Origin of the sequence: Enterobacter cloacae complex sp. 2022EL-00981, assembly GCF_028737495.1 — a bacterium.
Lineage (GTDB): Bacteria > Pseudomonadota > Gammaproteobacteria > Enterobacterales > Enterobacteriaceae > Enterobacter > Enterobacter cloacae.
The window spans coordinates 1-57,671 of sequence record NZ_JAQZRK010000003.1 but is presented as its reverse complement, the minus strand read 5'-3'; the positions used below and the strand labels follow the sequence as shown (position 1 = coordinate 57,671).

Sequence of the window (57,671 nt, the reverse complement as noted above, 5' to 3'; positions counted from 1 at the left end):
CCTTCGCTGCCAGTGTGGCTTCCACCACACGCATGGCTTCTACTGTTTCTTTAACATCATGGACACGGATAATATGCGCGCCTTGCATTGCTGCAATCACCGCGCAGGCCAGACTGCCGCTCAGGCGTTCACTCGGCCCGACATTCAGCAACTGCCCAATCATCGACTTTCTCGACATGCCAACCAGCAACGGCAGGCCGAAATGATGAAACTCGGATAAACGCGCAAGCAACGCATAATTGTGGGAGAGATTTTTACCGAAACCGAACCCCGGGTCGAGCAGCAATTTCTCTTTTGCGATACCTGCACGCTCACAGCGTGCAATATGCTCAATAAAGAAGCGATTCACATCTGCAAAGACATCCTCATACTTAGGCGCATCCTGCATCGTTTTCGGTTTTCCCTGCATATGCATCAGACAAACCGGCAGCCCGGTTTCCGCAGCCGCTTCAATCGCCCCCGGCTCGGTCAGAGAGCGGATATCATTGATGATGTGAGCACCCACTCGCGCCACTTCACGAATCACCTCTGGCTTAGACGTGTCCACGGATATCCACACCTCAAAACGTTGTGCGATGGCTTCAACCACCGGCACCACGCGCGCCAGTTCTTCCTCCACTGAAACTTCTGCCGCCCCCGGACGCGTCGACTCACCGCCAACGTCAATGATGGTTGCCCCCGCGTTGATCATCAGATTGGCGTGCTTTACCGCCTCAATAAGCGTGTTATGCGTTCCGCCATCTGAGAAGGAGTCAGGGGTAACATTCAGGATACCCATCACATGCGGATGTGAGAGATCGAGATGCGAGTCCTGGGCGAAAAGTTTCATGGCTAAATCCCTGGTATTAATGTGGTTAAACAGAAAAGAAAAACCCCGGAGCAAGCTCCAGGGTTTGAGGTACAGACACACTCGCCAACAGCAGTGACTTACTTGTCGCCCAACTGTTCTGACATGGTGTTACCCGGGTTCGGCGTACGCGGTTCATCAACCGGACGCGGCGCACGCGGGGTGCCATTGTTGTCAGAATTGTTGGAAGCGCCTGGGTCTTCCCAGCCTGCTGGCGGACGCACTTCGCGGCGAGCCATCAGGTCGTCAATCTGCGGAGCATCGATGGTCTCATATTTCATGAGCGCATCTTTCATCGAATGCAGGATGTCCATATTGTCGTTCAGGATCTGACGTGCGCGACCGTAGTTACGTTCAATCAGCGCTTTCACTTCCTGGTCGATGATACGAGCCGTTTCATCAGACATATGTTTCGCTTTCGCCACAGAACGGCCCAGGAATACTTCGCCCTCTTCCTCTGCATAAAGCAGTGGACCGAGTTTGTCGGAGAAGCCCCATTGGGTCACCATGTTACGCGCCAGGTTTGTCGCCACTTTAATATCGTTGGACGCACCGGTAGAAACATGTTCCGGACCGTAGATAATCTCTTCCGCCAGACGACCGCCGTACAGGGTTGAAATCTGGCTTTCCAGCTTCTGACGGCTGGCGCTGATCGCGTCGCCTTCAGGCAGGAAGAAGGTCACACCCAGCGCACGACCGCGCGGAATGATCGTCACTTTATGCACCGGATCGTGTTCCGGCACCAGTCGACCGATAATCGCGTGGCCCGCTTCGTGGTATGCCGTGGACTCTTTTTGCGCTTCCGTCATCACCATGGAGCGACGTTCCGCACCCATCATGATTTTGTCTTTCGCTTTTTCGAATTCCACCATCGACACTACACGTTTGTTACCGCGAGCGGCAAACAGTGCAGCTTCGTTGACCAGGTTAGCCAGGTCCGCACCGGAGAAGCCCGGAGTACCGCGCGCAATGATTGCCGCGTCGATATCTGGCGCCAGCGGTACGCGACGCATGTGCACTTTCAGAATCTGTTCACGACCACGAACATCCGGCAGACCGACCACAACCTGACGGTCGAAACGGCCTGGACGCAGCAGCGCAGGGTCAAGAACGTCCGGACGGTTAGTTGCCGCGATAACGATAATACCCTCGTTACCTTCGAAGCCGTCCATCTCAACCAGCATCTGGTTCAGGGTCTGCTCACGTTCATCGTGACCACCGCCCAGACCAGCGCCACGCTGGCGGCCTACGGCGTCGATTTCATCGATGAAGATAATGCACGGTGCTGCCTTTTTAGCCTGCTCGAACATGTCACGCACACGAGATGCACCGACACCCACGAACATTTCTACGAAGTCAGAACCTGAAATAGTAAAGAACGGTACCTTCGCTTCACCCGCGATGGCTTTCGCCAGAAGGGTCTTACCGGTACCCGGAGGGCCGACCATCAGGACGCCTTTCGGGATCTTACCGCCCAGCTTCTGGAAACGGCTCGGCTCGCGCAGGTATTCAACCAGTTCACCCACCTCTTCTTTTGCTTCGTCACAACCGGCGACGTCTGCAAACGTGGTTTTGATCTGATCTTCCGTCAACATACGCGCCTTGCTCTTACCGAACGACATGGCACCTTTGCCACCGCCGCCCTGCATCTGGCGCATAAAGAAGATCCAGACGCCGATAAGAAGCAGCATCGGGAACCAGGAGATGAAGATAGAAGCCAGCAGGCTCGGTTCTTCTGGCGGCTCACCTACCACCTTGACGTTTTTAGTCAGAAGGTTATCAAGCAGCTTAGGATCGTTCACCGGGATGTAAGTCGTGTAACGGTTACTATCTTTCTTGGTAACGTTGATCTCACGTCCGTTGATACGCGCTTCGCGAACCTGGTCCTGATTGACCTCCTGCAGGAAGGTAGAATAATCCACCTTGCGGCCATTCGACTCGCTGGGCCCAAAGCTCTGGAATACTGACATCAGCACAACGGCAATGACCAGCCAGAGTATTAGGTTTTTCGCCATGTCACTCAAGGGATTAACCTCATATTACAACTGTGTTAAAAACAGCGTCAGGATACTCTATATCCAGTGTCATTCAAACTTTCGTCTGAAATCTACCGGTTATCATTTTCGCCCGGTCGCTACAATATACACTTCACGGGAACGGGCCCGGGAAGAGTCCGGCTTACGAACTTTAACCTTCGCAAACAGGGAGCGAATTTCCTTAAGATACTCCTCGAAACCTTCGCCCTGAAACACCTTCACAACAAAACTACCACCAGGCGCTAGTACATCACGACACATTTCTAACGCTAGCTCCACCAGATACATGGCGCGGGGGATATCCACCGCCGGTGTTCCACACATATTTGGTGCCATATCCGACATGACAACCTGGACCTTACTGTCACCAACACGATCAAGTAACGCTTTCAGCACTAATTCATCACGAAAGTCGCCCTGAAGGAAGTCGACACCAACGATGGGATCCATTGGTAAAAGATCGCATGCGATGATGCGGCCCGTGCCGCCAATCTGCGTTACCGCATACTGCGACCATCCGCCAGGTGCCGCACCGAGGTCAACCACCGTCATCCCCGGCTTAAAAAGTTTGTCACTTTGCTGTATTTCATCAAGTTTAAACCAGGCACGGGAACGCAACCCCTTTTTCTGTGCCTGTTGAACATATTTATCGCTAAAGTGTTCCTGAAGCCAGCGGCTGGAGCTGGCAGAACGCTTTTTACCTGTCATTTAACATTTCCGTCCTGGTTCATCGTTGCTTGCCTGTGACGTAAATTTCTACGCAGCTATTTGGCGATATAAGGGAGATGGCGGTAGAATGAACCGTTTTCAATCCCAACGTAAGCAAAAATATACGATGAATCTGAGTACTAAACAAAAACAGCACCTTAAAGGTCTGGCACATCCGCTCAAGCCTGTAGTCATGCTTGGCAACAATGGTTTGACCGAAGGGGTGCTTGCCGAGATTGAACAAGCGCTGGAACACCACGAGCTGATCAAGGTGAAAATTGCCTCTGAAGACAGAGACACGAAGAACTTGATCGTGGAAGCCATCGTGCGCGAAACCGGTGCCTGTAACGTGCAGGTCATCGGTAAAACGCTGGTGCTCTATCGCCCAACTAAAGAGCGTAAAATCTCGCTGCCACGCTAAGGATATCCTGAATTAAACACATTTTCTGTGTAAAACGAGGGATTTCTGTCAGCAGGTGAGCAAAATGCCATGCTCCTTGAGTTGATAAAAGGCCGCTATGCGGCCTTTTTCCTTTCTTTACAATGTATCAACATCTTCGTGGAGAGGCGAATTACAGGTACTCAACCTTAATAATTTCGTATTCCACTTCGCCACCCGGGGTACGGATGGTCACGACATCGTCCTGCTCTTTGCCAATCAGGCCGCGAGCAATCGGTGAGTTCACTGAAATCAGGTTCTGTTTGAAGTCTGCTTCATCGTCACCCACGATGCGGTAAGTCTGCTCTTCGTCAGTGTCCAGGTTCAGCACGCTAACGGTTGAACCAAAGATCACACGCCCATTGTTTGGCATTTTGGTGATATCGATAACCTGCGCATTAGACAGCTTAGCTTCGATATCTTTAATACGCCCTTCACAGAAACCCTGCTGCTCACGCGCCGCGTGGTATTCAGCGTTCTCTTTCAGGTCGCCATGCTCACGCGCTTCCGCGATAGCGGCGATGATTTCAGGGCGACGAACAGATTTCAGGAAATCCAGCTCTTCGCGCAGTTTTTCGGCACCACGTAAGGTCATCGGAATAGCTTGCATTTGTTATACCTCTTAAACATTCCTGTTGGGAGCAGTGTTCCCTGCCCCGGCCCTCATGAGCGGGCCAGAAGCAAAAAGAAAACCGACCCGGGAGCAACGCCCCAGGTCAGCAGCAATTTTCAATTTGATACGTATTTTACCGCGAAGTTCACTATGGGTCATCGTTTACTTTGCAGTGCCATGCACCGTAGTATGACGGTTTGTTTTCGGGTTGTTAGCGCGAGATTATGCGATTTTCCAGATTTATCATCGGATTGACTACCAGTATAACGTTCAGCGTTCAGGCCGCGAATGTTGATGAATATATTAATCAGCTCCCTGCCGGGGCCAACCTTGCTCTGATGGTGCAGAAGGTCGGCGCGCAGGCACCTGAGATTGACTATCACAGTCAACAAATGGCGCTGCCTGCCAGTACTCAGAAGGTGATCACTGCGCTCGCTGCCCTGCTTCAGCTTGGTCCTGACTTCCGTTTTACCACGACTCTTGAGACCAGGGGAGAGGTTAAAGACGGTGAGCTGAAAGGCGATCTTATTGCCCGTTTTGGCGGTGACCCCACCTTCAAACGTCAGGATATCCGCAACATGGTGGCGGTGCTGAAAAAATCTGGCGTGCAGAAGATCGATGGTAACGTGTTGATCGACACCTCCATCTTTGCCAGCCACGATAAAGCGCCGGGCTGGCCGTGGAACGACATGACGCAGTGCTTTAGCGCACCGCCATCGGCAGCGATTGTTGATCGTAACTGCTTCTCGATTTCGCTTTACAGCGCGCCAAAACCGGACGATTTAGCGTTTATTCGCGTGGCGTCTTACTACCCGGTCACCATGTTTAGCCAGGTCCGAACGCTGGCAAAAGGCTCCCCGGATGCGCAATATTGCGAACTGGATGTGGTGCCCGGCGACCTTAACCGCTTCACGCTTACCGGTTGCCTGACGCAACGCGCCGATCCCCTCCCGCTGGCCTTCGCCATCCAGGATGGCGCAAGCTACGCGGGCGCAATTCTCAAGGACGAACTGAAACAGGCTGGGATCACCTATACCGGTACCCTGCTCCGCCAGACGCAGGTTAATCAACCCGGCACGGTTGTCGCCAGCAAACAGTCTGCACCGTTGCACGATTTGCTAAGGATCATGCTGAAGAAGTCTGACAATATGATCGCCGACACCGTGTTCCGCATGATTGGTCACGCGCGTTTTGGCGTTCCGGGAACCTGGCGTGCGGGTTCCGACGCTGTGCGTCAGATCCTTCGTCAGCAAGCGGGGATCGATCTGGGCAACACCATCGCTGTCGATGGTTCCGGGTTATCACGTCACAATTTGATCTCCCCGGCAACCATGATGCAAGTGCTTCAGTACATTGCACAACATGACACTGAGCTAAACTTTATTTCGATGCTGCCACTTGCCGGGCATGACGGTTCACTTCAGTACCGGGCCGGTCTTCACGCTGCCGGTGTGGACGGTAAGGTATCAGCCAAAACAGGTTCACTGCAGGGTGTTTATAACCTTGCAGGCTTCATCACCACCGCCAGCGGGCAGCGTCTGGCATTCGTGCAGTATCTTTCCGGCTATGCCGTCGAACCGGCCGACCAGCGCAATCGCCGTATCCCGCTGGTGCGCTTCGAAAGCAGGCTTTATAAGGACATCTACCAGAATAACTAGCGATGAAACTACTTATAGTTGAAGACGATCTGTTATTACAGGAAGGGCTGGCGCTGGCGCTGTCCAATGAAGGCTATGCCCTCGACTGCGCCGCCACGGCGGCAGAGGCGGATGCCCTGATCCAGAGCGGTGAATACAGTCTGGTGATCCTCGATCTGGGCCTCCCGGATAAAGACGGGGCCACGTTGTTAAGCCAGTGGCGGCGTCGCGGTGTTGACAACCCGGTGTTGATCCTGACGGCGCGCGATGCCATCGAAGATCGTATCAACGGCCTGGATTCCGGCGCGGATGATTATCTGGTGAAGCCGTTTGCCCTTGCAGAGCTACAGGCGCGCGTGCGTGCGTTAATTCGCCGCTATCAGGGGCACAGTGATAACTTACTGACCGACGGTGATATTACCCTGAATCTGCAAACTCAGCAGGTGCTGTGCCAGTCTCTGCCTGTTGAGGTCACACCGAAAGAGTTCGCCCTGCTTACGCGTCTGATCATGCGTAGCGGGCAGACGGTACACCGTGAAACCCTCCAGCAGGATATCTACTCCTGGCAGGACGATCCGGGATCAAATACCCTTGAAGTCCACATTCACAATTTGCGACGCAAACTTGGCAAAGACCGGATAAAAACCGTTCGTGGCGTGGGTTATCGTCTGGAGAGACAGAAATGAACAGTATGCGTCGGCGATTAATGGTTTTGCTGGCGGTGATCCTGTTATTTTTCCAGTTGATAAGCGTGATCTGGCTGTGGCATGAAAGCCGCGAACAGATTGGCTTTCTGGTCAATGAAACGCTGTCTGCAAAGGCACGTAACAACCATGTCGAAAAAGAGATCCGCGAAGCGATTGCCTCGCTGCTGGTCCCTTCCCTGGTGATGGTCGGTTTTACCCTGCTCTTCTCCTTCTGGGCAGTCACCTGGATAACTCGTCCGCTGAATCAATTGCGGGCCAGTCTGGCGAATCGTTCGGCGGACAACCTCACTCCGCTGCCCATGTATTCAGATATGGAAGAGATTGGCGCCGTCACAACCTCTCTGAACCAATTGCTCGCCAGGCTTGATCACACCATACAACAGGAAAGGCTCTTTACCGCTGATGCCGCGCATGAACTGCGAACCCCACTCGCCGGGATCAGGTTGCATCTGGAACTGATGGCACAATCAGGTTCGCCACAAGCTTCAGCATTAATCAGCCGTATTGATCAACTCATGCATACCATTGAACAGCTGCTGATGCTGGCGCGGGCCGGGCAGGCAATGGCGAGCGGCCACTATGAGACGGTAAACTGGACAGACAATATCATCACCCCGCTTGGCCTTGAGCATGAAGCCAAAGAACATACGGTGATATGGCCGGCCAAAAGTCCGCTAACGGTGCAGGGGGACGCGGTGCTTCTGCGACTCATGCTGCGTAACCTGCTGGAGAATGCCGGGCGCTACAGCCCAGCAGGGACCACCATCACAGTGACATTGACCGCACAGGACGGCGGTACGCGGGTCAGCGTAATCGATCAGGGTCCCGGTATTGATGAAGCACACCGGCAGTCAATTACCGAGCCGTTCCGTCGTCTCGATCAGCGCTACGGTGGCAGTGGCCTGGGTCTGAGCATCGTGCAACGCATTGTGCAGCTTCACCACGGAAAGCTGACGCTGGAGAATGCCGCAGAAGGCGGTCTCATTGCCAGTTGCTGGCTGCCTTCAACGTTAGAATAAAAAAAGCCCCTGTATCAACAGGGGCCTTATCGGGTCATTAGTGCTTGTAGATGAACTCGACGCCTTCTTCGTCGTCTTCATCCCAGTCGTCGTCCCAGTCGTCTTCCTCTTCCGCTTCCAGCTCTTCAAGCTGTTGACGGTGGTAGTCATCCCACATGAATTCGACTTTTTCAGGCTGCTTCGCTTCTTCAACCTGAACAACCGGGTTCTCGATGATAAAGGTCATCACATCCCAGCAGAGATCTTTCACGCCAACCTGGCTTGCCGCGGAGATCAGGTAGTACTTATCTTCCCACCCCATCGCTTCAGCAATGGCTTTCGCTTTTGCTTCCGCTTCGGCTTTATCCATCAGGTCAATCTTGTTAAAGACCAGCCAGCGCGGTTTGTTCGCCAGTTTCTCGCTGTATTTCTCCAGCTCGCCGACGATGATACGGGCATTTTCTACCGGATCGGACCCGTCGATCGGATCGATATCGATGAGGTGCAGCAGTACGCGGCAGCGCTCAAGGTGTTTCAGGAAGCGGATACCCAGACCGGCACCTTCCGCTGCGCCTTCAATCAGACCCGGGATATCGGCAACCACAAAGCTCTTCTCGTTATCCATACGGACAACGCCCAGGCTTGGCACCAGCGTGGTAAACGGATAGTCCGCCACTTTTGGCTTAGCGGCAGAGACGGCGCGAATAAAGGTGGATTTACCAGCGTTTGGCATCCCCAGCATCCCCACATCGGCCAGCAGCATCAGCTCCAGCTGCAGGTCGCGCTTATCGCCCGGCGTACCCATTGTTTTCTGACGCGGCGTACGGTTGACGGAAGATTTGAAACGGCTGTTGCCCAGACCGTGCCAACCCCCTTTTGCAACCATCAGACGCTGACCGTGTTTGGTCATGTCGCCCATGGTCTCACCGGTACCCTGATCGATCACACGCGTACCCACCGGTACCTTAATGGTGACGTCTTTACCACGTTTACCGGTACAGTCACGGCTCTGGCCGTTCTGGCCACGCTCAGCGCGGAAAGATTTTTCGAAACGGTAGTCGATCAGCGTATTGAGGTTCTCATCCGCCTCCAGCCATACGTCACCGCCGTCGCCGCCGTCGCCGCCGTCAGGGCCACCACGAGGAATATATTTTTCACGGCGGAAGCTTACGCAACCGTTGCCGCCATCACCTGCCACGACCAGGATCGTCGCTTCATCAACAAACTTCATTTTACTCTCCGTAAATCATTCGCCTGAGCGGGGACCGCTTCATTTTTGCACCAACGCCCCCAGAGACGATGACCAATGGCGGAATACATCGCGCCCGCAACCACGACAAACGCACCGAGATAACCCAACAGGTTGAGCATCGGTCTGACGAAGACATCGGGCCAGGCCATTGATAACAAATCTGAAAATAACAGCGTAAACAGCGGAGTGAGCGTAATCAATGCGCTCACCTGTGCTGCCTGCCAGCGCGCCATTGCTTCGGCCAGCGCGCCATAACCGACCAGCGTATTCAGCCCACAAAATATGAGGCACGCCAGCTGCCAGTCGCTAAGCTGGGTGATCACCCCCGGCTTCGCTAACGGCAATAATGCTATTGTACACAAAGTGTACAGCAAAAAGAGGATCTGCTGTGAGGCAAGACGACGCAATAACACCTTTTGCGCGACGCCATAGCTCACCCAAACCGTTGCTGCCCCCACACCGAAGATTACACCCCAGGTGTAATCGGTCAGGCGGGTAAAAATCTCTATCAGGCTGGTATTGAAGAACATTACCAGGCCACATAGCAGCATGCTCGCCCCGACGATCTGCGTACCGCGCATCTTCTCCTTGAGGATAACGACGCTGGCAACCATCATGCCGACCGGTGAAAGTTGACCAATCACTTGCGACGCCGTCGGGCTGAGATATTGCAGGGAAGAACTGAACAGAATGAAGTTGCCAAACAGTCCCCCCGTCGCGATAGCCAGTAATACCAGCCAGCGCGGTTTACGGAAGAGACGCAGGGGCGGAAGCTTGCCTTTAACAGCAAGGATGGCGCCCAGGCCGATACTTGCCATCAGAAAGCGATAAAACACCACCGTAGGCGGTTCCATCACTTCCAGTACCTGCTTCATTGCAATTGGCAGCGCACCCCAGCACATTGCGGTTGTGAGCGCCAAAAGAATTCCAATGCCGGCCTGCTGCTTCATGCCCGTTTTCCCTACAGAAAAAATTACCGGGTTTCCAATGTAAAAAGCCCCGCAACAGGTTGCGGGGCTTTAATCCGTTACCGGACCGAGAAAACCTTACTCAGCAACGATGCTGATGTATTTACGGTTGTTCGGGCCTTTAACTTCAAATTTCACTTTACCGTCTGCTTTAGCAAACAGAGTGTGGTCACGACCGCAACCTACGTTGTTGCCAGCGTGGAATTTGGTACCACGTTGACGAACGATGATGCTACCCGCCAGAACGGATTCGCCACCGAAACGCTTAACGCCCAGGCGTTTAGCTTCTGAATCGCGACCGTTACGTGTGGAGCCGCCAGCCTTTTTATGTGCCATTTAAATCTCTCCTCAGGTCTTAGGCGCTGATGCCAGTAATTTTCACATCAGTGAACCACTGACGGTGGCCCTGCTGCTTACGGTAGTGTTTACGACGACGAAACTTAACGATTTTAACTTTCTCGCCACGACCGTGAGCAACAACTTCAGCTTTGATAACGCCGCCATCAACGAAAGGAACGCCGATTTTGACTTCTTCACCGTTTGCGATCATCAGAACTTCTGCGAACTCAACAGATTCGCCAGTTGCGATGTCCAGCTTTTCCAGGCGAACGGTCTGACCTTCGCTTACTCGGTGTTGTTTACCACCACTTTGGAAAACCGCGTACATATAAACTCCGCTTCCGCGCACATCCTCGTATGAATCAGAGTGCGCTATAAATATTCACAATAGGGCGCGAATATTACGCAAAACGCGAGCCTTTGACAAGTGCTACCATCAATACATGAAGAAAAAAAACACAACACGTACGGTAGCGTTTATCTGAGCCGTTTTTTCAGTACAATCAGCAATACTATTGATAAACCGAAACCCTTCGTTACCCCATTAAAGATGGGATAAACAGGATAAAAAGCCCGGCTTTTGCGATGAATTTAGAAAAAATCAACGAGTTAACCGCGCAAGATATGGCGGGTGTGAATGCAGCAATCCTGGAACAACTCAACTCTGATGTTCAGCTAATCAATCAGTTGGGCTATTACATCGTCAGCGGCGGCGGTAAACGTATTCGCCCGATGATTGCCATACTGGCCGCCAGAGCCGTGGGTTATCAGGGAAAGGCTCATGTCACTATCGCAGCACTGATCGAATTTATTCACACTGCGACGCTTCTGCATGATGATGTTGTGGATGAATCAGACATGCGTCGTGGCAAAGCCACGGCAAACGCCGCCTTCGGCAACGCAGCCAGCGTTCTGGTCGGTGACTTTATCTATACCCGTGCCTTCCAGATGATGACCAGCCTCGGCTCTCTGAAAGTGCTGGAAGTGATGTCTGAAGCCGTTAACGTGATCGCGGAAGGCGAAGTGCTGCAGCTGATGAACGTCAACGATCCTGACATCACCGAAGAAAATTACATGCGCGTAATCTACAGCAAAACCGCGCGCCTGTTTGAAGCCGCGGCGCAATGTTCCGGCATTTTGGCTGGCTGTACCGCTGCGCAGGAAAAAGGGCTGCAGGACTACGGCCGTTATCTGGGGACCGCATTCCAGCTGATTGACGATTTGCTGGACTACAGTGCTGATGGCGAAACGCTCGGCAAAAACGTCGGCGATGACCTCAACGAAGGTAAACCGACCCTGCCGCTGCTCCATGCCATGCACAACGGATCCGCTGACCAGGCGAAAATGATCCGTGAAGCGATCGAGCAGGGAAATGGTCGCCATCTACTGGAACCGGTACTGGAAACAATGGCCATCTGCGGCTCGCTGGAGTGGACGCGTCAGCGCGCTGAAGAAGAGGCGGATAAAGCCATCGCGGCACTGCAGGTCATTCCAGACAGCCCATGGCGCGATGCATTAATCGGCCTTGCCCACATCGCCGTACAGCGCGATCGTTAACCTCTCGCTTCTCCCCGCGGCCTTCGCGGGGAGATTTCAATAAGTTCTTATAAATTCCATATTCGCGTAAAATCATCGGCTTACAGACCGCATGAATAAAGCCATGTCTTATTCTGAATATTCCTTCAAGTAACGCGAACTTTTTAGAGCCTGTGTTCAAAATGAGTATAGTAACCCCGTCGTTTCGGTAGAAATGACGTGGGTGATTACGAACACAAGGACAGCTTTATGGATATGAAATTTATCGACTGGCACTCAGCAGATATTATTGCTGCGCTGCGCAAAAAAGGAACATCGCTCGCCGCTGAATCACGTCGCAATGGATTGAGCTCATCAACGCTGGCAAATGCCCTGACTCGCCCCTGGCCAAAGGGTGAATTGATTATTGCATCGGCGCTGGAGACGCACCCGTGGGTCATTTGGCCCTCGCGTTACCACGATCCCATTACCCATGAGTTTATTGACAGAACACGCATGATTCGCCAGAAAAAAACCAGGAAAGAGCAACCGGTCTGACACGCTTTTTTTGACAGGAACAGCAACCCCCCGGCCATCTCTGGCAGGGGGCTGCCGGAACGATTACTCGCCCTTCACACGCTCGATATTGGCACCCAGCGCGCGCAGTTTGTCTTCAATACGCTCGTAACCACGATCGATGTGGTAGATACGATCCACAACCGTCGTTCCTTCCGCGATACAACCCGCTAATACCAGGCTCGCAGACGCACGCAGATCGGTTGCCATAACCTGCGCACCGGAGAGCTTCTCAACACCGTGGCAAATCACCGTGTTACTTTCGATCTCTGCATGTGCGCCCATACGGATCAGCTCCGGTACGTGCATGAAGCGGTTCTCGAAGATAGTCTCGGTGATCACACCCGTACCTTCTGCCACCAGGTTCAGCAGCGTGAACTGAGCCTGCATATCGGTCGGGAATGCCGGATGCGGCGCCGTGCGAACGGTTACCGCTTTTGGACGTTTACCGTGCATATCAAGGCTGATCCAGTCTTCACCGGTTTCGATATCCGCACCCGCTTCACGCAGCTTCGCCAGCACCGCATCCAGGGTGTCAGGCTGCGCATTACGGCAAACAATCTTGCCGCCAGAAATGGCCGCAGCCACCAGGAAAGTCCCGGTTTCAATACGGTCTGGCAGAACGCGATACACACCGCCACCCAGACGCTCAACGCCTTCAATGGTGATGCGATCGGTACCCTGGCCAGAGATTTTTGCACCCAGCGCCACGAGGAAGTTGGCAGTATCCACAATTTCCGGCTCGCGCGCGGCGTTTTCGATAATGGTGGTACCTTCTGCCAGCGTTGCCGCGGACATAATGGTGACGGTTGCGCCAACGCTCACTTTGTCCATGACAATGTGCGCGCCTTTCAGGCGGCCATTTACGGACGCTTTAACGTAACCTTCTTCCAGTTTGATCTCCGCGCCCAGCTTCTCCAGACCGAAGATATGCAGGTCAACAGGACGCGCGCCAATGGCGCAACCACCAGGCAGTGACACCTGTCCCTGACCAAAACGCGCTACCAGCGGGCCAAGCGCCCAGATGGATGCACGCATGGTTTTCACCAGGTCGTACGGTGCTGAGAAGTTGTTCACGTTGCTGGCATCGATCCAGACGGAGCCATTACGCTCGACTTTCGTCCCCAACTGGGTGAGCAGCTTCATGGTGGTGTCGATATCTTTCAGCTTCGGTACGTTCTGAATTTCTACCGGCTCTTCCGCGAGCAGCGCAGCAAAGAGGATCGGCAGCGCGGCGTTTTTCGCGCCAGAAATTGTGACTTCGCCCTGGAGGCGCGTCGGCCCCTGTACACGAAATTTATCCATGGTGTGCTCTCTTATAAATTCAACCGTGCTGCGGGCGCATCGCCCTCAGCTCAAAAACCGTTTAGTTTGCGATCGCGTGCCCACTCTTGCGGGGTGAACGCTTTAATCGACAGGGCGTGGATGCGGTTATCCGCAATATATTCCATCAGCGGCGCGTACACAGCCTGCTGTTTCTTCACACGGCTCATACCGTCGAACATCTCACCCACAGCAATAACCTGGAAGTGACTGCCATCGCCTGTGACGTGGGCTTCCTGAAGGGAGAGTGCATTCATCAGCACTGTCTGGATTTCATGATTTTCCATGGGTTCTTAATCATCTGATAGTGAAAACAAGCCCAACATCTTAGAGCAAAGTGGCGTCGTCTTAAACAAGCAAAAAGCCCCGACGATGAAACTGTCAGGGCTTTCAGAAGTAACGCACTGAAAATATTAATGCGGCAGTACGTCCTGAGGAAGATTGTAGAGCTGCGCCAGGGTGACGACATTATCGCTGGCCCCGTGAAGCATTACGGTTGCCCCCTGCTTTTTCCCCACGGCAATGAGGTGGGCAAGCAGCGCCACCCCAGCCGTATCTACCCGCGTGACGCCGCTCAAATCGATCAGCGTAACGCCCTGCATGGCGTCATGGCGTTTATCCCATAACGGGTTGAGCAGATCCTGATCGAGTTCACCGGACAGCTTTAATGTTTCGCCCTCACGCGACCAGCTCAGTTGCTGCGACATTACTTCTTCTCATCCAGGGTGATTTTCTGGCGAGAGATAGACTGCAGCTGGGCGGTCAGGCCATCAATGCCTTTGGTACGCAGCAGGTCGCTCCACTCATTCTGTTTAGTCGTGATCATGCTCACCCCTTCGGCGATCATGTCATACGCCTGCCAGTTGCCGGTCTGGCTGTTTTTACGCCACTGGAAATCCAGGCGAACCGGTGGACGACCGTTAGGATCGATGATCGTGACGCGAATAGGCACAATGGTGGCATCACCCAGCGGCTGTTCCGGTGCAATCTGGTAGGTCTGGCCGTGGTACATCGCCAGCGCCTGGCCGTAAGCCTGTTTCAGGTATTCACGGAAGGCAGCAAAGTAGGCTTCACGCTGCGCAGGGGTAGCGTCTTTGTAATAACGCCCCAGCACCAGCGCACCGGCATATTTGATCTGCACATACGGCAGCAGCTCCTGATCGACCACGTCACGCAGATAATCAGGATTAGAACGAATTTTAGGCTGTTCGTTTTTAAGACGATCGAAGGTTTTCTTCGCGGCTTCGTCCATCAGTTTGTACGGGTTGCTCTGATCCGCGGCGTGTGCTGCCGTGAGAGGGGCAATAACCAGCATGGCAACCATTAACAGTCGTTTAAACATGAATGACTTCTCCTGATATTAATTCGTCGTGCCAGGTGTCGGTGCGACGTTGGTATGATCTTCAGTCTGCGCAGGGGCAGCATCGAACTTTTTATCATCTCCCTTACTGTTGTAAAGGAACTGACCAATCATGTCCTCCAGCACCATCGCGGACTTGGTATCCTGGATGACGCTACCGTCTTTAAGGATAGTCGTTCCAAGCTCAGGATCTTCAAAGCCAACGTTCAATGCCAGATATTGTTCGCCCAGCAGGCCGGAGGTGCGGATAGAAAGCGAGCTGGTATCCGGGATATGGTTGTAACGCTCTTCAATATCCATCGCCACGCGCGGCAGATAGGTTTTTTCATCAAGCGTAATGTCAGCCACACGGCCAATAACCACACCGCCAATACGCACAGGAGAGCGCGCCTTCAGCCCTCCGATATTGTCGAAAGTGGCATAGATGCGATAAGTCGGTTCGGTACGCACTGAGGTGATATCCGCCGCTCTCAGGCAGATAAACAGTGCGGCAAGCAGTGCCAGCAACAGGAACACGCCGACCCAAATTTCATTTTTTCTCGTTTGCATGAACTCAATTCCCAAACATCAGTGCGGTGAGCACAAAATCCAGACCCAGTACGGCCAGCGACGAATGTACGACAGTACGTGTAGTTGCACGGCTAATGCCCGCCGACGTCGGGATGGCATCGTAACCATTAAATAACGCAATCCAGGTGACCGTAATGGCAAATACCACGCTTTTAATCAAACAGTTAACCAGATCCATTCGCAGATCGATGGCGTCCTGCATGGCAGACCAGAAGAAACCGGCATCAATGCCTTTCCAGTGAACGCCCACCAGCGAACCGCCCCAGATACCGACGGCCACAAACAGGATAGTCAGCAACGGTAAGGAGATAACCCCTGCCCAGAAACGGGGCGAGATAACACGCCGCAACGGATCGACCGCCATCATTTCCATACTGGAAAGCTGCTCGGTGGCACGCATCAGACCAATCTCTGCGGTGAGTGCCGACCCCGCGCGTCCGGCAAACAGCAGTGCCGCCACCACCGGCCCCAGTTCACGGAGCAGCGAAAGCGCCACCAGCATGCCGAGGCTGGTTTCCGCGCTGTAGGTCGTCAGCACAAGGTAGCCCTGCAGCCCCAGCACCATGCCGATAAACAGACCGGACACAATGATGATCAGCATCGACAGCACGCCGACGTTATAGAGTTGCCGTACCAGTAAAGGCGCGTGCTTGCGCAACTCCGGCTTGCCGACCAGCGCGTTGAACAACATCAATCCGGCGCGCCCGAACGTCCTGATGGTTTTTATGCCACGGTGTCCAAGAGCGGCCAACGCATTTAACAGCATGAGTGGCTTAACTCCCTATTCCCAATAAATCGTCACGATAGTCGCCCGCAGGGTAGCGGAACGGCACAGGCCCATCCGCAATACCGTCGAGGAACTGCCGTACTCGCGGATCGCAGTTTTCCTGCAACGCCTGGGCGCTGCCGTGCGCGACGATCCTTTTGTCTGCCACAATGTAGGCATAGTCGGCAATACTCAACACTTCCGGCACATCGTGAGACACCACAATGCAGGTGACGCCGAGCGCGCTGTTCAATTCAGAGATGAGCTTCACCAGCACGCCCATCGTAATTGGATCCTGTCCGACAAACGGTTCGTCGAACATGATTAAATCGGGTTCCAGCGCAATGGCTCTCGCCAGCGCGGCACGGCGCGCCATGCCACCAGACAGCTCTGACGGCATCAGCTTTGCGGCGCCACGCAGCCCTACCGCCTCCAGCTTCATCATTACCGTGCTTTTCAGCAGCTCTGGCGGAAGCTGCGTATGCTCGCGCAGCGGATAGGCAACATTATCAAAGACGTTCATGTCGGTGAACAAGGCTCCCGACTGAAAGAGCATGCTCATCCGCTTGCGCACAGTATACAGGCGCGACCGCGACATCTCCGGTACGTTTTCGCCGTCGAAGAGGATTTCACCGCTATCGGGTGGGATCTGCCCACCGATAAGTCGCAGCAGGGTCGTTTTACCGATCCCGGACGGTCCCATGATGGCTGTGATTTTGCCACGCGGCACGGTCAACGAAATATCATCAAATATCAATCTGTTGCCGCGAGAAAAGCTCACCCCACGGACATCGACTAAATTCGCCATCGTTTGGCTCATTTACGGTTCCTTTCTTACCCTGCTTCATGCGAAGCGTGAAGCTTAAATCAGCCCTAAACCCCACATTTTTACAGAATATTAGCCGTAGAGGTTAGCGAAAGCTGGCATTTGTTTTACTTTTCCGGCGCATAAAGTCAAAATTAGGAATTCGTTACGTCTTAGGCTGTATGCAGCGCTAACAATTCCCGCGCGGTGGACCGGCGAGTATACCTGAAGAAAGGACTTTTGATGCTTTTAGCAACAGCACTGTTAATAATTGGTTTACTTTTGGTGGTCTACAGTGCTGACCGTTTGGTGTTTGCTGCATCGATCCTGTGCCGCCTCACTGGCGTCCCACCTGTTGTCATCGGGATGACCGTGGTCAGTGTTGGAACCTCCCTGCCTGAAATCATCGTCTCTGTGACGGCATCGCTGCATGGTCAGATAGACCTTGCTGTTGGCACCGCGATTGGCTCTAACATCGTCAATATTCTGCTTATTCTGGGCCTGGCCGCGCTGCTCCATCCATTTCGCGTGCATTCTGATGTTCTGCGCCGGGAATTGCCGCTAATGTTGATCGTAAGCCTGTTGGCAGGATGCGTATTTTACGATGGCGTTCTGAGCTACAGTGACGGCATTTTCTTGCTGGCGCTGGCGGTCATCTGGCTGCTCTATAGTGTTAACATTGCCCGCCTGGCGGAAAAACAGGGTCAGGACAGCCTGACGCGTGAGCAGGTCGCCGAGCTACCGCGTGAAGGTACGCTGCCTGTTGCACTGCTCTGGCTGGGTGTCGCGTTGATCATTATGCCCATGGCAACACGGATGGTCGTGGATAACGCGACGGTACTGGCGAATTATTTCGCCATGAGCGAACTGACCATTGGCCTGACCGTGATCGCCATCGGCACCAGCCTGCCGGAGCTGGCCACGGCCATTGCCGGGGCACGTAAAGGTGAAGATGACATCGCCATCGGCAATATTATCGGCTCGAACATCTTCAATATTGCCATCGTCATGGGCCTGCCAGCCCTGATAACGCCCGGGCCGTTTAACCCGCTGGCCTTCTCACGTGATTACGGGGTGATGTTGCTGGTAAGCGTTATCTTTGCCCTGCTCTGCTGGCGGCGGCAACGACAGATCGGCAAAGGCGCAGGCGCGCTGCTGACGGGTGGATTTATCGTATGGATGGCGATGCTGTACTGGCTTTCGCCTCTTCTCTCTGGGTAAACGGAAACGCATTATGTCGCAAATAGAATTGCAGCCGGGTTTTGACTTTCAGAAAGCAGGCAAAGACGTTCTGGAGATTGAACGTGAAGGTCTGGCGCAGTTAGATCAGTACATTAATCAGGATTTTAGTCTGGCCTGTGAGAAGATGTTCTACTGTGCCGGTAAAGTCGTGGTAATGGGGATGGGCAAGTCCGGCCACATTGGCCGCAAAATGGCCGCCACTTTCGCCAGCACCGGCACCTCCTCCTTCTTTGTACATCCAGGAGAAGCGGCACACGGCGATCTGGGCATGGTGACGCCGCAGGATGTCGTCATTGCGCTGTCAAACTCCGGGGAGTCCAACGAGATCCTGGCGCTGATACCGGTTCTGAAGCGGCTGCAGGTCCCGCTCATTTGCATGACCAGCCGCCCGGAAAGCAGCATGGCACGTGCGGCGGATATTCACCTGTGCGTGAAAGTGCCGAAAGAGGCCTGCCCACTGGGTCTCGCGCCAACATCCAGCACCACCGCAGCGCTGGTAATGGGCGACGCGCTTGCCGTTGCGCTCCTTGAAGCCCGCGGTTTTACCCCTGAAGATTTCGCGCTTTCCCATCCTGGCGGTGCGCTGGGTCGGAAACTGCTGCTGCGGGTTAACGATATTATGCATACTGGCGATGAGATCCCTCACGTCAGTAAAGAGGCCTCCCTGCGTGATGCGCTGCTGGAAATCACCCGTAAAAACCTGGGCATGACGGTGGTGTGTGACGATCTGATGAAGATCGAAGGGATTTTCACCGACGGTGACCTGCGTCGCGTGTTCGACATGGGCGTGGATGTTCGCACGCTGGGTATTGCCGATGTGATGACGCCCGGCGGGATTCGCGTTCGCCCGGGCACGCTGGCGGTGGATGTACTGAACCTGATGCAGTCCCGACATATCACCTCAGTGATGGTTGCCGATGGCGACCAGTTGCTGGGTGTGGTACATATGCATGATCTGCTGCGCGCAGGCGTAGTGTAATGAAGGATAAGACAATGAGTAATGCGGGTGCATCCCTTGCAACCTGTTATGGTCCGGTCAGTGCCCACGTGATGGCAAAGGCAGAAAATATTCGCCTGCTGATTCTGGATGTGGACGGCGTACTGTCCGATGGCCTGATTTACATGGGCAATAATGGTGAAGAGCTGAAAGCGTTCAACGTTCGCGATGGCTACGGTATTCGTTGTGCGCTCACATCGGGTATCGAGGTTGCCATCATCACCGGGCGAAAAGCTAAACTGGTAGAAGATCGCTGTGAAACGTTGGGCATTACCCATCTGTATCAGGGACAGTCCGATAAGATGGCTGCTTTCAATGATTTACTGGGTAAACTGTCTATCGCGCCAGAACATGTGGCCTATGTCGGGGACGACCTGATCGACTGGCCGGTAATGGCTGAGATTGGCCTGAGTGTCGCGGTTGCGGATGCGCATCCGCTGCTGATCCCGCGTGCTGATTATGTTACCCACATCAACGGTGGCCGTGGTGCCGTACGTGAAGTCTGCGATCTGCTTCTGCTGGCGCAGGGCAAGCTTGATGAGGCCAAAGGGCAATCGATATGAGTAAAACCAGACGTTGGGTTATCATTCTGCTTTCGCTTGTCGCACTGATACTGATTGGCGTGAACCTTGCCGATCGTGACGATACGCAAACGGAAGTGATCAACAATAACGATCCAACCTATAAAAGCGATCACAGTGATACCGTAGTCTATAGCCCGGAAGGTGCGCTGAACTATCGCCTGATTGCCCAGCACGTTGAATATTTTTCAGATGACGGTATTTCGTGGTTTACCCAGCCGGTCATGACGACGTTTGATAAGGACAAAGTGCCGACGTGGTCGATTAAGTCTGACCGGGCAAAACTGACGAATGACCGTATGCTTTATCTTTATGGCCATGTTGAAGTCAACGCCCTGACCGCTGACTCACAACTGCGCAAAATTACGACAGATAATGCCCAGATCAACCTGGTTACTCAGGATGTGACGTCGCAGGATCTGGTCACTCTGTACGGCACAACATTTAATTCCAGCGGTTTAAGAATGCGCGGGAACTTACGCAGCAAAAACGCCGAGCTGATTGAAAAGGTTAGAACCTCCTATGAAATTCAAAACAAACAAACTCAGCCTTAAAGTAATTATCGCCAGCGCGATGCTGGCGGCCAGTCTTCCCGCGCTTGCTGTTACTGGCGATACCGAACAGCCGATCCATATCGAGTCCGATACGCAGTCTCTTGATATGCAGGGTAATGTCGTTACCTTTACCGGCAACGTGGTCATGACCCAGGGCACCATCAAGATTAACGCCGATAAGGTGGTCGTTACCCGTCCAGGTGGCGAACAGGGCAAAGAGATCATTGATGGCTACGGCAACCCGGCCACGTTCTACCAGATGCAGGACAACGGCAAGCCAGTGAAGGGCCATGCCAGCCACATGCATTATGAATTGGCGAAAGATCTGGTCATCCTTACCGGTAACGCCTATCTGGAACAGCTCGACAGCAATATCACCGGCGATAAGATCACCTATCTGGTGAAAGAGCAAAAAATGCAGGCCTCCAGCGAGAAAGGCAAGCGCGTCACCACCGTGTTAGTGCCGTCTCAGCTGCAGGACAAAGGCAAGGGCCAGGCCCCGGCACAGAAGAAGAGTAACTAATTCGTTATGGCAACATTAACTGCAAAAAATCTCGCGAAGGCCTATAAGGGCCGCCGTGTCGTGGAAGATGTCAGTCTGACCGTCAACTCCGGCGAAATTGTAGGCCTGCTTGGTCCAAACGGTGCAGGTAAAACCACGACCTTCTACATGGTCGTGGGTATTGTCCCACGCGATGCCGGTAACATCATCATTGATGATGAAGACATCAGCCTTCTGCCACTGCATGCGCGCGCACGCCGTGGTATTGGCTACCTGCCGCAGGAAGCCTCCATTTTCCGTCGCCTGAGCGTCTTCGATAACCTGATGGCCGTTCTGCAAATTCGTGACGACCTGACCAGCGAACAGCGTCAGGATCGCGCCAACGAGCTGATGGAAGAGTTTCACATTGAGCACCTGCGCGATAGCCTCGGTCAGGCGCTGTCCGGAGGGGAACGCCGCCGTGTAGAAATTGCACGTGCGTTGGCAGCAAACCCGAAGTTCATCCTGCTGGATGAACCGTTTGCAGGCGTTGACCCCATCTCCGTTATCGACATTAAACGTATTATTGAGCATCTGCGTGACAGCGGTCTTGGCGTGTTGATTACTGACCACAACGTCCGTGAAACACTGGCCGTATGTGAACGTGCGTATATCGTGAGCCAGGGCAACCTGATCGCCCACGGCACGCCACAGCAGATCCTCGAAGATGATCATGTTAAGCGCGTCTATCTTGGGGAAGACTTCAGACTCTGATAGGGTAGAGGTAACGTAACGCCGAACCGGAGAAAAATGCTCTGAACATGAAGCAAGGTTTGCAATTAAGGCTCAGCCAACAACTGGCGATGACGCCGCAGTTACAGCAGGCGATTCGCCTGTTGCAACTGTCCACATTAGAACTCCAGCAGGAGCTCCAGCAAGCGCTGGACAGCAATCCGCTGCTGGAGCAAGCCGATCTTCATGACGAGGTAGACACTCAGCAATCACAGGACACGGAAGCCCTCGATACCGCCGATGCACTCGAACAAAAAGAGATGCCGGACGAGCTTCCGCTGGATGCCAGCTGGGATGAAATCTACACCGCCGGAACCCCTTCCGGCACGCGTGCAGACTACCAGGACGATGAGCTACCGGTCTATCAGGGTGAAACCACCCAGTCACTACAGGATTACCTGATGTGGCAGGTGGAGCTAACCCCTTTCTCCGATACCGATCGCGCGATTGCCACCTCCATCGTCGATGCCGTTGACGACACCGGCTATCTGACCGTCACGCTGGACGATATTCTGGAAAGCATGGGCGATGACGAGATTGAACTTGAAGAGATAGAAGCCGTTCTGAAGCGCATTCAGCGTTTCGACCCGGTGGGCGTAGCAGCGAAAGACCTGCGCGACTGTCTGCTGATCCAGCTTTCGCAGTTCAGCAAAGAGACGCCCTGGATCGATGAAGCCCGCTTAATCATCAGCGATCATCTGGATCTGCTGGCTAACCATGATTTCCGTACCCTGATGCGCGTTACGCGTCTGAAAGAAGAGGTGCTGAAAGAGGCGGTTAACCTGATTCAGTCGCTCGATCCTCGCCCCGGCCAGTCGATCCAGACCAGTGAGCCTGAATACGTCATACCTGACGTGCTGGTCAGAAAACACAACGGCCGCTGGGTCGTTGAACTCAATTCAGACAGCATTCCTCGCCTGCAAATCAATCAGCAATATGCCTCCATGTGCACCAGCGCACGTAACGACGCCGACAACCAGTATATTCGTAGCAATCTGCAGGAAGCGCGTTGGTTAATCAAAAGCCTGGAGAGCCGCAATGATACGCTGTTGCGGGTGAGCCGCTGTATCGTCGAACAACAGCAGGCTTTCTTTGAGCAGGGCGAAGAGTATATGAAACCGATGGTGCTGGCGGATATCGCCCAGGCCGTCGAGATGCATGAATCAACGATTTCCCGCGTGACCACGCAGAAGTATCTGCACAGTCCTCGCGGTATATTTGAGCTTAAGTATTTCTTCTCCAGCCATGTGAATACCGAAGGCGGTGGCGAAGCCTCGTCAACGGCGATTCGTGCACTGGTGAAGAAGTTGATCGCCGCGGAGAACCCCGCGAAGCCACTGAGCGACAGTAAGTTAACCACCATGCTGTCCGACCAGGGTATTATGGTGGCACGTCGTACTGTTGCGAAGTATCGAGAGTCTTTATCCATTCCGCCGTCTAACCAGCGTAAACAGCTGGTCTGACACAACCGATAAGGAAGACACTATGCAGCTCAACATCACTGGACAAAACGTCGAAATTACTGAAGCCTTACGCGACTTTGTGAACACGAAATTCGCAAAACTCGAGCAGTATTTCGAAAGGATCAATCAGGTCTATATTGTGTTGAAAGTGGAGAAAGTGACTCATATCTCGGATGCAACCCTGCATGTCAATGGGGGCGAACTCCACGCCAGTGCGGAAGGGCAAGACATGTACGCTGCTATCGATGGCTTGATTGATAAGCTTGCAAGACAGCTCAATAAACATAAAGATAAACTGAAACAACACTAATTGTCCGGGCAGTTAACGGGTGCAGGAAGGCCTGTTGTGGAGCACAACAGGCCATTTGTACAGTTAGCGCTTAGGTGAAATTATGATGAACAACGATTCCGCTCTTCAATTGAGCAATGTCCTTAACCAGGAATGTACCCGCAGTGGCGTTCACTGCCAGAGCAAAAAACGTGCGCTGGAGATTATCAGTGAACTGGCCGCAAAACAGTTGGGCCTGCCACCGCAGGTCGTATTCGAAGCCATCCTGACCCGTGAAAAAATGGGCAGTACCGGTATCGGCAACGGCATTGCGATCCCGCATGGCAAACTGGAAGAGGACACCCTGCGTGCCGTCGGTGTGTTTGTGCAACTGGAAACGCCTATTGCCTTTGATGCCATCGATAACCAGCCCGTTGATCTCCTCTTCGCGCTGCTGGTTCCTGCCGATCAGACGAAAACCCATCTGCATACGCTTTCACTGGTCGCTAAACGCCTGGCCGATAAAACCATCTGCCGTCGACTGCGCTCAGCGCAAAGTGATGAAGAGCTTTATGAAATTATCACTGAAGCAGAAGGCAGTCAGGATGAGGCATAACCAGGAGATGGCCTTCACATCTGTTGTCCTGAGGAGAAACGGAACATGGTGCTGATGATTGTCAGTGGCCGTTCAGGGTCGGGGAAATCCGTCGCCCTGCGCGCGCTGGAAGACATGGGTTTTTACTGCGTAGATAACCTGCCGGTGGTACTGCTGCCCGAGCTGGCACGCACCCTTGCAGACAGACAAATCTCTGCCGCCGTCAGCATCGACGTCCGTAACATGCCTGAATCGCCAGAAATCTTTGAACAGGCGATGAGCAACCTGCCGGACACCTTTTCACCTCAGTTGCTGTTCCTTGATGCGGACCGCAACACGCTGATCCGTCGCTACAGCGATACCCGTCGTTTGCACCCGCTTTCCAGCAAGAACCTCTCTCTGGAGAGCGCAATCGACGAAGAGAGCGACCTGCTGGAGCCCCTGCGCTCACGTGCCGATTTGATTGTCGACACCTCCGAAATGTCCGTTCACGAGCTGGCAGAAATGCTGCGTACCCGTTTACTGGGCAAACGCGAGCGTGAACTGACAATGGTGTTTGAGTCATTCGGCTTTAAGCACGGCATTCCTATCGATGCGGATTATGTTTTCGACGTGCGCTTCCTGCCAAACCCGCACTGGGATCCGAAACTGCGTCCAATGACCGGTCTGGATAAACCCGTCGCGGCGTTCCTCGACAGGCACACAGAAGTTCACAATTTTATCTACCAGACGCGAAGCTACCTTGAGCTATGGTTACCTATGCTGGAGACAAACAATCGTAGCTATCTGACGGTGGCGATTGGCTGTACCGGCGGTAAACATCGTTCGGTCTATATCGCCGAACAGCTGGCCGACTATTTCCGTTCACGCGGAAAGAACGTTCAGTCCCGTCATCGCACGCTGGAAAAACGTAAAACATGACCGTAAAACAAACCGTTGAGATCACCAATAAGCTGGGCATGCACGCCCGCCCGGCAATGAAGCTGTTTGAACTGATGCAGGGTTTCGATGCGGAAGTTCTGCTGCGAAATGATGAAGGGACCGAAGCGGAAGCAAACAGCGTCATTGCGCTGCTGATGCTGGACTCCGCCAAAGGTCGCCAGATTGAAGTCGAAGCCACCGGCCCACAGGAAGAGGAAGCGCTGGCGGCGGTGATTGCGCTGTTTAACGCCGGGTTTGACGAGGATTAATTTCAGCCCCGCTGGCGGGTGGCGCTGCGCTTACCCGCCCTACATCAGCTTATTACGCTGCATAAACCCTTCCCCGCCTAACTGACGCATCTGGCGCATGATCCACGCCTGACGGCTTCGCACGTACCCGGACGGGGCATTAGCCTTAAAGCGGATGGGATTAGGCAAGACGGCAGCCAGGAGCGCCGCTTCGGACATACTCAGTTGGCTGGCCGGTTTATTGAAATAGCGCTGCGCGGCGGCCTCCACACCAAACACGCCATCGCCAAACTCAGCAATATTGAGATAGACGGTCAGAATGCGTTTTTTGCTCCAGACCGTTTCCATCCCCAGCGTCAACCCCGCTTCCAGCCCTTTTCGTACCCAGCTGCGACCGTCCCACAGGAACAGATTCTTTGCGGTTTGCTGCGATAATGTCGATGCCCCACGGACGCGGTTTTCGTGGCGTTCATTGTGCGCCAGCGCCTTCTCGATTGCCGCCACGTCAAACCCCCAGTGTTCCGGGAATTTCTGATCCTCTGCCGCAATGACCGCCAGCCCCATAAAAGGTGAGATCTCATCCATACTTACCCAGTCCGAGTGGGCCACATAGCTGAAATCACCGCTGAGCCATGCCCCAAGCTGACGCTCGACCATCACGGCCGAAAACGGGACCGGCATAATGCTGAATAAGGCGAGTCCGCCGCCCCAGAATACCGCGAGCACGAGAACGATGCGCAACAGGGCGCGTTTCACCCACGCGCCTGCGCCGAATTTACGACTCATTCAGTCAACACCAGCACTCTGGCCACCAGTTTTTCGATGCCTGCAGCGGCCTCGGCAATATTCTGCGCCAGCATCCAGGCAGGCGTGGTAACGACCTTGTTGTCTTCATCCACCACAATGTCATCCACCGGACAAGGTACGTGCTCGCCGCCCATCTCCTCGATGATTTCTGCTGTATCAATATCGGTGCCGATTGTCAGCCGCAGCGGGAAATCAAAAATTTTAGGCAGCATTGCCGGCGCGATACAGATAAAGCCCTGCGGTTTACCTGCCGCGTGCATTGCTTGCGACAGCGCTTTTAAATGGGGATCGTTCTGACACGCCGCCCCTTCTGAAGCAAAGGTACTGAGATTTTTGGCCGCCCCAAACCCGCCCGGCACGATTAACGCATCGAGCTCAGCGGCGTCCGCCTGAATAAGGGGGTGGACATCGCCACGCGCAATACGCGCCGCTTCAATCAGTACGTTACGGGTTTCCGCCATGGCCTCTCCGGTCAGATGATTAATCACATCTGCCTGCTTTTTGTCTGGCGCGAAACAGATCGCTTCCGCCCCCTGTCTTGCCAGGGCCAGCAGCGTAATGACGGCTTCATGAATTTCTGAACCATCGTAAACACCGCATCCGCTCAGTACGACACCAACCTTTTTCATCCTGACGTTCCTTCTTTGCAACTTGCTGAAGCACATAATTAATTTTGATTAAAACGCTATGCTTCACACATTTCACTGATTCATGTAACAAACCATTTAAGATTTGCTATCTTATCTGCGTGCGGCCTAAATTTTCAGGCGGCGCCCATGCGAAAACAACACGAAAAATCAGGCGCAGCCACGATTTCCCTGGTGTTGGCGCAGTATTCGCGCACCCCGGTTAAGCCGGGGTCATTTTTTTCTGGCATCCACCCAGGCTTTGAGCACCGCCACATCGTTCTGCCACTCTTGTTTCATCTCTTCGACCCAATCACCCACGTTATCTTCCCATGCCGGTAAATCAGGTGACTGAATCTGTTGTCCCAACTGCTGTAAGTGGCGTAACCCGACAGAGCCAGCAGCGCCTTTGATCTTATGCCCTTCTTCCACAATGCCTTTCTGATCGCGTGCGGTCAGGTTGGACTCCAGCACGCTCAGGTAGCCAGGCATCATTTTTTCGAACACGGCCAGACCATCGGTAATCAGTTTTGGGCCAACCAGGTCGATGTACTGCTCCAGCATCGCAGTATCCAGAATCGTTTGGGCCTTCGCGCTATCAACAGACGTCATGGTGCTCTCCTCTTCATCATGGGTATCCCAGAACTTCTTGATCATGGCGGTCAGAGCAGGCACCGCCAGCGGCTTGCTGAGCACATCATCCATACCGGCATCGAGGTACTCTTTTTTATCTTTCAGGACGTTGGCCGTCAGCGCGACCAGCGGCGGCAGTTCATCGGCGGCATACTGCGTTGTCAGCGCACGGGAGATATCCAGCCCGGTCATGTCCGGCAGTTGAATATCCAGCAGGACGAGGTCATATTCGCCCGGTTTAAACATCTCCAGCGCGGCTTTACCGGTCATCGCCACGTCCACGCTGTTACCCAGTTTTTCCAGCACCGAGCGCGCCACAATCACGTTCAGCTCGATGTCTTCGACCAGCAGAACATGCAGCGCCGGGAGCGGCATATCGTCTTGTTCAAAGGTATCCTCAACCTCTTCTGCCACCGCCGGGGCATGCACCGTCAGCGTAAAGGTAGAGCCTTTGCCCGCCTGGCTGGCCACGGTGATATCACCGCCCATGCTCTTCGCGAGCCGTTTCGATACCGCCAGGCCAATGCCCGTGCCGGTAGCAGGCTTACCACCGTTGCTGTCCTTCACCTGATAATACATGGCAAAGATTTTGTCCTGCTCTTCCTGCGGAATGCCAATGCCTGAGTCTTCCACCTCAAAGTGCAGCATGTCTCCTTCGTCATAGCGGATACGCACCGCCACCTGCCCCTGCTGGGTAAATTTCACCGCGTTGCTGATCAGGTTCCAGAGGATTTGGCGCAGACGCGTGCCGTCCGTGACCACTTTGTGCGGCAGCGGCAGGGTTGGCTCCATGACAAAGCTCAGCCCCTTTTGCTGCGCCTGCAGGCCGGACAGGTTTTCCAGATCGGCAAGGAAGCTGGTGAAATCAACCGGCTGGTTATCAAGCTGGACTTTACGGCGCTCCATCTTATCCATGTCGATAATATCGTTGAAGATATTCCCCAGCGTGACCGCCGAGACATGGATCGTTTTGAGGTATTTTTCCTGCTCCGCCGTCAGGTCGGTGTCCAGCAGAATACGGCTTAAGCCGACGATGCCGTTCAACGGGGTACGCAGTTCATGGCTAATGGTGGAGATGAAAGTCGTCTTATCGCGGCTGGCGCGCTCAAGGGCATCCTGATAACGCTTACGCTCGGTGATATCGCGGCCAAAGCCCATCAGGCCGTGGCGTTTCCCGACGCGGTCGTAGTACGGCACTTTACGGATCTCAAAGCAGGCTTTACGCCCGTCCGGGTAATCCAGCCACTGTTCATAGGTCAGCGAGACGTTGTGGCGGAAGACTTTTTCGTCCGTCTCCATGACCTTGGCGGCCGCCTCTTCGGAGTACACATCCTGGGGTTTCAGGTGGATCAGCTGCTTTTCGCTTTTGCCGGTCAGCAGCTCCATCGCCCGGTTACAGCCGGAGAACTCTTTGTCTTCGTTACGGTAGAAAACCAGATCCGGAGAAGCATCAAGGAATGAACGCAGGAAAGAGGATTGCTGCTCAAGCTGGATCTGCGTCACCTCACGCTCTTTCATTTCGATTTTCAGCTGCTCAAGCGTCGCCTGACGCTCGGCTTCCGCCTTCTCACGATCTGAAATCTCCTGGTTAAGCTGGGCAATGTTGTCTTTCAGCTGGACGTTGAGCTTTAAATCACGCTCGCGCATCTCTTCCAGCTTATCAACCAGTTTTGACAGGCGCTGACGGGACTCTTCCAGTTGTTCAACGACGACGGAAAGAAAATAGACCGCCCAGGGGGTGATCAGCAAACCGAAGAAGATAGAGCGGATGACGTCAATACTCTCGACCTGACCATGCAACACCATGGTCACGGCCATTTGCACGACAATGGCCAGAACAACCAGCGCCAGCGCCAGCAGCATGGAGAAACGCACCAGCCCGAGCTTCATCATCAGGTCGACGTAGTACTGGGCAAGCATTCGAATTTGCTTCATAGAGGATCCCTTCACGACTTTATCGCTCAATAATACTCAAATTCGCGGCGGGACGTTGAAGGTTGTGAGAAAAAGTGCGGGGTGAAACAGGAGATTAGCCTCGCTTCCGGCTAACCGGAAGCGAGGAGAGGAGAATCAGGAGCGTTTTAGCAGCAGCCAGAGGCTGATCAGCAGGAAGCTGGCGCTCGGCAGCAGCGCACCAATAATTGGCGGAATGCCGTAAACCAGCGTCAGCGGGCCAAAGATCTGATCGAGGACGTAGAATACAAAGCCGAAGCTGATCCCGGTGACCACACGAACTCCCATCGGCACGCTACGCAGCGGGCCAAAAATAAACGACAGGGCCATCAGCATCATCACCGCCACGGACATCGGCTGGAAGATTTTGCTCCACATATTGAGCTGATAGCGCCCGGCATCCTGCCCGCTCGACTTCAGGTATTTGACGTAGTTGTGCAACCCGCTGATGGAGAGCGCGTCCGGATCCAGCGCCACCACCCCGAGTTTGTCCGGCGTGAGGTTGGTTTTCCACGTCCCGGACACCGTCTGAGAGCCGGTGATCTGTTTAGGGTTCGTCAGGTCAGACTCGTCAACTTGGGATAACCGCCACTGCTTGTGTTCGGGGTCAAACTTCGCTGACGATGCGTGACGTACAGACTGTAAACGACGCTCATCATTGAAGGCGTAAATACTCACGCCGCCCAGCTCATCATCCCCTTTCACGCGTTCGATATAGACGAAGTTCTGGCCATCTTTCGCCCATAACCCTTGCTGTGTAGAGAGCAGTGAACCGCCGTACATCGCCTGGGCACGATAGTTACGCGCCATCTGTTCGCCCTGCGGTGCCACCCACTCGCCAATCGCCATGGTCAGCAGCACCAGTGGGATCGCGGTTTTCATGACCGACAGCGCCACCTGCAAACGGGTAAAGCCCGATGCCTGCATCACAACCAGTTCGCTGCGCTGTGCCAGCATCCCCAGCCCCAGCAGCGCGCCCAGCAGGGCTGCCATCGGGAAGAAGATCTGCACATCTTTTGGCACGCTGAGCAGGGTATACATCCCTGCGCCCAGCGCGTCGTAGCTCCCTTGCCCGGCTTTTTTCAGCTGATCGACAAATTTAATAATGCCGGAGAGCGACACCAGCATGAACAACGTCATCATGATGGTGGTGAAAATGGTTTTACCGATATAGCGATCAAGAACGCCAAACGCCTGCATTAGATGGCTCCTTTACGCGAAAATCGGGCACGTATGCGGCGCACTGGCACCGTATCCCACAGGTTTAATCCCAGCGCCAGTAAGATGTACAGGCTGTTGACGAACCACGTCCAGACCATCGGGTCCAGCTTACCCTTCGCGCCGTTAGAACGAATCGAGGTTTGCAGCAGGAAGTAGATCAGGTACAGCAGCATCGCCGGCAGCATTGAGAGCACGCGCCCCTGACGCGGGTTCACCACGCTCAGCGGCACGACAATCAATGCCATCATAAATACGGTGAAGACGAGCGTAATACGCCAGTGGAACTCCGCACGCGCTCTGTCAGTATCAGTGTTCCACAGCGTACGCATATCCATTTGCTCGGTATCCGTTGGATCGAGCGCCACCGCCTGATGACCAATAATGGCCTGATAGTTCTGGAAATCCGTAATACGGAAGTCACGAAGCATCGCGGTGCCTTCAAAGCGGGTGCCTTTATTCAGCGTCACGACCTGGGAACCATCTTTGCGCTGCGCAAGCTGACCGGAGTCTGCCACCACCACCGATGGACGGGCGTTTCCTTTGGTCCGCAGCTGCGCCAGGAAGACGTCGTTGAATTTACTGCCGTCAACGCTCTCAATAAACAGCACTGAGTTTCCGTCGGTCGCCTGCTGGAACTGCCCCTGCGCTAATGCCGCCATACCGGGGTTCGCTTTTGCTTCAGCCAGCACTTCATCCTGATGACGAGAGGACATTGGGCCCGCCCACATCACATTCACCGCGGCGACGATACCCGTGAACAGCGCCAGTATCATGGCGGCTTTCACCAGAACAGCCTTGCTCAAACCACAGGCATGCATCACCGTGATTTCACTCTCGGTATAAAGCTTACCGAGCGTCATGAGCAGACCGAGGAAAAGACTTAGCGGCAGAATAAGCTGCGCCATTTCCGGGATCCCTAAACCAAGCAGGGAAAGCACCAGATTCGTTGGAATTTCGCCGTCAACGGCCGCACCGAGGATCTTGACCAGCTTCTGACAGAAAAAAATCAGCAGCAGGATGAAGAGGATCGCCAGTTGGCTTTTGAGCGTCTCCCGCACCAGATATCTTATGATTATCACTTTAAATACGCCCGTAAAAACCCGTCTCTTTGCTGGAAAATCGCTTGTTTCATGGCTTAAACGTCATTTATTCTCTTGAGTCGTCGAAATCATCGCTAAGATTAAAACACCCGGCGGATTCACGCTTCAGGACTTTTTCTGACGTGTCGAAACCGTAATAACGTAAGATTAACACGAAGTCACCACAACAGCGGACTTGAGTTACGAAAGGTTTCAATTCTATCCGTAGCAGCCGCTGTTGTCTTTAAGATTCAGGAGCGTAGTGCATGGAGTTCAGTGTAAAAAGCGGTAGCCCGGAGAAACAGCGGAGTGCCTGCATCGTTGTGGGCGTCTTTGAACCACGCCGACTCTCCCCGATCGCCGAGCAACTCGATAAAATCAGTGACGGCTACATTAGCGCCCTGCTGCGCCGTGGCGAACTGGAAGGCAAACCTGGGCAGACGCTGTTACTGCACCATGTTCCGAACGTGCTGTCCGAACGTATTCTGCTGATTGGCTGCGGTAAAGAGCGCGAGCTGGATGAACGTCAGTATAAGCAGGTGATTCAGAAAACAATTAATACCCTGAATGACACCGGCTCAATGGAAGCCGTTTGCTTCCTGACCGAACTGCACGTCAAAGGTCGTAACACCTACTGGAAAGTGCGCCAGGCTGTCGAAACCGCAAAAGAGAGCCTGTACAGCTTCGATCAGCTCAAGACCAACAAAAGCGAGCCGCGCCGTCCGCTGCGTAAAATGGTCTTTAACGTGCCAACCCGTCGCGAACTCACCAGCGGCGAGCGCGCCATCCAGCACGGTCTGGCGATTGCCGCCGGGATTAAAGCCGCAAAAGATCTGGGCAACATGCCGCCTAATATCTGTAACGCCGCCTATCTGGCCTCTCAGGCGCGCCAGCTGGCTGACTCCTACAGCAAGAATGTCATCACCCGCGTTATCGGCGAACAGCAGATGAAAGAGCTGGGTATGCACTCTTACCTGGCGGTGGGCAACGGCTCGCAGAACGAATCCCTGATGTCGGTTATCGAATACAAGGGCAATCCGTCAGAAGACGCGCGTCCTGTTGTGCTGGTTGGTAAAGGCCTGACCTTCGATTCCGGTGGTATCTCCATCAAGCCTTCTGAAGGCATGGATGAGATGAAGTACGACATGTGTGGTGCAGCGGCGGTGTATGGCGTGATGCGTATGGTGGCTGAACTTCAGTTACCGATTAACGTTATCGGCGTGCTGGCGGGCTGCGAAAACATGCCGGGTGGACGCGCTTATCGTCCGGGTGATGTCCTGACCACCATGTCCGGCCAGACCGTTGAGGTGCTGAACACCGATGCCGAGGGCCGTCTGGTGCTGTGCGACGTATTAACCTACGTTGAACGCTTCGAACCTGACGTGGTGATCGACGTGGCCACCCTGACCGGTGCCTGCGTGATCGCGCTGGGCCACCACATCACCGGCCTGATGTCGAACCACAATCCGCTGGCACACGAACTTATCGGCGCGTCCGAACAAGCCGGCGACCGCGCATGGCGTCTGCCATTGGGTGACGAATACCAGGAACAGCTGGAGTCTAACTTTGCGGACATGGCAAACATCGGCGGCCGTCCTGGTGGTGCCATCACCGCGGGCTGCTTCCTGGCACGCTTCACCCGCAAGTACAACTGGGCGCACCTGGATATTGCCGGCACCGCATGGCGCTCCGGAAAAGCCAAAGGCGCGACCGGTCGTCCGGTTGCGTTGCTGTCGCAGTTCCTGCTCAATCGCGCCGGATTTAATGGCGACGAGTAAGTCAAAACGGCAGTAAATCGTAGGCCGGGTAAGGCGAAGCCGCCACCCGGCTTAAGCATTTAAAGTGAGCACAAGAAGCCCCATATATGAAAAATGCAACGTTCTACCTTCTGGACAATGACACCCATCAGGATGGCCTCAGCGCCGTAGAACAGCTGGTGTGTGAAATTGCCGCAGAACGTTGGCGCGCAGGTAAACGGGTTCTGATTGCCTGTGAAGATGAACAGCAGGCGATTCGTCTTGACGAAGCGCTGTGGGCGCGCCCGCCGGAGAGTTTTGTACCGCATAACCTGTCTGGCGAAGGGCCGCGCGGCGGCGCACCGGTCGAGATAGCCTGGCCGCAAAAGCGCAACAGCAGCGCGCGCGATATTCTGATTAGCCTGCGGATAGATTTTGCAGATTTTGCCACCGCTTTCACAGAAGTGGTAGACTTTGTCCCTTACGAAGAATCCTTGAAACAACTGGCGCGCGAACGCTACAAAGCGTACCGCCTGGCTGGTTTTAACCTGAATACGGCAACCTGGAAATAATGGAAAAGACATATAACCCACGCGATATCGAACAGCCGCTTTACGAGCACTGGGAACAGCAGGGCTATTTCAAGCCTAACGGCGATGAAAGCAAAGAGTCCTTCTGCATCATGATCCCGCCGCCGAACGTCACCGGCAGTTTGCATATGGGTCATGCCTTCCAGCAGACCATCATGGATACCATGATCCGCTACCAGCGCATGCAGGGCAAAAACACCCTGTGGCAGGCGGGGACTGACCACGCGGGTATCGCGACCCAGATGGTGGTTGAGCGTAAGATTGCCGCTGAAGAGGGTAAAACCCGTCACGATTACGGTCGCGACGCCTTTATCGACAAAATCTGGCAGTGGAAAGCAGAATCTGGCGGCACCATTACCCGTCAGATGCGCCGTCTCGGTAACTCCGTAGACTGGGAGCGCGAGCGTTTCACCATGGACGAAGGCCTTTCCAACGCCGTAAAAGAAGTGTTCGTCCGTCTGTACAAAGAAGACCTGATTTACCGTGGCAAACGCCTGGTTAACTGGGACCCGAAACTGCGCACCGCGATCTCTGACCTGGAAGTGGAAAACCGCGAGTCTAAAGGCTCCATGTGGCACATCCGCTATCCGCTGGCAGACGGCGCGAAAACCGCAGACGGTAAAGATTACTTAGTGGTGGCGACCACCCGTCCGGAAACCCTGCTGGGCGATACCGGCGTGGCCGTTAACCCGGAAGATCCGCGTTATAAAGATCTGATTGGCAAATTCGTGGTGCTGCCGCTGGTGAACCGCCGCATTCCGATAGTGGGCGACGAACACGCCGACATGGAAAAAGGCACCGGCTGCGTGAAAATCACCCCGGCGCACGACTTCAACGACTACGAAGTGGGTCGTCGTCACGCCCTGCCGATGATCAACATTCTGACCTTCGACGGTGACATCCGTGAAAGCGCAGAAGTGTATGACACCAAAGGCAACGAATCCGACGTTTACTCAAGCGACATTCCGGCGGAGTTCCAGAAGCTGGAACGCTTTGCCGCGCGTAAAGCGATTGTGGCTGCCGTTGACGCACTCGGCCTGCTGGAAGAGATTAAACCTCACGATCTGACCGTGCCGTACGGCGACCGTGGTGGCGTAGTTATCGAGCCAATGCTGACCGACCAGTGGTATGTGCGTGCCGACGTGCTGGCAAAACCGGCTGTTGAAGCGGTTGAAAACGGCAGCATTCAGTTCGTGCCGAAGCAGTACGAAAACATGTACTTCTCCTGGATGCGCGATATTCAGGACTGGTGTATCTCCCGTCAGCTGTGGTGGGGTCACCGTATCCCGGCATGGTACGACAACGAAGGCAACGTATACGTTGGCCGCAGCGAAGATGAAGTGCGTCAGGAAAACAACCTGAGCGCAGACGTTGCCCTGCGTCAGGACGAAGACGTGCTGGATACCTGGTTCTCCTCCGCGCTGTGGACCTTCTCCACCCTCGGCTGGCCAGAGAACACCGACGCGCTGCGTCAGTTCCACCCAACCAGCGTGATGGTGTCCGGCTTCGATATCATCTTCTTCTGGATTGCCCGCATGATCATGATGACCATGCACTTTATTAAAGATGAAAACGGCAAGCCGCAGGTTCCGTTCCATACCGTCTATATGACCGGTCTTATCCGTGACGATGAAGGCCAGAAGATGTCCAAATCCAAGGGCAACGTCATTGACCCGCTGGATATGGTGGACGGGATCTCCCTGGAAGAGCTGCTGGAAAAACGCACCGGTAACATGATGCAGCCACAGCTGGCAGAGAAGATCCGCAAGCGCACCGAGAAACAGTTCCCGAACGGGATTGAATCTCACGGTACTGACGCCCTGCGTTTCACCCTGGCGGCGCTGGCCTCTACCGGTCGCGACATCAACTGGGACATGAAGCGTCTGGAAGGTTACCGTAACTTCTGTAACAAACTGTGGAACGCCAGCCGTTTCGTGCTGATGAACACCGAAGATCAGGATTGCGGCTTCAACGGCGGCGAGATGATCCTCTCTCTGGCCGACCGCTGGATCCTGGCGGAATTCAACCAGACGGTGAAAGCGTTCCGCGAGGCGCTGGACAGCTACCGCTTCGACATCGCGGCGGGCATTCTGTACGAATTCACCTGGAACCAGTTCTGTGACTGGTACCTGGAGCTGGCGAAGCCGGTCATGAACGGCGGAACGGAGGCAGAACTGCGCGGCACGCGTAACACGCTGATTACCGTGCTGGAAGGCCTGCTGCGTCTGGCGCACCCGATCATTCCATTTATCACCGAAACCATCTGGCAGCGTGTGAAAGCGATCGCGGGCATCAACGCCGACACCATCATGCTGCAGCCGTTCCCGGAATTCGATGCCGCTAAAGTGGATGAAGCTGCCTCAGCGGATACCGAGTGGCTGAAGCAGGCGATTGTCGCTGTACGTAACATCCGTGCAGAAATGAACATCGCCCCGGGCAAACCGCTGGAACTGCTCCTGCGCGGTTGCAGCGACGCGGCTGTTCGTCGTGTCACCGAGAACAATACCTTCCTGAAAACCATGGCGCGTCTGGAAAGCATCACCGTGCTGCCAGCCGATGACAAAGGTCCGGTCTCCGTGACGAAAATCATCGACGGCGCTGAGCTGCTGATCCCAATGGCGGGTCTCGTCGACAAAGACGCTGAGCTGGCACGTCTGGCAAAAGAAGTGGCAAAAGTCGACGTGGAAATTGGCAAAATCGAAAGCAAACTGGCGAACGAAGGCTTTGTCGCCCGCGCGCCGGAAGCGGTCATCGCCAAAGAGCGTGAACGCCTGGTTGCTTTCGCCGATGCGAAGACCAAGCTGATTGAGCAGCAGGCGGTGATTGCGGCCCTGTAATGCTTTTACCCCTTACGCTTCAGAGCGTAAGGGGTATTCTTCCTGAAAACTCCTCGCTTGCACTCCCCTTTCTGCGGTGCTATTAACAGCAATTGTGTGTCAATTTTTGTAATGAGTAATGCTATGAGCGTGATTACCCCCGTCGCGACGACGATGCGTCGGATCGCTGTGCAGGACAACCCGGCTATCGCCGCCGTTATCCGTACGGTTTCTGCCGAATATGGCCTGACGGCTGATAAAGGCTATACGGTTGCTGATCCAAATCTGGACGAGCTGTTCCAGCTTTACAGCCAGCCGGGCCATGCCTACTGGGTTATTGAGCAGAATGGCCAGGTGGTGGGCGGCGGCGGCGTTGCTCCGCTCAGCTGCAGCGAGCCGGATATCTGCGAGCTGCAGAAAATGTATTTCCTGCCATCAGTTCGCGGGCAAGGCCTGGCGAAAAAACTGGCGCTGGTTGCACTCGAACATGCCCGCAATCAGGGTTTTACACGCTGTTACCTCGAAACAACCGCCTTCCTCAAAGAGGCCATCGGCCTGTATGAACATCTGGGCTTTCAGCATATCGATGCGCCGCTGGGCTGCACCGGCCACGTCGATTGCGAAGTCAGGATGCTGAAAACGCTGTAAATACTTTTGCTGCCCTCTTCTGTTAAGCGGTGGTTAACTGAATGCTCTACACTCTCAGTTCACACCATAACGGGGGAAACACGATGTCGAAGATAAAAAGCTACGCCGCACCGCAGGCGGGTGCAGAACTTGAACTGTACGAGTACGATGCGGGCGAACTAAAAGCGGAAGACGTCGAAGTACAGGTTGATTACTGCGGGATCTGCCACTCGGACCTCTCCATGATCGACAACGAATGGGGCTTTTCAAGCTATCCACTGATCGCCGGACACGAAGTGATTGGCCGCGTCGTGGCGCTCGGCAGCGCTGCGCAGGACAAAGGCCTGAAAGTGGGCCAGCGCGTGGGTATTGGCTGGACGGCACGCAGCTGCGGTCATTGCGACGCCTGTATCAGCGGCAACCAGATCAACTGCCTTGAAGGCGCCGTTCCAACCATCCTCAACAAGGGCGGTTTTGCCGATAAACTGCGCGCCGACTGGCAGTGGGTCATTCCGCTGCCGGACAGCATTGATATCGAATCCGCAGGCCCGCTGCTGTGCGGCGGCATTACCGTCTTTAAACCGCTGCTGATGCACCATATCACCGCCACCAGCCGTGTGGGTGTGATTGGTATCGGGGGGCTCGGTCATATTGCCATCAAACTGCTGCACGCGATGGGCTGCGAAGTGACGGCATTCAGTTCTAACCCGGCGAAAGAGCAAGAAGTGCTGGCGATGGGGGCGGATAAAGTGGTGAACAGCCGCGATCCAGACGCGCTGAAAGCACTGGCGGGTCAATTCGATCTGATCATCAACACCGTTAATGTCGATCTCGACTGGCAGCCGTACTTTGAAGCACTGGCCTACGGCGGTAACTTCCATACGGTAGGTGCCGTGCTGAAGCCGCTGCCGGTTCCGGCGTTTACCCTGATCGGCGGGGATCGCAGCGTGTCCGGCTCTGCAACCGGCACGCCGTTCGAGTTGCGCAAACTGATGAAGTTCGCCGGGCGCACGAAAGTATCGCCAACCACCGAACTCTATCCGATGTCGAAAATCAACGAAGCGATCCAGCACGTGCGTGACGGCAAAGCCCGTTACCGTGTGGTGTTGAAAGCAGATTTTTAATGTGACACACCCCTCTCCCACAGGGAGAGGGCGCAAACACTAAAAACGGTAACGATTGTTACCGTTTTGCTTCTACCATGGCCTTAAACACCTCTGCCACCGCAACCGCTCCCGGATCCATTACCCCATCCAGATTCTCTTTATTCACATACGACGAACGTCCCGCGCCCGCTTTGCCCATTCTGGCCGTTGCCTCTGCGCCCTGCTGTGCCGCCTGCGCCGCCGCCTGAAGATCGTTTTTCTGTAACGTCTCCAGCGCCGGCTGTAGCGCATCGATCAGCGTGCGATCGCCGAGATCGGCCCCGCCATACTGCTTCATCTGTGCCAGCCCGCTCAGCAATGCATCCGCAAGCGATTGTCCGTCATGCAGCTTTTGTCCGGCTGCCGTGAAAAAGATCGACATTAATACGCCACTCGATCCGCCCATCACCGTTGCCAGCCGCTCGCCCACCAGCAGAAGTAATGTCGACACGTCGTTAAGAGGAAGGTTGTTCTCCTCCAGACGCTGCGCAATCTCCCGCGCCCCTTGCGCAAAGGTGGATCCGGTATCGCCATCCCCCACTTTCGCATCCAGCGCGTTCAGACGGTTTTCCAGCTGAATCAACGTCTTTGTCACCACAGAGACATATTCGCCCACCTGCGGATTTGCGGACGGGGTAAACTCCACGCGGTCATGGATCGCGCTATGTTCCTGGGTACGCAGCGGGGCAAACGCCACCGGCTTCTGCCAGCCCAGCGTCTCAACCTCTTCATGAAGGGCTTTTTCGAACAGATCGTTTAGCTTCAGCAGCGTCAGCGAAAAGCCCTTCATATCCAGGGCGCTCACCAGCGGTGCCGGGCCAATCAGGTACGCCAGGTTATCTTTCAGTGCCGAGTGGGCCAGCTCTTTGGTGAGCAGAGCCATCTCAAGCGCTGATACGCCCCCCAGGTTATTGATCAACACTGCGAAGCGCCCGTCACCCGCCTTCGCCTTGAGCGGCGTCACCAGCGTGTCGATAATCGCTTTACTGTTCTGCGTATCCACGACGGAAGCCCCCGGCTCACCATGAATGCCCAGACCCAGCTCGACATGACCTTGCTTAATGCGCCCTTCTTCCTCGTCGCTTCCCGGCAGATTACACGTTTGCATTGCAACGCCCAGGCTCCAGAGGTTATCGCAGGCCTGTTGCGCAATATCACGCACTTCACTCAGCGATTTTCCGTGCTCTGCGGCATAACCCGCGATCTTATGAACCAGCGCCGTACCGGCAATGCCGCGCGGCTGTTTGTTGTCCGGCAGCGCAATATCGTCTGCCACAATGACCATCTCCACCTTCAGGCCGTAGCGTTTCGCCTTTTCTGCCGCCAGACCAAAATTCAGGCGGTCACCGGTGTAGTTTTTAACGATCAGCAGGCAGCCACGGTCGCCCGTCACCGCCACAATGGCATTCAGCACCGCATCCACGCTCGGCGAGGCGAACAGATCGCCGCACACTGCTGCCGTCAACATACCTTTGCCGACAAACCCGGCGTGTGCAGGCTCGTGGCCGGAACCACCACCGGAGATCACCGCCACGCGGCTCTTGTCCCAGTCGCTGCGGGCCACAATGCGAATGGCAGGATCAACATCAAGCTTGACGAGGTTACCGTGCGGAGCAGAAATCAGAATGCCTTCTATAGCATCGTTGACCAGTTGTTTGCGATTATTAAAAAAGAATCTGGACATACATTCTCAACTTGTTGTGAACCGTATGCAAAAGCATAGTCCGCGCTGGGTAATACGCCGCAAAGTAAGGAATTTTTAACGCCATTTTGCCGTCAGGTTGCCTATACTCCACCCAGGACTAAGAGAGGATGAGTATCATGAGTACACCATTGTTAATTGCCAGGACGCTGGAGAAAGAGCTGTTTTTACTGCCTGCGATGGCGAACCGTCACGGCCTGATCACCGGCGCCACCGGGACGGGGAAAACCGTTACCCTGCAGAAGCTGGCCGAATCGCTCTCTGAGATTGGCGTGCCGGTCTTTATGGCCGATGTAAAAGGCGATTTAACCGGTGTGGCTCAGGAGGGGGCACCCTCAGAAAAACTCCTTGAGCGTCTGAAAAATATCGGCGTCAATGACTGGACGCCGCACAACAACCCGGTAGTTGTCTGGGATATCTTTGGTGAGAAAGGTCATCCGGTACGTGCCACCGTCTCCGATCTTGGCCCGCTGCTGCTGGCCCGTCTTCTGAATCTCAACGATGTCCAGTCCGGGGTGTTGAACATCATCTTCCGTATTGCCGACGATCAGGGGCTGCTGCTGCTCGATTTCAAAGATCTGCGCGCCATTACCCAATACATCGGCGATAACGCTAAATCCTTCCAGAACCAGTACGGCAACATCAGCAGTGCCTCCGTGGGGGCCATTCAGCGCGGGTTACTGACGCTGGAGCAACAGGGTGCAGAGCATTTCTTCGGCGAGCCGATGCTCGATATCAAAGACTGGATGCGCACTGACAGCAACGGCAAAGGCATCATCAACATTCTGAGCTCAGAGAAGCTCTATCAGATGCCGAAACTCTACGCCGCCAGCCTGCTGTGGATGCTCTCTGAACTTTACGAACAGCTGCCGGAGGCGGGCGACCTTGAGAAGCCGAAGCTGGTGTTCTTCTTCGACGAAGCGCACCTGCTGTTCAACGATGCGCCGCAGGTGCTGCTGGACAAGATCGAGCAGGTTATCCGGCTGATCCGCTCCAAAGGCGTCGGCGTGTGGTTTGTTTCGCAAAACCCGTCGGATATCCCCGATAACGTGCTGGGGCAGCTCGGTAATCGCGTCCAGCACGCCCTGCGCGCCTTTACGCCAAAAGATCAGAAAGCCGTCAAAGCTGCCGCACAAACCATGCGCGCGAACCCGGCCTTTGATACCGAAGCGGCGATTCAGGCGCTGGGTACCGGTGAAGCGCTGATCTCCTTCCTGGATGCCAAAGGCAGTCCGTCCATTGTAGAACGCGCCATGGTGATTGCCCCTTGCTCACGAATGGGGCCGGTAACGGACGATGAGCGCAACGGCCTGATTAACCACTCCCCGGTTTACGGGAAATACGAAGATGAAGTAGATCGCGAATCTGCCTTCGAGATGCTGCAAAAAGGGGTACAGGCCACCACCGACTCGCAGGACGCCCCACCCGCCAGGGGGCAGTCAGTCGCGGTGGATGACGGCATTCTGGGCGGGCTGAAAGACATTTTGTTTGGCAGTACCGGGCCGCGCGGCGGCAAGCGCGATGGCGTTGTGCAGACAATGGCGAAAAGCGCCGCGCGGCAGGTCACGAATCAGATAGTGCGCGGCATGCTGGGGAGTTTGTTAGGCGGTCGCCGCCGGTAGCGGAGCAACCCACGGCCGTCCCAGCGCCGAGCCCTGCACACCGTGCTCATGCAGATAGCGGTCAATCTCCACCATCCCCGTCCAGCGGTTCTCACACCACAGCGGTGCCAGAAGCGTTGGACGGCGGGCGCTGGCGGAGATACGGTGATAAACAATTTCGGGCGGCGTATGACGGATCATCTCCCCTGCCGTTACCGTATACTCGTCGAGTGCGATGCCGTTTAACCGCCCGGCTTGCCAGGCTTTGGCCATAATGCTGCCCTGCACAATATGCAGCGGGTGCAGCTTGATCCCGTCCACGCCTGTCTCAACGACTTTTTCCAGCGTCTCCAGGCCATGCTGCTGCCCTTCTCCCGGCAGGCCGACAATCAGATGCGTGCAGACTTTCAGGCCACGTTCGCGGGCCAGGCGGGTGGTGCGCTGATAGCAGGCAAAATCATGGCCGCGATTAATACGGTGCAGGGTTTTGTCATGCGCGCTTTGCAGGCCTAGTTCCAGCCAGATCTCATAGCCCTGCTCTTTATACTCGCTGAGTAAATCCAGCACCGCGTCGGGCACGCAGTCCGGACGCGTACCGACACACAGCCCGACAATGTTCGCCTGAGCGACCGCCTGTTGATACATCGAACGCAGCACCTGCACTTCCGCCCATGTGCTGGTGTAGGCCTGGAAATAGGCCAGATACTGCTTTGCCCGGTTCACAAGACGGGCCTGATGCGCGAGCTGTTCCGCGATAGATTTATGCTGCTGCGCCTCGTCCGCAAAGGAGGCCACGTTACAGAAGGTGCAGCCGCCGCGCCCGAGCGTACCATCGCGATTCGGGCAGCTAAAACCGCCATGCAGCGTCAGCTTGTGAACCTTTTGCCCGTAGCGCTGCAAAAGATCCCCACCAAACATATTGACTAATTTCTGTAACTGCATAATCTGATAGACCGTCCCGAAGAAAGGGGACAAGCCTGCCATTTTTAGCCACCATCGGCGATGACCTGGATCAATCGCCCTGGCTGGCCTTTATCTATTTGAATAACTACTCAAGATTACTGCAATTTCATTCACGCCAAACGTGATTACTTTTCCTTATGTTCTGATTGTTTTTTTTATTTATAACGCCAGCACTGAAAAACAGTGACTTTATGCGGGTTTAAACCACACAGCAGTTTATTATCCTGTAAAAAAACCGCCATTCAGCACGCTGCATCAATAATACCGCTTTCATATAGTGAGTCAGATCACACTCCGCTGCGACTTCGCAGGGCGCTTAGCGGTTGTAAAAATAGTTAAATATCTTTTATATACAATGGATTACCTTCTCTATAGCACATTTTTGTATAAATAAGATTGCCATTTGACCTGTGTACCAATTCCCGATAAGTTGGAAATCCGCTGGAAGCTTTCTGGATGAGCGGCCTGCTCATCATATTTATGCAGTAATTGAGATTCCCTCTGAAGCAAGTCCTCAAACTTGTTTACCTGCGCGAAAGGATGAAAAGAGGGCGAATGCGAGGTCCGCGTATGAAACGCAAACCCCGTCGCCATGCTCTTTCTGTGCCTGTGCGCCACGGTTCAGTGGGAAGCCCGACGAGCCTGGGGAGGTTCACTGATATGTTGTACGATAAATCCCTTGAGAAGGATAACTGTGGTTTCGGCCTGATCGCCCACATAGAAGGCGAACCTAGCCACAAGGTAGTGCGTACTGCTATTCACGCACTGGCCCGTATGCAGCACCGTGGTGCCATTCTTGCCGATGGTAAAACCGGCGACGGTTGCGGCCTGCTGCTGCAAAAACCGGATCGTTTCTTCCGTATCGTGGCGGAAGAGCGCGGCTGGCGTTTAGCCAAAAACTACGCTGTCGGTATGCTGTTCCTGAATCAGGATCCTGAAAAAGCTGCCGCCTCACGCCGCATCGTTGAAGAAGAACTTCAGCGTGAAACCCTGTCTATTGTCGGCTGGCGCGATGTGCCAACCAACGAAGGGGTGCTCGGTGAAATCGCCCTCTCCTCGCTGCCTCGTATTGAACAGATTTTTGTTAATGCGCCTGCGGGCTGGCGTCCACGTGATATGGAACGCCGTCTGTTTATTGCCCGCCGCCGCATTGAAAAACGTCTCCAGGACGACAAAGAGTTCTATGTCTGTAGCCTCTCGAACCTGGTGAACATCTATAAAGGTCTGTGTATGCCGGCTGACCTGCCGCGCTTCTACCTGGACCTGGCGGACCTGCGTCTGGAATCGGCCATTTGCCTGTTCCACCAGCGCTTCTCCACCAACACCGTTCCACGCTGGCCGCTGGCACAGCCGTTCCGCTATCTGGCGCACAACGGCGAGATCAACACCATCACCGGTAACCGCCAGTGGGCGCGCGCCCGTACCTATAAGTTCCAGACCCCACTGATCCCGGACCTGCATGATGCTGCGCCGTTCGTTAACGAAACCGGCTCTGACTCCAGCTCCATGGATAACATGCTGGAACTGCTGCTGGCAGGCGGCATGGATATCGTGCGTGCCATGCGTCTGCTCGTGCCACCGGCCTGGCAGAACAACCCGGATATGGATCCGGAGCTGCGCGCATTCTTTGACTTTAACTCCATGCACATGGAGCCATGGGATGGCCCGGCGGGCATCGTCATGTCCGACGGTCGTTTTGCCGCCTGTAACCTGGACCGTAACGGTCTGCGTCCGGCGCGCTACGTCATCACCAAAGACAAGCTCATCACCTGCGCCTCAGAAGTCGGTATCTGGGATTACCAGGCTGACGAAGTGGTTGAGAAAGGCCGCGTTGGGCCGGGCGAGCTGATGGTTATCGATACCCGCGGTGGGCGTATTCTGCACTCCGCTGAAACAGACAACGATCTGAAGAGCCGCCATCCCTATAAAGAGTGGATGGAGAAAAACGTGCGCCGTCTGGTGCCGTTCGAAGATCTGCCGGACGAAGAAGTGGGCAGCCGCGAGCTGGACGACGATACGCTGGCAAGCTTCCAGAAGCAGTTTAACTACAGTGCGGAAGAGCTGGATTCCGTCATCCGCGTGCTTGGTGAAAACGGCCAGGAGGCTGTCGGCTCCATGGGTGACGATACCCCGTTTGCCGTGCTCTCCAGCCAGCCGCGTGTAATTTATGACTACTTCCGTCAACAGTTTGCACAGGTGACCAACCCGCCAATCGACCCGCTGCGTGAAGCCCACGTCATGTCATTGGCAACAAGCATTGGTCGCGAGATGAACGTCTTCTGCGAGGCAGAAGGCCAGGCTCACCGCCTGACCTTTAAATCTCCGATCCTGCTTTACTCCGATTTCAAACAGCTCACCACGCTGAAAGAGGATCACTACCGTGCAGACACGCTCGATATTACCTTCGACGTGACCGAAGCGACCCTCGAAGAGACGGTGAACGCGCTGTGTGACAAAGCGGAACAGATGGTGCGTAACGGCACCGTTCTGCTGGTGCTGTCTGACCGTAACATTGCGAAGAACCGCCTGCCGGTGCCTGCGCCAATGGCGGTGGGGGCTATCCAGACGCGCCTGGTCGATAAGAGCCTGCGCTGCGACGCCAACATCATTGTTGAAACCGCAAGCGCACGCGATCCGCACCACTTCGCCGTGCTGTTAGGCTTTGGTGCGACGGCGATCTATCCATACCTGGCCTACGAAACGCTGGCTCGTCTGGTGGACACCCGCGCGATCGACAAAGATTACCGTACCGTGATGCTGAACTACCGTAACGGCATCAACAAAGGCCTTTACAAGATCATGTCCAAAATGGGCATCTCGACCATCGCCTCTTACCGCTGCTCGAAGCTGTTTGAAGCGGTTGGCCTGCATAACGACGTGGCAAACCTCTGCTTCCAGGGCGTGGTTAGCCGCATCGGTGGAGCCGGTTTTGCCGACTTCCAGCAGGATCTGGTGAACCTGTCTAAGCGCGCCTGGCTGGCACGTAAGCCGCTGGAGCAAGGTGGTCTGCTGAAGTACGTTCACGGTGGCGAGTATCACGCCTACAACCCGGACGTGGTGCGCACGCTGCAGCAGGCCGTCCAGAGCGGCGAGTACAGCGATTATCAGCAGTATGCTGAGCTGGTGAACAACCGCCCGGCGGCCACGCTGCGCGATCTGCTGGCGCTGAACCCGGGTGATGAAGCGGTCAGCATCGACGACGTAGAGCCTGCGTCTGAGCTGTTTAAACGCTTCGACACCGCTGCGATGTCCATCGGCGCATTAAGCCCGGAAGCCCACGAGGCGCTGGCCGAAGCGATGAACAGCATCGGCGGTAACTCTAACTCCGGTGAAGGCGGTGAAGATCCTGCCCGCTACGGCACCAATAAAGTGTCCCGTATCAAGCAGGTGGCATCCGGTCGCTTTGGCGTAACGCCTGCGTACCTGGTTAACGCCGACGTCATTCAGATTAAAGTCGCTCAGGGGGCAAAACCGGGCGAAGGCGGTCAGTTACCGGGTGATAAAGTCACCCCGTACATCGCTAAACTGCGTTACTCGGTACCGGGCGTGACGCTGATCTCCCCGCCGCCGCACCACGATATCTACTCTATCGAGGATCTGGCGCAGCTGATTTTCGACCTGAAACAGGTCAACCCGAAAGCGATGATTTCCGTGAAGCTGGTTTCCGAACCGGGCGTCGGCACCATCGCGACCGGTGTGGCGAAAGCCTATGCGGATCTCATCACCATTGCCGGTTATGACGGTGGTACCGGCGCAAGCCCGCTCTCTTCCGTGAAATACGCGGGTTGTCCGTGGGAGCTGGGCCTGGTGGAAACCCAACAGGCTCTGGTGGCAAACGGTCTGCGTCATAAGATCCGTCTGCAGGTGGACGGCGGTCTGAAAACCGGCCTCGACATCATCAAAGCGGCGATTCTGGGTGCGGAAAGCTTCGGCTTTGGTACCGGCCCGATGGTTGCGCTGGGCTGTAAATACCTGCGTATTTGCCACCTGAACAACTGTGCGACCGGCGTTGCAACCCAGGACGAGAAGCTGCGTAAGAACCACTATCACGGCCTGCCGTTCAAAGTGACAAACTACTTTGACTTCATCGCCCGTGAAACCCGCGAGCTGATGGCGCAACTGGGTGTAAAACGTCTGGTGGATCTGATTGGCCGTACCGACCTGCTGAAAGAGCTGGACGGTTTCACTGCCAAACAGCAGAAACTGGATCTGGGCAAGCTGCTGGAAACGGCCGAGCCGCATCCGGGTAAAGCGGTCTACTGCACCGAGAACAACCCGCCGTTCGACAATGGCGTGCTGAACGCGCAGCTGCTGCAGCAGGCGAAGCCATATGTGGATGAGAAGCAGAACAAAACGTTCTGGTTTGATATCCGCAACACCGACCGCTCTGTGGGTGCGTCGCTCTCTGGTTACATCGCGCAAACGCACGGCGATCAGGGGCTGGCAGCGGATCCGATCACCGCGCACTTCAGCGGTACGGCGGGTCAGAGCTTCGGCGTGTGGAATGCCGGCGGCGTTGAGCTGTACCTGACTGGCGATGCTAACGACTACGTCGGTAAAGGCATGGCGGGTGGTCTGCTGGCGGTGCGTCCTCCGGTGGGCTCTGCATTCCGCAGTCACGAAGCCAGCATCATCGGTAACACCTGCCTTTACGGCGCGACCGGTGGCCGTCTGTTTGCCGCGGGCCGTGCGGGTGAGCGTTTTGCGGTGCGTAACTCCGGTGCTATCACCGTGGTGGAAGGCATTGGCGATAACGGCTGTGAATACATGACGGGCGGGATTGTTTGCGTGCTGGGGAAAACCGGCGTGAACTTTGGCGCAGGCATGACGGGCGGTTTTGCATACGTCCTGGATGAAGATGGTGAGTTCCGCAAACGCGTGAACCCAGAACTGGTGGAAGTGCTGGACGTTGATACGCTGGCGATCCACGAAGAACACCTGCGCGGTTTGATTACCGAACACGTGCAGCATACCGGTTCTTCGCGCGGCGAAGAGATCCTGGCGAACTGGCCGGCGTTCTCTGCGAAATTCGCGCTGGTTAAACCGAAGTCCAGCGATGTTAAAGCCCTGTTGGGTCACCGTAGTCGTAGCGCAGCAGAGCTGCGTGTGCAGGCGCAGTAAGGAATTCAGATGAGCCAGAACGTATACCAGTTTATCGACCTGCAGCGTGTTGATCCGCCAAAGAAACCGCTGAAGATCCGTAAAATTGAATTTGTAGAAATCTATGAGCCGTTTTCAGAAGGCCAGGCCAAAGCACAGGCAGACCGCTGCCTGTCCTGTGGTAACCCTTACTGTGAGTGGAAATGTCCGGTCCATAACTACATCCCTAACTGGCTGAAGCTGGCCAACGAAGGGCGTATTTTTGAAGCCGCCGAGCTTTCTCACCAGACCAACACCCTGCCAGAAGTGTGCGGCCGCGTGTGTCCGCAGGACCGTCTGTGTGAAGGCTCCTGTACGCTGAACGACGAGTTTGGCGCGGTGACCATCGGTAACATTGAGCGCTACATCAACGATAAAGCGTTTGAGATGGGCTGGCGTCCGGATATGACCGGCGTGAAGCAAACCGATAAGCGCGTGGCGATCATCGGCGCGGGTCCGGCGGGCCTGGCCTGTGCGGATGTCCTGACCCGTAACGGCGTGAAGGCGGTGGTCTTTGACCGTCATCCGGAGATCGGCGGCCTGCTGACCTTCGGTATCCCGGCCTTCAAGCTGGAGAAAGAGGTTATGACCCGTCGCCGTGAAATCTTCACCGGCATGGGCATTGAGTTCAAACTGAATATAGAAGTGGGCCGCGACGTGCAGCTCGACGATCTGCTGAAGGATTACGACGCCGTGTTCCTGGGCGTGGGCACCTATCAGTCCATGCGTGGCGGACTCGAGAACGAAGACGCGCCAGGCGTGTACGACGCGCTGCCGTTCCTGATTGCCAACACCAAACAGATCATGGGGTATGGCGAAACGGCTGACGAGCCTTACGTCAGCATGGAAGGCAAACGCGTGGTGGTACTGGGCGGTGGTGACACCGCGATGGACTGCGTGCGTACCTCCATTCGTCAGAACGCGGCGCACGTAATCTGTGCTTACCGTCGTGACGAAGAGAACATGCCGGGCTCAAAACGCGAAGTGAAAAACGCGCGTGAAGAGGGCGTGGAGTTCCAGTTCAACATCCAGCCTCTGGGTATTGAAGTGAATGCCAACGGTAAAGTGAGCGGCGTGAAGATGGCGCGCACCGAGATGGGTGCCCCGGATGCCAAAGGCCGTCGTCGCGCGGAGATCGTGGCTGGTTCTGAGCACGTGATCCCGGCTGACGCGGTCGTCATGGCGTTCGGTTTCCGTCCTCACAGCATGGAGTGGCTGGCGAAGCACAGCGTTGAGCTGGATTCGCAGGGTCGTATTATCGCGCCAGAAGGCAGCGACAATGCGTTCCAGACCAGCAACCCGAAAATCTTCGCCGGTGGTGATATCGTTCGTGGTTCTGACCTGGTGGTGACGGCAATTGCCGAAGGCCGTAAGGCGGCAGACGGTATACTGAACTATCTGGAAGTGTAAAAAATGGCCCGGCGATTGCCGGGCCAACTTTTATTTTTTAAGCAGTTGCCAGGTTAAATCGGTCTCCAGCGCGGTTTGATCCGAAATATGGTTAAACGCGCTGTCATTGAGCACCGGGAAAATGGTGACGGTAAAGTTCATCTGCTGGCCGCTGGGTACCCTGCCGTTTTCAACCGCCACGACAGCCTCGTTATTGCGGATATAGAGCGATGACCCATTATCAGTATCCGGCGTAAAATTCACCTGATCCGTTGTTTTCCCTACGTTGTAGCTTTTACCATCCAGCGTCAGGTTGCTGACCTTTATCGCCACACCACCGTTCTGACCAAACTGAAAACGCCCTTTCTGACCAGAAGCCCCCTGTAACAGCGTCGCCATCTGCTGTTTTTCCGGGCAATAGACGCTGACATTTATGTCTTTTTCCGGCATTTTGTTCCAGCTCTGCTGGCTGGTGACAATGCTGTCACGCCGCATCTGGTGATAATCCACAACCGGCTGAGAGAGCGTTAGCTGACAATCGTCAGCATAAGAAAGGCACGGCAAAGCAAGCAGCAATAGCGCAGCCAGACGTTGAATGTTCATCGACATACTCCGTTAACTTCTTCGTAAAACGCGTCTTCGTCGTGCTTTTCAGAAAGCGTAAAATCAAGTTTGCACAGACGGTTATTGTCATCATCAACGGCATAAAGCGCGCTAATCTGATCGGCATCGTTCAGGAAGACATGTCCGTCATCAACCACCGTCACCACGTAGTTATTTTTATCATCCACCACCGACAGACCTTTCGTCAGCGGCTTCCCGTCGGCCTGCTTAATACGTAACATCACGCGGCGGCTGTTCAATACTTTAAAGCTCACTTCGCTTACCGAGCCATGTGCAGCAGCAATATATTTGGTTCCGTTCGCCAGGGTCATGCTCTGCGGTAGCTTGTTCGCATCCACTTCGATACGTGAGTTACGCCATTCAGTCAGGCCGGGAATGACAGCCTGGCCCCAGCGGTCGGTCCAGACGGTGCCCTGCGGCGTGGTGATCTCAACGCCCGCTTTCGGTTCGCTGAGTCTGGCGATGGCAAACGTGTCCTTGATGGAATACGGCGAGAAGGTCACACCGTCTTTGTGCATCGCAATGCCGCCAGACAGGGTCGCATTGTAGTTACGCTGATGATCGCCGCTGGTACCGCCCCCAACGCTTAGCTGGGTGTAGTGAAGATTAGTGTTGATGTTGCCGTTGAAGCTGTTTTCCTGCGATTCGTCATCACGATCGGCAGAAATATAGTAGTTGGTGTTCTCCCCCAGCGACCCGCTGTTCGCCAGACCATAGCTGGTGCTGTCGCCCTGCTTACGCATATACGAACTCAGGCTCTGCGAACCGCCTAACGGAATGCTGAGGTTGATATAGAGCAGATCGTCGTCCTGGTCGTCATCCGTGCTGCCCACTGCGCTTTGCCAGTTCACGTTGATTGAAGCGTATTTGAAGGTTTTTCCCCACGACAGAAGCAAGTAGCGGGAATCTTCGCCGTCTCCTGCGGCCTGGTTGTAGCTCAGGCCCGCACTAAATGCCCCGGCCAATTCTGTGGACCACCGTACGTTGGCCGAATAACTGTTGTCATAGCCCTGATAATCATCATCCATGGCATCTGCGAGTTCACGATAATCACCGCTGTAATGCGCCACGCTGGCAGACAGGCCGACATTCTCAGTCAACGAGTAATCGCTCTGGAGTTCGTTTTTGATACCGTTATCACTGTCGCCAAATTGCGCGTTGCTGGCGGCCATACTGGTAGAGACGTTCCAGCCATCGGTAACCATAAATTCTGTGCGCGCCCCCGCGGCCTGGTAATCTTCGGCCACCACGCCGGAGGCAAGCAGGTTCATCCAGGGGAAAATTCGCCAGCCATCGGATACGTTGAACACCAGCGGATCGCTGTAGTCACTGTCTATACCACGCACCTGGCCCGCCGAAACGGTCAGGCCGTTTGGTTTTGAAAGATTTCGGGCTTTTACGGATGCGGCGGGAACAATGTAGCGGTTGGTCGAACCGTCGGACTCCACAACGGTGATGTCAAGATCGACGTTGTTACGGACCATCGGGACGTCATCCAGCGTGAACGGGCCCGCCGGTACTAACGTGTTAAAAATGAGTCTTCCGTTTTGACGCACTTCAACGCGCGCCTGCGAGGTTCGGGCAATACCGGATACGCTCACCCCCGAACTGTCTTTCTGCAGACCGCTGGTCGGCATTAACTGCACACCGGTAATCGGGACGCCGCTTAACACATCTGACATGGCGTTAATTTCCCCCACCTGCATGGTCAGGCGTTGAGGAACAAACACATGCTCTGCGTAGGTATAAATACTCTCTGCGTTTCGGTTGCCGTCGTCATCCGTCAGGATATAGCGGCTGCGTAGCGACCAGTCCATCGCGTTGAAGCCCGCCTCCAGACTTGCCTGTGAGTAACGGTTACTGCTGCTGTCACTTCCGCTGTATTCGTTTTTGGTGCTGAAGAGCGAGTAGTTAAGCATGCCTGCCGTGCCGCCATGCTGGAAATTTTTGACATCAGCGCTCAGGCTGTTAAGTGCTTCCGCTGGCAGATAAAGCTCGACCGCTTCCTGGTTTGGCAAGGGATTGATCACCGCCTGAGCGTAATCGCTACGCAGATCATGGCAGGTCTCATTCGCCTTTATGGGCACCGGCATGAGACCTGCAAATTCCAGGAAGTCGTTATCAACGCACATCGTTCCGTCTTCACTGAAGCGTACGGCTGCTGTTCCGCGATCGTTACCGTTCACTTTGACAGAAACGGAATGCGTCCCCGGTAAAAAGCGCGGCGCTTGTGCAAAATAGCGGTTTAGATCGGCCCCAAGACCACGTGATTTCAGGATATCAGTATCAAACGTCACCTCCCTCGCGTGGAGGGAGGGAGCATCAAGCAACATCAGAGGTATTGCGCTATAAATCACAGCGCGCACAAAAAGTGCAAGTTGGCTTTTTTTACGCACCGCCATAATCCTTTATTTTTTATTGAGATCCGAGATAAAGCTGGGCACTTCGACCCCATAGCGGCTGGCCGGGAAAAACTTCACTTTCGTGTTTCCACTGACGGATTTGCCCATAGAAACCGTCATGGTTTCACCGGGTAAAATGTAGGTTTTGGCAAGCGATCCGCTGATGCCTGAAGGCTGCAGCACCACGTTCTGTGCCAGACGCACAACATATTTGCTTGGGTTTTTTACCGTGACGGACGTGCCTGACGCGGTCCAGTCGAGGAATTTCCACGCATCGGTTACCACGGCCAGCTTCGCAGGGCGAATCAGCACGGGCAGGTCCTGACGAATATTGATGCCAATTTTCACTTTATTGTCATCGCTCTTCGGCGGGATCCCTTCAAAGGTCACACGCTTGTAGTGCTCAACGTCCAGCGGTTTGCTGGTTTGCAGGATGAAGCGCAATTGCTGAGTCTGACCGGGCTCGAGACGTACCACGGGCTGAGTGGTGACAAGTTTCAGGCCTTTATCATCTGGCAGATCCACCACGTCGGTGTACAGCAGCGACGGATGGCTATCGGTATTTTTGACGTTGATGGTGCCACTGTGGGTCGCTTCATCGATCACCAGCAGACTGGTTTCTGGCACCATACCGGCTGCATGTACGCCAAACTGCGCAGAGAATAAAGCTGCGGCAGCGAGTGTTTTAAATAAAACCTTTTTAGAGCATGTCATATGTATATTCCTTGAAAGCACTACTTAACATTCCGTGTTGATGGCGCTTATTTTTGAGAGAAAGCGTATTCCCTCTGCATTAAATTTAACTCACTTTAAATTTGAAAGAATTACAGATACTTTAGGCTGATCGTCAACTGACCATCCAGCCGGGTATCATCGGTAATGGCAAGCGTTGTGGTATTCTGAATAGCCAGAGACGTTACCAGCGGAAATGTTGCTGTCTGGAAAGCAAGTGGGTCAATACTTCCCGCTAATGCGACGGTAATATTACGATTATTTTCACCCTGACTTGAACCATCAGTACTCTTAGCCCAGGTCGTTGAGCCATTCTGCTGATATATTGGATCGACAGATTTTCCGTCTGCAGTAACGCTATTCACCTTCATAAACATGGCATAAGAGCCAATATTTACCGTGCCTGCTTTGCCAACGCCATAGGTCTGGTTAGTCGCACTCTGTGCCCCACCCGTAAATGTACCGGCAGAAACGGTTAATCCTGCGTTAGAATCGGCGCGATCGTCTATCATATTCCAGGCCACTTTTGTTGCTGCCGTGCAGGTGATGGTGAGATCGATATTCCGTTGCCCTAACTGGTTCACCGCCGTAGAGGACAATTCACCTAAGCGGATATTCCATAGTCCACCACGCCGCCATTGCTAAATTCAGGAGTACAGGCCGAGGCTGTCAGCGTCCCTTTAATTTTCAAAATCGCGGTTTCAGCGGCAAACGTAGAGTTTGCGCAAAGGAATAATGCTGTAGCCAATAGAATTTTTTTCACGAGTTAATCCATAACTTATGATTTATAGAAAATAAAATTCGACTGATTCCATCCTTGTTAGTCGCTATTACCTCCGTTTGCAAAATGCATGGTGCGATAATATAGAAATGATAAATACATGCAACTTAGGTTTATTAACTTTTCTTTTTAGATTTACTCAAACAATAGCCAGGATTTATAAAACAGAGGTTTCCAGATCTTTTTAGACCATTTATATTCAGAATAATTATTGCTTGCGATGATTTATTTTTTATGGCTTTGTATTCCAAAATTTCTGTCATATAGAATAAAGCATTGCTCTGTCTTAATTTTGTACAAATCTATACATAGAAAAAATATCCGTTCAACAGGCGCTTAATCATTACATAGGCAAAAAAAATCCAGCCGACTGAGGAGGGCTGGATTTTATAATGGATGACGCTTATTTTACCACTCTGAGAGCCGGACGCCCGCCGCGTGGTGGCGGATCGTCATCAGGATCGTTTTCATCCTGGCGGTCAGGTTTGTCGCCGTCGATAACCGACATCACCGTGTCGCTGTCTCGCTCCCCGGTTGCATCGTCTTCATTCAGGCTGGCAACGTCTTCATCGTAAGCCGCTTCCGGCTCGAACATCGTACCCGCGCCGTTTTCCCGCGCGTAGATAGCCAGCACCGCGGCCAGCGGCACGGAAACCTGACGTGGTACGCCGCCGAAACGCGCGTTAAAACGCACTTCGTCGTTCGCCAGTTCAAGATTACCCACCGCACGGGGGGCAATGTTCAAAACGATCTGTCCGTCACGCGCGTATTCCATCGGAACCAGCACGCCCGGCAACGTCACATCCACAACCAGGTGCGGCGTGAGCTGGTTATCCAGCAGCCATTCATAGAAGGCGCGCAGCAGATACGGACGGCGTGGTGAAAGTTGTGACATTTCCACAGTCATTAGCCCCGGCCGAGACGCATTTCACGTTCCGGTTCAGTTAAGGATGCCAGGAAGGAGTCGCGTTCAAAGACGCGGGTCATATAGCCTTTCAGCTCTTTTGCGCCCGGGCCGCTGAATTCAACGCCAAGTGTCGGCAGGCGCCACAGCAGCGGTGCCAGGTAGCAGTCCACCAGGCTGAACTCATCGCTCAGGAAGAATGGTTTCTGGCCGAACACAGGGGCAATCGCCAGCAGCTCTTCACGCAGTTGTTTACGTGCAGCGTCTGCTTCTGAAGCAGAGCCGTTTTCGATCACGTTCATCAGCGTGTACCAGTCTTTCTCGATACGCTGCATGTACAGGCGGCTTTCGCCACGCGCAACAGGGTAAACAGGCATCAGCGGTGGATGCGGGAAACGCTCATCCAGGTATTCCATAATGATACGGGATTCCCACAGGGTCAGCTCGCGATCCACCAGCGTTGGTACACTTTGGCTCGGGTTGAGATCGATCAGATCCTGAGGTGGGTTATCCTTTTCCACATGCTCGATCTCAAAACTGACACCCTTCTCGGCCAGCACGATACGAACCTGATGGCTATAAATGTCAGTAGGACCAGAAAACAGCGTCATTACCGAACGTTTGTTGGCAGCGACAGCCATGAAAACCTCCAGGTATATTCAGAATTTTTACTGCTACCGGCCCGGTGGGGCCAGCCAGATGATGTAGCGCCCATCCCAGAGAAGACACATTGTTCAAGAATCGAACAAAAATCGAGTATTCACCGATATTTGGGCAGAAAATTGGATGATAGTTTACCAGATTTTGATGGCTTTGTGGTGAGGGGATTCTGGAAATGCGGAAAAAGAGGAGATATATGCATTGATAATGTGGATAACCTGAGCATTACCCATAAAAAAACCCGCCGAAGCGGGTTTTTCGCCAATCGTTCTGCGTGAGCAGGAAATGATTAACGTTTGGAGAACTGTGGACGACGACGTGCTTTACGCAGACCCACTTTCTTACGTTCAACCTGACGAGCGTCACGAGTAACGAAGCCAGCTTTACGCAGTTCAGAACGCAGGGATTCGTCGTACTCCATCAGAGCGCGGGTGATACCGTGACGGATCGCACCTGCCTGACCGGAGATACCACCACCTTTAACGGTGATGTACAGATCCAGTTTTTCTACCATATCAACCAGTTCCAGCGGCTGGCGAACTACCATGCGGGCAGTTTCGCGACCGAAGTACTGTTCCAGAGAACGCTGGTTGATTACGATTTTACCGTTGCCCGGTTTGATGAACACGCGAGCTGCGGAACTTTTGCGGCGACCAGTGCCGTAGTATTGATTTTCAGCCATTGCCTATAATCCCGATTAGATGTCAAGAACTTGCGGTTGCTGTGCCGCGTGGTTGTGCTCGTTACCTGCGTAAACTTTCAGTTTACGGAACATAGCACGACCCAGCGGGCCTTTTGGCAGCATGCCTTTAACCGCGATTTCAATCACACGCTCAGGACGGCGAGCAATCATCTCTTCAAAGGTCGCTTCTTTGATACCACCGATGTGGCCAGTGTGGTGGTAGTACATTTTGTCTTCGCGCTTGTTGCCGGTTACAGCAACTTTTTCTGCGTTCAGAACGATGATGTAGTCACCAGTATCAACGTGCGGAGTGTATTCCGCTTTGTGCTTACCGCGCAGGCGACGAGCCAGTTCAGTAGCCAGACGGCCCAGAGTTTTACCGGTCGCGTCAACAACATACCAGTCGCGTTGTACGGTTTCTGGTTTAGCTGTAAAAGTTTTCATTAAAAGCTTACCCAAATAATAAGTTACACGTTGGTGAACACCCAAACGTTTAGTCAGTTGAGGTTCACACGACAAAGTCCGGCAAACCTACCCCTTCGAATAGCTCATGCCGACACATAGAAAGTTTCGGGAAAAAAACCTTCTCGTAACGTGGGGTCGCAAGATTATAGAGAAGTTGAGGTCAAAGATCGACCCTTAAATGTGATTTGGAATGGGTTTTTCGGGGGGCGAGTTTTTGCGGTCCGGTGCCCTCACCCCCAGCCCCTCTCCCACGGGGTTGAGGGATCCCCAGTAATTTTTTACCGAAAGCGACGAAAGTTGTTTCAGGAAAATGAATGACTTACAGCGACGCCCTGGTCCGGCTGTAAATCGCTGAGGCGTTTCCTGCAGGCCGGGGCGAGGCGCATGGATGCGCCGAGAGGGCGGATTTACAGGGATGTTACCTCCGCCCGTCCCCGATAAGCCGGAAGGAATAAGCCGAGGGCACCGCGAAGCGGCGATTTACCGCCGGGAGCCCGGGTCGCCAGGGTGGTGGCGACTGAGCCACCCTGGCACGTTCACGGGCTATGTCGTTACAGAGTAGCAAGGAACATAAAGTGAACGGAATGACCTCTACAGCCATATGTTCCCCCTCACCCCAACCCTCTCCCTCAAGGGCTGAGGGATCCCCAGTAATATGGTCATGCCACCATGACCATATTACTGTACTCTTTTCCCAGCTTTTTCATCTCGTTAACTATATTCAGCCGTCTCACTTTCCCGGGCTCATGCCGGATGACTTCTTCTGCCAGACTCAGGTATGACAGCACCCGTC

54 protein-coding genes and 1 pseudogene (1 of these 55 running past the window's edge) are annotated in these 57,671 nt (G+C 54.4%); 25 read left to right on the top strand and 30 right to left on the bottom strand.

The window, feature by feature from the left end; genetic code table 11:
* The 3 genes from folP to rlmE all read right to left on the bottom strand — a co-directional run.
* On the bottom strand, positions 1-829 hold the 5' portion of the coding sequence (folP, locus tag PUZ33_RS03805; RefSeq protein ID WP_020687345.1) for a dihydropteroate synthase. 20 nt of this gene lie to the left of the window's left edge; only the first 829 of its 849 coding nucleotides appear in the window; the start codon lies at positions 827-829; the stop codon falls past the left edge of the window.
* Positions 830-927: 98 nt separating this feature from the next.
* Positions 928-2,862, bottom strand: coding sequence for an ATP-dependent zinc metalloprotease FtsH (gene ftsH, locus PUZ33_RS03800; RefSeq protein ID WP_013098921.1), 1,935 nt, complete (start codon positions 2,860-2,862; stop codon positions 928-930).
* A 102-nt stretch (positions 2,863-2,964) separates the two neighbouring features.
* The gene (gene rlmE, locus PUZ33_RS03795; RefSeq protein WP_003861812.1) at positions 2,965-3,591 is read right to left on the bottom strand and encodes a 23S rRNA (uridine(2552)-2'-O)-methyltransferase RlmE; all 627 of its coding nucleotides are present in this window, start codon (positions 3,589-3,591) and stop codon (positions 2,965-2,967) included.
* Between the two features lie 127 nt (positions 3,592-3,718).
* On the opposite strand from rlmE, the gene yhbY reads away from it, so the two are divergent.
* Entirely contained in the window at positions 3,719-4,012 is a 294-nt protein-coding gene (yhbY, locus tag PUZ33_RS03790; protein WP_014833438.1) for a ribosome assembly RNA-binding protein YhbY, read from the top strand.
* 151 nt (positions 4,013-4,163) lie between these two features.
* Here yhbY and greA read toward each other — a convergent pair whose 3' ends face one another.
* On the bottom strand, positions 4,164-4,640 hold the full coding sequence (gene greA / locus PUZ33_RS03785; protein WP_013098923.1) for a transcription elongation factor GreA: 477 nt from the start codon (positions 4,638-4,640) through the stop codon (positions 4,164-4,166).
* 227 nt (positions 4,641-4,867) lie between these two features.
* Here greA and dacB point away from each other — a divergent pair, with 227 nt between their 5' ends.
* Genes dacB through pmrB form a run of 3 tightly spaced genes read left to right on the top strand, consistent with a single transcriptional unit; the run spans position 4,868 to position 8,006 of the window.
* Complete coding sequence (dacB, locus tag PUZ33_RS03780) at positions 4,868-6,301, top strand: serine-type D-Ala-D-Ala carboxypeptidase (protein WP_038983620.1); 1,434 nt, start codon at positions 4,868-4,870, stop codon at positions 6,299-6,301.
* 2 nt (positions 6,302-6,303) lie between these two features.
* Positions 6,304-6,966, top strand: coding sequence for a two-component system response regulator PmrA (gene pmrA / locus PUZ33_RS03775; protein WP_013098925.1), 663 nt, complete (start codon positions 6,304-6,306; stop codon positions 6,964-6,966).
* Positions 6,963-8,006: a two-component system sensor histidine kinase PmrB gene (pmrB, locus tag PUZ33_RS03770; protein WP_029883388.1), complete on the top strand. Its 1,044-nt coding sequence runs from the start codon at positions 6,963-6,965 to the stop codon at positions 8,004-8,006. Before pmrA ends, pmrB begins: the two co-directional genes overlap by 4 nt.
* Before the next feature lie 37 nt (positions 8,007-8,043).
* Here the strand turns inward: pmrB and cgtA are convergent, their stop codons facing one another.
* From cgtA to rplU, 4 genes are all read right to left on the bottom strand, one after another.
* On the bottom strand, positions 8,044-9,216 hold the full coding sequence (gene cgtA, locus PUZ33_RS03765; protein WP_058680254.1) for an Obg family GTPase CgtA: 1,173 nt from the start codon (positions 9,214-9,216) through the stop codon (positions 8,044-8,046).
* Entirely contained in the window at positions 9,213-10,187 is a 975-nt protein-coding gene (locus PUZ33_RS03760; RefSeq protein WP_058680253.1) for a DMT family transporter, read from the bottom strand. Before PUZ33_RS03760 ends, cgtA begins: the two co-directional genes overlap by 4 nt.
* Before the next feature lie 96 nt (positions 10,188-10,283).
* Positions 10,284-10,541, bottom strand: a complete 258-nt coding sequence (rpmA, locus tag PUZ33_RS03755) for a 50S ribosomal protein L27 (RefSeq protein ID WP_004385076.1) — start codon at positions 10,539-10,541, stop codon at positions 10,284-10,286.
* 19 nt (positions 10,542-10,560) lie between these two features.
* A complete protein-coding gene (gene rplU, locus PUZ33_RS03750; protein ID WP_003025032.1) occupies positions 10,561-10,872 on the bottom strand; it encodes a 50S ribosomal protein L21 in 312 nt (103 codons plus the stop codon).
* Between the two features lie 257 nt (positions 10,873-11,129).
* On the opposite strand from rplU, the gene ispB reads away from it, so the two are divergent.
* Positions 11,130-12,101, top strand: a complete 972-nt coding sequence (gene ispB, locus PUZ33_RS03745) for an octaprenyl diphosphate synthase (protein WP_013098929.1) — start codon at positions 11,130-11,132, stop codon at positions 12,099-12,101.
* Between the two features lie 228 nt (positions 12,102-12,329).
* Positions 12,330-12,617: a DNA-binding transcriptional regulator SfsB gene (gene sfsB / locus PUZ33_RS03740; protein WP_038983629.1), complete on the top strand. Its 288-nt coding sequence runs from the start codon at positions 12,330-12,332 to the stop codon at positions 12,615-12,617.
* 63 nt (positions 12,618-12,680) lie between these two features.
* On the opposite strand, the gene murA is transcribed toward sfsB, so the two are convergent.
* The 7 genes from murA to mlaF form a co-directional block, all read right to left on the bottom strand.
* The gene (murA, locus tag PUZ33_RS03735; RefSeq protein ID WP_013098931.1) at positions 12,681-13,940 is read right to left on the bottom strand and encodes a UDP-N-acetylglucosamine 1-carboxyvinyltransferase; all 1,260 of its coding nucleotides are present in this window, start codon (positions 13,938-13,940) and stop codon (positions 12,681-12,683) included.
* A 50-nt stretch (positions 13,941-13,990) separates the two neighbouring features.
* Positions 13,991-14,245: a BolA family iron metabolism protein IbaG gene (gene ibaG, locus PUZ33_RS03730; RefSeq protein ID WP_008501458.1), complete on the bottom strand. Its 255-nt coding sequence runs from the start codon at positions 14,243-14,245 to the stop codon at positions 13,991-13,993.
* A 126-nt stretch (positions 14,246-14,371) separates the two neighbouring features.
* Complete coding sequence (gene mlaB / locus PUZ33_RS03725) at positions 14,372-14,665, bottom strand: lipid asymmetry maintenance protein MlaB (protein ID WP_023622313.1); 294 nt, start codon at positions 14,663-14,665, stop codon at positions 14,372-14,374.
* The gene (gene mlaC / locus PUZ33_RS03720) at positions 14,665-15,300 is read right to left on the bottom strand and encodes a phospholipid-binding protein MlaC (protein ID WP_013098933.1); all 636 of its coding nucleotides are present in this window, start codon (positions 15,298-15,300) and stop codon (positions 14,665-14,667) included. Before mlaC ends, mlaB begins: the two co-directional genes overlap by 1 nt.
* 18 nt (positions 15,301-15,318) lie before the next feature.
* Positions 15,319-15,867: an outer membrane lipid asymmetry maintenance protein MlaD gene (mlaD, locus tag PUZ33_RS03715; protein ID WP_252107756.1), complete on the bottom strand. Its 549-nt coding sequence runs from the start codon at positions 15,865-15,867 to the stop codon at positions 15,319-15,321.
* Between the two features lie 4 nt (positions 15,868-15,871).
* Positions 15,872-16,654 carry a lipid asymmetry maintenance ABC transporter permease subunit MlaE gene (mlaE, locus tag PUZ33_RS03710; RefSeq protein WP_038420698.1) on the bottom strand — a complete coding sequence of 261 codons (783 nt, stop codon included), beginning with the start codon at positions 16,652-16,654 and terminating at the stop codon, positions 15,872-15,874.
* 7 nt (positions 16,655-16,661) lie between these two features.
* A complete protein-coding gene (mlaF, locus tag PUZ33_RS03705; RefSeq protein WP_020687352.1) occupies positions 16,662-17,474 on the bottom strand; it encodes a phospholipid ABC transporter ATP-binding protein MlaF in 813 nt (270 codons plus the stop codon).
* Between the two features lie 228 nt (positions 17,475-17,702).
* Between mlaF and PUZ33_RS03700 the strand changes: the two genes are divergently transcribed.
* The 11 genes from PUZ33_RS03700 (at position 17,703) to npr (ending at position 25,622) form a co-directional block, all read left to right on the top strand.
* Positions 17,703-18,680 carry a calcium/sodium antiporter gene (locus PUZ33_RS03700; protein WP_013098936.1) on the top strand — a complete coding sequence of 326 codons (978 nt, stop codon included), beginning with the start codon at positions 17,703-17,705 and terminating at the stop codon, positions 18,678-18,680.
* Positions 18,681-18,693: 13 nt separating this feature from the next.
* The gene (kdsD, locus tag PUZ33_RS03695) at positions 18,694-19,680 is read left to right on the top strand and encodes an arabinose-5-phosphate isomerase KdsD (RefSeq protein ID WP_014833452.1); all 987 of its coding nucleotides are present in this window, start codon (positions 18,694-18,696) and stop codon (positions 19,678-19,680) included.
* A 14-nt stretch (positions 19,681-19,694) separates the two neighbouring features.
* A complete protein-coding gene (gene kdsC, locus PUZ33_RS03690; protein ID WP_029883391.1) occupies positions 19,695-20,261 on the top strand; it encodes a 3-deoxy-manno-octulosonate-8-phosphatase KdsC in 567 nt (188 codons plus the stop codon).
* Positions 20,258-20,833, top strand: coding sequence for an LPS export ABC transporter periplasmic protein LptC (lptC, locus tag PUZ33_RS03685; protein WP_013098939.1), 576 nt, complete (start codon positions 20,258-20,260; stop codon positions 20,831-20,833). Before kdsC ends, lptC begins: the two co-directional genes overlap by 4 nt.
* Positions 20,802-21,356 carry a lipopolysaccharide ABC transporter substrate-binding protein LptA gene (gene lptA / locus PUZ33_RS03680; RefSeq protein ID WP_013098940.1) on the top strand — a complete coding sequence of 185 codons (555 nt, stop codon included), beginning with the start codon at positions 20,802-20,804 and terminating at the stop codon, positions 21,354-21,356. The genes lptC and lptA overlap by 32 nt, the downstream gene beginning before the upstream one ends.
* Positions 21,357-21,362: 6 nt before the next feature.
* A complete protein-coding gene (gene lptB, locus PUZ33_RS03675; RefSeq protein WP_013098941.1) occupies positions 21,363-22,088 on the top strand; it encodes an LPS export ABC transporter ATP-binding protein in 726 nt (241 codons plus the stop codon).
* Positions 22,089-22,135: 47 nt separating this feature from the next.
* Positions 22,136-23,569 (top strand): RNA polymerase factor sigma-54, encoded by a 1,434-nt coding sequence (rpoN, locus tag PUZ33_RS03670; RefSeq protein ID WP_013098942.1) that lies wholly within the window; start codon positions 22,136-22,138, stop codon positions 23,567-23,569.
* 22 nt (positions 23,570-23,591) lie between these two features.
* Positions 23,592-23,879, top strand: coding sequence for a ribosome hibernation promoting factor (gene hpf, locus PUZ33_RS03665; RefSeq protein ID WP_013098943.1), 288 nt, complete (start codon positions 23,592-23,594; stop codon positions 23,877-23,879).
* Positions 23,880-23,961: 82 nt separating this feature from the next.
* Positions 23,962-24,453, top strand: a complete 492-nt coding sequence (gene ptsN / locus PUZ33_RS03660) for a PTS IIA-like nitrogen regulatory protein PtsN (RefSeq protein ID WP_013098944.1) — start codon at positions 23,962-23,964, stop codon at positions 24,451-24,453.
* Between the two features lie 45 nt (positions 24,454-24,498).
* Complete coding sequence (gene rapZ, locus PUZ33_RS03655; protein WP_013098945.1) at positions 24,499-25,353, top strand: RNase adapter RapZ; 855 nt, start codon at positions 24,499-24,501, stop codon at positions 25,351-25,353.
* Positions 25,350-25,622 (top strand): PTS phosphocarrier protein NPr, encoded by a 273-nt coding sequence (gene npr, locus PUZ33_RS03650; RefSeq protein WP_003861872.1) that lies wholly within the window; start codon positions 25,350-25,352, stop codon positions 25,620-25,622. Before rapZ ends, npr begins: the two co-directional genes overlap by 4 nt.
* Before the next feature lie 39 nt (positions 25,623-25,661).
* Here npr and mtgA read toward each other — a convergent pair whose 3' ends face one another.
* The 5 genes from mtgA to lptF all read right to left on the bottom strand — a co-directional run bounded on the left by mtgA (position 25,662) and on the right by lptF (position 31,920).
* Entirely contained in the window at positions 25,662-26,387 is a 726-nt protein-coding gene (mtgA, locus tag PUZ33_RS03645) for a monofunctional biosynthetic peptidoglycan transglycosylase (protein WP_058680252.1), read from the bottom strand.
* The gene (gene elbB, locus PUZ33_RS03640) at positions 26,384-27,037 is read right to left on the bottom strand and encodes an isoprenoid biosynthesis glyoxalase ElbB (RefSeq protein ID WP_058680251.1); all 654 of its coding nucleotides are present in this window, start codon (positions 27,035-27,037) and stop codon (positions 26,384-26,386) included. The genes mtgA and elbB overlap by 4 nt, the downstream gene beginning before the upstream one ends.
* 231 nt (positions 27,038-27,268) lie before the next feature.
* The gene (gene arcB / locus PUZ33_RS03635) at positions 27,269-29,602 is read right to left on the bottom strand and encodes an aerobic respiration two-component sensor histidine kinase ArcB (protein WP_013098948.1); all 2,334 of its coding nucleotides are present in this window, start codon (positions 29,600-29,602) and stop codon (positions 27,269-27,271) included.
* Between the two features lie 135 nt (positions 29,603-29,737).
* A complete protein-coding gene (gene lptG, locus PUZ33_RS03630; protein ID WP_013098949.1) occupies positions 29,738-30,820 on the bottom strand; it encodes an LPS export ABC transporter permease LptG in 1,083 nt (360 codons plus the stop codon).
* Complete coding sequence (gene lptF / locus PUZ33_RS03625; protein ID WP_029883394.1) at positions 30,820-31,920, bottom strand: LPS export ABC transporter permease LptF; 1,101 nt, start codon at positions 31,918-31,920, stop codon at positions 30,820-30,822. The genes lptG and lptF overlap by 1 nt, the downstream gene beginning before the upstream one ends.
* Positions 31,921-32,186: 266 nt before the next feature.
* On the opposite strand from lptF, the gene pepA reads away from it, so the two are divergent.
* The 5 genes from pepA (at position 32,187) to ahr (ending at position 38,813) form a co-directional block, all read left to right on the top strand.
* A complete protein-coding gene (gene pepA / locus PUZ33_RS03620; protein ID WP_013098951.1) occupies positions 32,187-33,698 on the top strand; it encodes a leucyl aminopeptidase in 1,512 nt (503 codons plus the stop codon).
* A gap of 86 nt (positions 33,699-33,784) precedes the next feature.
* On the top strand, positions 33,785-34,228 hold the full coding sequence (holC, locus tag PUZ33_RS03615) for a DNA polymerase III subunit chi (protein ID WP_008502815.1): 444 nt from the start codon (positions 33,785-33,787) through the stop codon (positions 34,226-34,228).
* Positions 34,228-37,083, top strand: a complete 2,856-nt coding sequence (locus tag PUZ33_RS03610; RefSeq protein ID WP_013098952.1) for a valine--tRNA ligase — start codon at positions 34,228-34,230, stop codon at positions 37,081-37,083. The genes holC and PUZ33_RS03610 overlap by 1 nt, the downstream gene beginning before the upstream one ends.
* Before the next feature lie 123 nt (positions 37,084-37,206).
* The gene (locus tag PUZ33_RS03605) at positions 37,207-37,710 is read left to right on the top strand and encodes a GNAT family N-acetyltransferase (protein ID WP_058680249.1); all 504 of its coding nucleotides are present in this window, start codon (positions 37,207-37,209) and stop codon (positions 37,708-37,710) included.
* Positions 37,711-37,793: 83 nt separating this feature from the next.
* Complete coding sequence (ahr, locus tag PUZ33_RS03600; protein ID WP_038420701.1) at positions 37,794-38,813, top strand: NADPH-dependent aldehyde reductase Ahr; 1,020 nt, start codon at positions 37,794-37,796, stop codon at positions 38,811-38,813.
* 58 nt (positions 38,814-38,871) lie between these two features.
* On the opposite strand, the gene PUZ33_RS03595 is transcribed toward ahr, so the two are convergent.
* Positions 38,872-40,518 (bottom strand): dihydroxyacetone kinase subunit DhaK, encoded by a 1,647-nt coding sequence (locus PUZ33_RS03595; RefSeq protein WP_038420702.1) that lies wholly within the window; start codon positions 40,516-40,518, stop codon positions 38,872-38,874.
* Between the two features lie 137 nt (positions 40,519-40,655).
* On the opposite strand from PUZ33_RS03595, the gene PUZ33_RS03590 reads away from it, so the two are divergent.
* A complete protein-coding gene (locus tag PUZ33_RS03590) occupies positions 40,656-42,158 on the top strand; it encodes a helicase HerA-like C-terminal domain-containing protein (RefSeq protein ID WP_013098956.1) in 1,503 nt (500 codons plus the stop codon).
* On the opposite strand, the gene PUZ33_RS03585 is transcribed toward PUZ33_RS03590, so the two are convergent.
* Positions 42,138-43,079, bottom strand: coding sequence for a TIGR01212 family radical SAM protein (locus PUZ33_RS03585; RefSeq protein WP_095908469.1), 942 nt, complete (start codon positions 43,077-43,079; stop codon positions 42,138-42,140). The two genes, PUZ33_RS03590 and PUZ33_RS03585, sit on opposite strands and share 21 nt — an antisense overlap.
* Positions 43,080-43,760: 681 nt before the next feature.
* Between PUZ33_RS03585 and gltB the strand changes: the two genes are divergently transcribed.
* Both gltB and gltD read left to right on the top strand, forming a co-directional pair.
* Positions 43,761-48,221, top strand: a complete 4,461-nt coding sequence (gltB, locus tag PUZ33_RS03580; RefSeq protein WP_058680248.1) for a glutamate synthase large subunit — start codon at positions 43,761-43,763, stop codon at positions 48,219-48,221.
* 9 nt (positions 48,222-48,230) lie between these two features.
* A complete protein-coding gene (gene gltD, locus PUZ33_RS03575; protein ID WP_058680247.1) occupies positions 48,231-49,649 on the top strand; it encodes a glutamate synthase subunit GltD in 1,419 nt (472 codons plus the stop codon).
* 30 nt (positions 49,650-49,679) lie between these two features.
* On the opposite strand, the gene PUZ33_RS03570 is transcribed toward gltD, so the two are convergent.
* The 8 genes and pseudogenes from PUZ33_RS03570 to rplM all read right to left on the bottom strand — a co-directional run bounded on the left by PUZ33_RS03570 (position 49,680) and on the right by rplM (position 56,857).
* A complete protein-coding gene (locus PUZ33_RS03570; protein WP_013098960.1) occupies positions 49,680-50,231 on the bottom strand; it encodes a membrane protein in 552 nt (183 codons plus the stop codon).
* Positions 50,228-52,654, bottom strand: a complete 2,427-nt coding sequence (locus PUZ33_RS03565; RefSeq protein WP_058680246.1) for a fimbrial biogenesis outer membrane usher protein — start codon at positions 52,652-52,654, stop codon at positions 50,228-50,230. The genes PUZ33_RS03570 and PUZ33_RS03565 overlap by 4 nt, the downstream gene beginning before the upstream one ends.
* 6 nt (positions 52,655-52,660) lie before the next feature.
* A complete protein-coding gene (locus PUZ33_RS03560; RefSeq protein WP_045902600.1) occupies positions 52,661-53,368 on the bottom strand; it encodes a fimbria/pilus chaperone family protein in 708 nt (235 codons plus the stop codon).
* A 110-nt stretch (positions 53,369-53,478) separates the two neighbouring features.
* Positions 53,479-54,149, bottom strand: a pseudogene (locus tag PUZ33_RS03555) (DUF1120 domain-containing protein).
* A gap of 421 nt (positions 54,150-54,570) precedes the next feature.
* The gene (gene sspB / locus PUZ33_RS03550; protein WP_013098964.1) at positions 54,571-55,068 is read right to left on the bottom strand and encodes a ClpXP protease specificity-enhancing factor; all 498 of its coding nucleotides are present in this window, start codon (positions 55,066-55,068) and stop codon (positions 54,571-54,573) included.
* 5 nt (positions 55,069-55,073) lie between these two features.
* Positions 55,074-55,712: a stringent starvation protein SspA gene (gene sspA, locus PUZ33_RS03545; RefSeq protein ID WP_013098965.1), complete on the bottom strand. Its 639-nt coding sequence runs from the start codon at positions 55,710-55,712 to the stop codon at positions 55,074-55,076.
* A gap of 308 nt (positions 55,713-56,020) precedes the next feature.
* The gene (rpsI, locus tag PUZ33_RS03540; protein WP_000829818.1) at positions 56,021-56,413 is read right to left on the bottom strand and encodes a 30S ribosomal protein S9; all 393 of its coding nucleotides are present in this window, start codon (positions 56,411-56,413) and stop codon (positions 56,021-56,023) included.
* 15 nt (positions 56,414-56,428) lie between these two features.
* Positions 56,429-56,857: a 50S ribosomal protein L13 gene (gene rplM / locus PUZ33_RS03535; protein WP_013098967.1), complete on the bottom strand. Its 429-nt coding sequence runs from the start codon at positions 56,855-56,857 to the stop codon at positions 56,429-56,431.
* Positions 56,858-57,671 lie beyond the last annotated feature (814 nt).

Excerpts from the sequence above, each read along its gene's own strand:
- pmrB (WP_029883388.1), top strand. The coding sequence starts at position 6,963 with ATGAACAGTATGCGTCGGCGATTAATGGTTTTGCTGGCGGTGATCCTG.
- rpmA (WP_004385076.1), bottom strand. The coding sequence starts at position 10,541 with ATGGCACATAAAAAGGCTGGCGGCTCCACACGTAACGGTCGCGATTCA.
- gltD (WP_058680247.1), top strand. The coding sequence starts at position 48,231 with ATGAGCCAGAACGTATACCAGTTTATCGACCTGCAGCGTGTTGATCCG.
- ibaG (WP_008501458.1), bottom strand. The coding sequence starts at position 14,245 with ATGGAAAATCATGAAATCCAGACAGTGCTGATGAATGCACTCTCCCTT.
- ispB (WP_013098929.1), top strand. The coding sequence starts at position 11,130 with ATGAATTTAGAAAAAATCAACGAGTTAACCGCGCAAGATATGGCGGGT.
- mlaB (WP_023622313.1), bottom strand. The coding sequence starts at position 14,665 with ATGTCGCAGCAACTGAGCTGGTCGCGTGAGGGCGAAACATTAAAGCTG.
- gltB (WP_058680248.1), top strand. The coding sequence starts at position 43,761 with ATGTTGTACGATAAATCCCTTGAGAAGGATAACTGTGGTTTCGGCCTG.
- arcB (WP_013098948.1), bottom strand. The coding sequence starts at position 29,602 with ATGAAGCAAATTCGAATGCTTGCCCAGTACTACGTCGACCTGATGATG.
- kdsD (WP_014833452.1), top strand. The coding sequence starts at position 18,694 with ATGTCGCAAATAGAATTGCAGCCGGGTTTTGACTTTCAGAAAGCAGGC.
- lptC (WP_013098939.1), top strand. The coding sequence starts at position 20,258 with ATGAGTAAAACCAGACGTTGGGTTATCATTCTGCTTTCGCTTGTCGCA.
- ftsH (WP_013098921.1), bottom strand. The coding sequence starts at position 2,862 with ATGGCGAAAAACCTAATACTCTGGCTGGTCATTGCCGTTGTGCTGATG.
- PUZ33_RS03570 (WP_013098960.1), bottom strand. The coding sequence starts at position 50,231 with ATGAACATTCAACGTCTGGCTGCGCTATTGCTGCTTGCTTTGCCGTGC.
- PUZ33_RS03560 (WP_045902600.1), bottom strand. The coding sequence starts at position 53,368 with ATGACATGCTCTAAAAAGGTTTTATTTAAAACACTCGCTGCCGCAGCT.
- mlaF (WP_020687352.1), bottom strand. The coding sequence starts at position 17,474 with ATGAGCCAAACGATGGCGAATTTAGTCGATGTCCGTGGGGTGAGCTTT.
- kdsC (WP_029883391.1), top strand. The coding sequence starts at position 19,695 with ATGAGTAATGCGGGTGCATCCCTTGCAACCTGTTATGGTCCGGTCAGT.
- lptB (WP_013098941.1), top strand. The coding sequence starts at position 21,363 with ATGGCAACATTAACTGCAAAAAATCTCGCGAAGGCCTATAAGGGCCGC.
- sfsB (WP_038983629.1), top strand. The coding sequence starts at position 12,330 with ATGGATATGAAATTTATCGACTGGCACTCAGCAGATATTATTGCTGCG.
- mlaD (WP_252107756.1), bottom strand. The coding sequence starts at position 15,867 with ATGCAAACGAGAAAAAATGAAATTTGGGTCGGCGTGTTCCTGTTGCTG.
- sspA (WP_013098965.1), bottom strand. The coding sequence starts at position 55,712 with ATGGCTGTCGCTGCCAACAAACGTTCGGTAATGACGCTGTTTTCTGGT.
- hpf (WP_013098943.1), top strand. The coding sequence starts at position 23,592 with ATGCAGCTCAACATCACTGGACAAAACGTCGAAATTACTGAAGCCTTA.
- mlaC (WP_013098933.1), bottom strand. The coding sequence starts at position 15,300 with ATGTTTAAACGACTGTTAATGGTTGCCATGCTGGTTATTGCCCCTCTC.
- elbB (WP_058680251.1), bottom strand. The coding sequence starts at position 27,037 with ATGAAAAAGGTTGGTGTCGTACTGAGCGGATGCGGTGTTTACGATGGT.
- lptA (WP_013098940.1), top strand. The coding sequence starts at position 20,802 with ATGAAATTCAAAACAAACAAACTCAGCCTTAAAGTAATTATCGCCAGC.
- PUZ33_RS03565 (WP_058680246.1), bottom strand. The coding sequence starts at position 52,654 with ATGGCGGTGCGTAAAAAAAGCCAACTTGCACTTTTTGTGCGCGCTGTG.
- PUZ33_RS03610 (WP_013098952.1), top strand. The coding sequence starts at position 34,228 with ATGGAAAAGACATATAACCCACGCGATATCGAACAGCCGCTTTACGAG.
- rapZ (WP_013098945.1), top strand. The coding sequence starts at position 24,499 with ATGGTGCTGATGATTGTCAGTGGCCGTTCAGGGTCGGGGAAATCCGTC.
- ptsN (WP_013098944.1), top strand. The coding sequence starts at position 23,962 with ATGATGAACAACGATTCCGCTCTTCAATTGAGCAATGTCCTTAACCAG.
- cgtA (WP_058680254.1), bottom strand. The coding sequence starts at position 9,216 with ATGAAGTTTGTTGATGAAGCGACGATCCTGGTCGTGGCAGGTGATGGC.
- PUZ33_RS03585 (WP_095908469.1), bottom strand. The coding sequence starts at position 43,079 with ATGCAGTTACAGAAATTAGTCAATATGTTTGGTGGGGATCTTTTGCAG.
- PUZ33_RS03760 (WP_058680253.1), bottom strand. The coding sequence starts at position 10,187 with ATGAAGCAGCAGGCCGGCATTGGAATTCTTTTGGCGCTCACAACCGCA.
- rlmE (WP_003861812.1), bottom strand. The coding sequence starts at position 3,591 with ATGACAGGTAAAAAGCGTTCTGCCAGCTCCAGCCGCTGGCTTCAGGAA.
- lptG (WP_013098949.1), bottom strand. The coding sequence starts at position 30,820 with ATGCAGGCGTTTGGCGTTCTTGATCGCTATATCGGTAAAACCATTTTC.
- pmrA (WP_013098925.1), top strand. The coding sequence starts at position 6,304 with ATGAAACTACTTATAGTTGAAGACGATCTGTTATTACAGGAAGGGCTG.
- greA (WP_013098923.1), bottom strand. The coding sequence starts at position 4,640 with ATGCAAGCTATTCCGATGACCTTACGTGGTGCCGAAAAACTGCGCGAA.
- npr (WP_003861872.1), top strand. The coding sequence starts at position 25,350 with ATGACCGTAAAACAAACCGTTGAGATCACCAATAAGCTGGGCATGCAC.
- rpoN (WP_013098942.1), top strand. The coding sequence starts at position 22,136 with ATGAAGCAAGGTTTGCAATTAAGGCTCAGCCAACAACTGGCGATGACG.
- dacB (WP_038983620.1), top strand. The coding sequence starts at position 4,868 with ATGCGATTTTCCAGATTTATCATCGGATTGACTACCAGTATAACGTTC.
- mtgA (WP_058680252.1), bottom strand. The coding sequence starts at position 26,387 with ATGAGTCGTAAATTCGGCGCAGGCGCGTGGGTGAAACGCGCCCTGTTG.
- murA (WP_013098931.1), bottom strand. The coding sequence starts at position 13,940 with ATGGATAAATTTCGTGTACAGGGGCCGACGCGCCTCCAGGGCGAAGTC.
- rplU (WP_003025032.1), bottom strand. The coding sequence starts at position 10,872 with ATGTACGCGGTTTTCCAAAGTGGTGGTAAACAACACCGAGTAAGCGAA.
- pepA (WP_013098951.1), top strand. The coding sequence starts at position 32,187 with ATGGAGTTCAGTGTAAAAAGCGGTAGCCCGGAGAAACAGCGGAGTGCC.
- PUZ33_RS03605 (WP_058680249.1), top strand. The coding sequence starts at position 37,207 with ATGAGCGTGATTACCCCCGTCGCGACGACGATGCGTCGGATCGCTGTG.
- PUZ33_RS03700 (WP_013098936.1), top strand. The coding sequence starts at position 17,703 with ATGCTTTTAGCAACAGCACTGTTAATAATTGGTTTACTTTTGGTGGTC.
- holC (WP_008502815.1), top strand. The coding sequence starts at position 33,785 with ATGAAAAATGCAACGTTCTACCTTCTGGACAATGACACCCATCAGGAT.
- yhbY (WP_014833438.1), top strand. The coding sequence starts at position 3,719 with ATGAATCTGAGTACTAAACAAAAACAGCACCTTAAAGGTCTGGCACAT.
- PUZ33_RS03590 (WP_013098956.1), top strand. The coding sequence starts at position 40,656 with ATGAGTACACCATTGTTAATTGCCAGGACGCTGGAGAAAGAGCTGTTT.
- ahr (WP_038420701.1), top strand. The coding sequence starts at position 37,794 with ATGTCGAAGATAAAAAGCTACGCCGCACCGCAGGCGGGTGCAGAACTT.
- rpsI (WP_000829818.1), bottom strand. The coding sequence starts at position 56,413 with ATGGCTGAAAATCAATACTACGGCACTGGTCGCCGCAAAAGTTCCGCA.
- mlaE (WP_038420698.1), bottom strand. The coding sequence starts at position 16,654 with ATGCTGTTAAATGCGTTGGCCGCTCTTGGACACCGTGGCATAAAAACC.
- PUZ33_RS03595 (WP_038420702.1), bottom strand. The coding sequence starts at position 40,518 with ATGTCCAGATTCTTTTTTAATAATCGCAAACAACTGGTCAACGATGCT.
- rplM (WP_013098967.1), bottom strand. The coding sequence starts at position 56,857 with ATGAAAACTTTTACAGCTAAACCAGAAACCGTACAACGCGACTGGTAT.